The organism is Streptomyces sp. NPDC047081 (assembly GCF_040643775.1).
Lineage (GTDB): Bacteria > Actinomycetota > Actinomycetes > Streptomycetales > Streptomycetaceae > Streptomyces.
The window spans coordinates 114767-169707 of the sequence record NZ_JBEYUY010000006.1 but is presented as its reverse complement, the minus strand read 5'-3'; the positions used below and the strand labels follow the sequence as shown (position 1 = coordinate 169707).

Below are 54941 nucleotides of genomic sequence, written 5' to 3'. Positions count from 1 at the left end.
GGAGGACGGCACCCCGGTCGACATCATCCTCAACCCGCTGGGTGTGCCGTCCCGAATGAACCCGGGACAGGTCCTGGAGATCCACCTCGGCTGGCTCGCCAGCCGCGGCTGGGACGTCTCCGGCCTCGGCGAGGAGTGGGCGCAGCGCCTGCAGGTGATCGGCGCCGACTCCGTCGCCCCCGGCACCAACGTCGCGACCCCGGTCTTCGACGGTGCCCGCGAGGACGAGCTGGCGGGTCTGCTCCAGCACACCATCCCGAACCGCGACGGCGAGCGCATGGTGCAGCCGACCGGTAAGGCGAGGCTGTTCGACGGCCGCTCCGGTGAGCCGTTCCCGGACCCGATCTCCATCGGGTACATGTACATCCTCAAGCTGCACCACCTGGTCGACGACAAGCTGCACGCCCGTTCGACCGGTCCGTACTCGATGATCACCCAGCAGCCGCTGGGTGGTAAGGCCCAGTTCGGTGGCCAGCGGTTCGGCGAGATGGAGGTGTGGGCGCTGGAGGCTTACGGCGCCGCCTACGCCCTCCAGGAGCTGCTGACCATCAAGTCCGACGACGTCACCGGCCGCGTGAAGGTCTACGAGGCCATCGTCAAGGGCGAGAACATCCCCGAGCCCGGCATCCCCGAGTCCTTCAAGGTGCTCATCAAGGAGATGCAGTCTCTCTGCCTGAACGTGGAGGTGCTGTCCAGCGACGGTATGTCCATCGAGATGCGTGACACCGACGAGGACGTCTTCCGCGCGGCGGAGGAGCTCGGCATCGACCTGTCCCGGCGCGAGCCGAGCAGCGTCGAAGAGGTCTGACGGGAGTCCGGCCGGAGGACCTGGTGAGGACCCTCCGGCCGGCCCCTGGACCCCCGTATCAGACCAAAGACTTACAACCCTGAGAGGGATTGACGCATAGTGCTCGACGTCAACTTCTTCGACGAGCTCCGGATCGGCCTGGCCACCGCGGACGACATCCGTCAGTGGAGCCACGGCGAGGTCAAGAAGCCCGAGACCATCAACTACCGCACCCTCAAGCCCGAGAAGGACGGACTCTTCTGCGAGAAGATCTTCGGTCCGACCCGGGACTGGGAGTGCTACTGCGGCAAGTACAAGCGCGTCCGCTTCAAGGGCATCATCTGTGAGCGCTGCGGCGTCGAGGTCACTCGCGCCAAGGTGCGCCGTGAGCGGATGGGCCACATCGAGCTGGCCGCCCCCGTCACGCACATCTGGTACTTCAAGGGCGTTCCGTCGCGCCTCGGCTACCTGCTCGACCTCGCTCCGAAGGACCTGGAGAAGGTCATCTACTTCGCGGCGTACATGATCACGTACGTCGACGAGGAGCGCCGCACCCGCGACCTGCCCTCCCTGGAGGCGCACGTCTCCGTGGAGCGTCAGCAGGTCGAGAACCGCCGGGACGCCGACCTGGAGGCCCGCGCCAAGAAGCTGGAAAGCGACCTGGCCGAGCTGGAGGCCGAGGGTGCCAAGGCCGACGTGCGCCGCAAGGTGCGCGAGGGTGCCGAGCGTGAGATGAAGCAGCTGCGCGACCGTGCGCAGCGCGAGATCGACCGTCTCGACGAGGTGTGGACCCGGTTCAAGAACCTCAAGGTCCAGGACCTGGAGGGTGACGAGCTCCTCTACCGCGAGCTCCGTGACCGCTTCGGTACCTACTTCGACGGCTCCATGGGTGCGGCTGCTCTGCAGAAGCGCCTGGAGTCCTTCGACCTGGAGGAGGAGGCCGAGCGCCTCCGCGAGATCATCCGTACCGGCAAGGGCCAGAAGAAGACCCGTGCGCTCAAGCGCCTGAAGGTCGTCTCCGCGTTCCTGCAGACCAGCAACAGCCCCAAGGGCATGGTGCTGGACTGCGTGCCGGTCATCCCGCCGGACCTTCGGCCGATGGTGCAGCTGGACGGTGGCCGCTTCGCGACCTCCGACCTGAACGACCTGTACCGCCGTGTGATCAACCGCAACAACCGACTGAAGCGCCTTCTCGACCTCGGTGCGCCCGAGATCATCGTGAACAACGAGAAGCGCATGCTCCAGGAGGCCGTCGACGCGCTGTTCGACAACGGCCGTCGTGGTCGCCCGGTCACCGGTCCCGGTAACCGCCCGCTGAAGTCCCTCAGCGACATGCTGAAGGGCAAGCAGGGTCGATTCCGTCAGAACCTGCTCGGCAAGCGTGTCGACTACTCGGCGCGTTCCGTGATCGTCGTCGGTCCGCAGCTGAAGCTGCACCAGTGCGGTCTGCCGAAGGCGATGGCGCTGGAGCTCTTCAAGCCGTTCGTGATGAAGCGCCTGGTCGACCTGAACCACGCGCAGAACATCAAGAGCGCCAAGCGCATGGTGGAGCGCGGCCGCACGGTCGTGTACGACGTCCTCGAAGAGGTCATCGCCGAGCACCCGGTTCTCCTGAACCGTGCTCCCACCCTGCACCGACTCGGCATCCAGGCCTTCGAGCCGCAGCTGGTCGAGGGCAAGGCCATCCAGATCCACCCGCTCGTCTGCACCGCGTTCAACGCGGACTTCGACGGCGACCAGATGGCCGTACACCTTCCGCTGTCCGCGGAGGCGCAGGCCGAGGCCCGCATCCTGATGCTGTCCTCGAACAACATCCTCAAGCCCGCCGACGGCCGTCCGGTGACGATGCCGACCCAGGACATGGTCCTCGGTCTGTTCTTCCTCACCACCGACGGTGAACTGCGTGACACCAAGGGCGAGGGCCGGTCCTTCGGCTCCACGGCCGAGGCGATCATGGCGTTCGACGCCGGCGAGCTCGCGCTGCAGTCGGCGATCGACATCCGCTTCCCGGTGGGCACCATCCCGCCGCGCGGCTGGACCCCGCCGGCCGTCGAGGAGGGCGAGCCGGAGTACCAGACCGGTGACACCTTCCGGCTGCGCACCACCCTGGGCCGCGCGCTCTTCAACGAGCTGCTGCCCGAGGACTACCCGTTCGTCGACTACTCGGTGGGCAAGAAGCAGCTCTCCGAGATCGTCAACGACCTGGCCGAGCGCTACCCCAAGGTCATCGTGGCGGCGACGCTCGACAACCTGAAGGCGGCGGGCTTCTACTGGGCGACCCGTTCCGGCGTCACCGTGGCCATCTCCGACGTCGTCGTTCCCGAGGCGAAGAAGGAGATCGTCAAGGGCTACGAGGCGCAGGACGAGAAGGTCCAGAAGCAGTACGAGCGCGGTCTGATCACCAAGGAAGAGCGCACTCAGGAGCTCATCGCGATCTGGACCAAGGCGACCAACGAGGTCGCCGAGGCGATGAACGAGAACTTCCCCAAGACGAACCCCATCTTCATGATGGTTGACTCGGGTGCCCGAGGAAACATGATGCAGATGCGGCAGATCGCCGGTATGCGCGGTCTGGTGTCGAACGCCAAGAACGAGACGATCCCGCGTCCGATCAAGGCGTCCTTCCGTGAGGGCCTGTCCGTGCTGGAGTACTTCATCTCCACGCACGGTGCCCGTAAGGGTCTGGCCGACACCGCCCTGCGTACCGCCGACTCGGGTTACCTGACCCGTCGTCTGGTGGACGTCTCGCAGGACGTCATCATCCGCGAGGAGGACTGCGGCACCGAGCGCGGTCTGAAGCTGCGGATCGCCGACCGCGGTGCCGACGGTGTGCTGCGCAAGGCCGACGACGTCGAGACCAGCGTCTACGCCCGTATGCTCGCCGAGGACGTCGTCATCGACGGCAAGGTGATCGCGCCGGCCAACGTGGACCTGGGCGACGTGCTCATCGACCAGCTCGTGCACCACGGTGTCGAGGAGGTCAAGACCCGCTCGATCCTGACCTGCGAGTCCCAGGTCGGCACGTGTGCCATGTGCTACGGCCGCTCCCTGGCCACCGGCAAGCTGGTCGACATCGGTGAGGCGGTCGGCATCATCGCCGCCCAGTCCATCGGTGAGCCCGGTACCCAGCTGACGATGCGTACCTTCCACACCGGTGGTGTGGCCGGTGACGACATCACCCAGGGTCTGCCGCGTGTCGTCGAGCTCTTCGAGGCCCGTACCCCGAAGGGTGTCGCCCCGATCTCCGAGGCCTCCGGCCGCGTCCGGATCGAGGAGACCGAGAAGACCAAGAAGATCGTCATCACGCCGGACGACGGCAGCGACGAGACGGCGTACCCGATCTCGAAGCGCGCCCGTCTCATGGTCAGCGAGGGCGAGCACGTCGAGGTGGGCCAGAAGCTCACCGTGGGTGCCACCAACCCGCACGACGTGCTGCGCATCCTGGGCCAGCGTGCCGTCCAGGTCCACCTGGTCGGCGAGGTCCAGAAGGTGTACAACTCGCAGGGTGTGTCGATCCACGACAAGCACATCGAGATCATCATCCGGCAGATGCTCCGCCGTGTGACGATCATCGAGTCCGGCGACGCTGAGCTGCTGCCCGGTGAGCTGGTCGAGCGCTCGAAGTTCGAGACCGAGAACCGTCGTGTGGTGCAGGAGGGCGGTCACCCGGCCTCCGGTCGTCCGCAGCTCATGGGTATCACCAAGGCCTCGCTGGCCACGGAGTCCTGGCTGTCGGCGGCGTCCTTCCAGGAGACGACGCGAGTCCTCACGGACGCGGCGATCAACGCCAAGTCCGACTCGCTCATCGGCCTCAAGGAGAACGTCATCATCGGTAAGCTCATCCCGGCCGGTACGGGTCTGTCCCGCTACCGCAACATCCGGGTCGAGCCGACCGAGGAGGCCAAGGCCGCGATGTACTCGGCCGTCGGCTACGACGACATCGACTACTCGCCGTTCGGCACGGGCTCCGGCCAGGCCGTTCCGCTGGAGGACTACGACTACGGTCCGTACAACCAGTAAGCGAGCAGCATGAGTTGAAGGGCGGTCACCCTGTTTCGTACGGGGTGACCGCCCTTCGGCGTGTCAGCGGCTCGACAGTTCCACGACGGCCACGGCCGCGGTGGTGAGGGCGGCGAGGACGCCGACGCTGGCGAGCGGCCAGCGGGAGCGCTCCAGGGAGTCCAGGCGCTTCTCGTGGTCGGCGAGCTGCTTGTCGGTCTGGTCGCTGCGCTGTACGAGCAGGGCGAGGGAGCCGTCGACGCGGGCGAAGCCGGCCTCAAGGGTGCCGCGTAGGCGTTCCAGTTCCAGGGCGACGGCGATCGGGTCGTTCGGGTCCGGGTCACCCATCGGTGTCTCCTCCGGTGCGCAGCCACTCCGGCAGCAGGGCCTGGACACCGGGCAGCGCCATGACCCGGGTCAGCCCGCCCGCGACGGCGAGCGAACCGGCCACCCACGGCAGGGCCGCCGGTATGCCGGAGGCCTGCACGATCTGCGGCAGCATCACCGCCACGCCGACGGTGGTCTGGAGGGAGGTGCGCAGAGTGCGCTTGCTCGAGTCCTTCACTCGTCAGACCTCCTTCACGTACGGCACCTTGAGCGCGGCCCAGGAAGCGGCGCCGGGCCAGCCGTCGGCGGCGCTGCCGGTGTAGCCGAGCTTGCGCTGCCACTTGGCGTAGGACCTGCGGTCGGATTCGGTCCACTGGGGGCCGGGGCCGTCGGCGTACGCGGAGCAGCCGACGGAGACCAGGCGCTTGCCCATCGCGGTGACGACCGGAGACTCGGGGTTCTTCTTGAACCAGGCCGTACCGGGAAAGGGTTGGTAGGTGGGCTTGGCGGGCGTGGTGGGCTTGGTGGGCTTCGCGGAGAGCCGGTCGGCGACCCGGGCCCGGAAGGCGGCCATCGTGAAGCCGCGCGGGTCGATCTTGGCGCTGGTCCACTCCTTGTGGCCGATGACGGAGGCGGCCGTCCAGCCGTGCGCCCGGCACAGCGCGGCCGACGCCCGGGCCATGGCGTCCAGTTGGGCCTCGGGCCAGGGGTCCTTGCCGTCGCCGAGGTTGACGCACTCGAAGCCGTAGAAGTGGGTGTTGCCGTCGGTGTCGTTCTGGTCGGGGGCGGGCAGGGTGGAGCGCTCGGCGACGACCGCCCGCAGGACGTCTCCGTCGCCGCTGCCGGCGTGGTTGGCGCGGCCGTTGCCGACGAGGTGGACCGTGCCGTCCTTGGCGATGACGCCGTGGCAGAGCGGGCCGGGCAGGTCGGCGCGGCCGTTGAAGCACAGGTTGACGGTGGCGGTGGTGCCGGAGGTGACGGTGTGGTGGATGACGACGCCGTTGACCGGGCCCCAACTGCCCTTGCTGTTGCGGTTGTTGGTACGCCAGCCGGCGTGTTCGACGAGGGTGACGCCCTCGGCCCGCAGGGCGGAGACGAGGGCGTCGGCGGACAGGGGTTCGGCCATGGGTGTGCCTTTCGGTGTGGTGCTTGCATTGGTCCGGACCTGCGGTGATGTCAGGACGGGGACCAGTCGTCCGGCGAGGGGCGCGACGGGGAGGTCGTGGGGCTGCCGCAGGCCCAGTTGCTGAGGCAGCCCGTCGAGGTGACACGAGTACAGGAACGGGCCGAACGGGCGACTACACCTCGACCGGTGCCGTCGGGTCGGTGCCGGTGTCGCTGGACGGGGGACCGCCCGAACCGACGGGCGCGGTGGCCTCTGTCGGGTCCTCCGGTTCGCCGGGCTCCTCCGGTCCCCCGGTCGCCGGATCGGGGACGGTGACAGTGACCTCGACCGGAACGGCGACGAACGGCGTCGAGGTGAGGTAGCCGGCGATCTCGGTGGTGACCGCCTCGGTGAGCTGGGCCAACTGCTCGTCGTCCAGGGTCACCGAGGACGTGTCGTCGGTGGAGGTGTCGGAGGCCGTCGTGTCGGACGCCGTGGTGTCAGGCATACGCGGACTCCTTGATCTCGCCCCAGGAGTATCCGGAGGCGGTCAGCGTGGCCAGGGTCGCGAAGGCGGCGGTCACCGAGGCGTACGTGGCCAGGGTCACGGTCGGCGGGTCGGCGGCCGCGTCGGGGGTGAGGTTCTTGTCGGCCGGCGTTCCGTTGGGTTCGGTGCCGCGCAGGGTGAGGGTCTGGCGTATCCCGGCGTCGGCGGTCGCCGCGGTGCTGATGCCGACCACCCAGGCCAGGGTGGACAGGCGGGTGCCGCTGGTGTCGGTCAGCCGGACGATGTCGCCGAGCTGTACGCGCGGGTCGTACAGCACCTCCACGTCGCCGATGACCGGCACCGGGTAGGCACCGGCGTCGTAGAGCGAGTCCGCGATGGACTGGGCCGCGGACAGGTCCTGGACCCAGTCGGTGGACTCGCCGGTGTGCTCCTGGCGGCCGTAGTACTTCTCGCTGGCTGTGCCCGCCGCATAGGTGGTCGCCTTGCGGTCCACCGGGTCGGCCTGTGGCTTCAGCGTCATCAGGTAGACGGACGGGGTGCCGTCCTTCTTCGCCGTGTACAGCGTCTGGGAGCTGCGGTTGCTGAAGCGGACGACCAGGTAGCCGTCCTCGCGGCGGGTCAGTACGTCGACCGCGCCCTTCACCGCCGTCGTGCCGGCGGCGGTGGTGGCGAAGCGGACCTGGGAGCCCGAGGTCGTCACCGAGTCGTCGTCCGTGCTGGGCGGGCCGATGTCGAACTCCTCCTCGGCCATCACGTACTGCACGGTCAGGGTGCCGCCCGCCGGGATCGTCCGTACGACGGTGTCGGTGTACGTCGTGCCGGCGTCGACGCCGAAGTCCTCCCAGACCTTGGCGGGTTGGACGACGTAGTTGCGGCAGGCGTCGATCTCCTCGGTGAGGGTCAGTGAGGCGATGTCCCGCACCGAGGTGAGCGCGAGGTCGGCGGTGGTGGGGATGTCGTTGAAGCGAGTGTGGTTGCGCCAGCGGAAGATGCCCCGTTCGTCGAACTCGGCCGTCGCCATGGTGGCCTTGGCGATCTGGCCGAGGACCTCCCACTGCGAGCCGGACACCCGCGGCACCGCGTACAGCGGCAGGATCGCGTCGTCCAGCTCGGCGCCCTTGGTCCAGGTGCCGGCCTGGGTGAACACCGAGGCGGTGGGCATGGCGGACAGCCCGCTGGTGAGCTGCACGCCCTCCACGGCCATGCCGGTGGTCAGCTTCAGCTCGCGCAGTTCGGCCGCGTTCTGGAGGCCCGCGCTCTCCACGTAGGTGGCGGCGGAGCCCAGGTACTGGCTGCCGTCGGGGCCGGTCAGCCGGGGCTGCACGGTGGGGTGGACCGAGGCGCCGCTGCCGGTGGTGTCGAACAGGGCGCCGATGTGCCAGGGGCCTTTGAGGGTGGCCAGGCCGTCCCAGTACCACTCGAAGTACCAGTACGAGCCGTCGACGGTGGCGGAGTAGATGCGGACGGTGCCCGCGGCGAAGTTCACCTCCATGCGCAGGGAGCCGCGCGCGGTGCCGGTGCGGTCCAGGACGAGTTCGAGGGTGACCGTGTCCCCGGGGCCGATCGCCGGGTTGACCCAGGCCTCCGCGAACAGCCGGGTGCCGGGCACTGTCACCCGGGAGCGCGGGAACCAGCTCGCGGTCACGGTGCCCGCCTCGTTCGTCGGCAGCAGGGCCATCGCGTGCGGGGCGCCGTCCCGGGTCCAGGTGTAGTCGGATGCCGCGGGCAGGACCTCAGGCTGGCCGTACGGGGTGGCGAAGCCGCCATGCAGGGACGCGTGGACAAGCGTGAGCGGCTGGCCCTCGGCGAACGCGGGACAGCGGGCCGGGGGCGCGGTCAACACGCCGGCCTGCCGCAGCAGTTCGTCCACGCACCAGGTGGCGGTGGCGACCGGCCGGCCCCAGTAGAAGCCGGCGTACGGCTTCGGCAGCAGCGCCGGTCCGCGCAGCCGCTCGGCGCCGTCCAACGCGGTGAGCTGCACCGAGTCGGTGCCGGCCTGCGCCGAGCGGGACCTCAGCGTGCCGCGGAAGGCCGGCAGGGTCGTCGTACCGACACCGCCCCGGTGCACCACGGACTGGCCCGGCCGGGCCAGGTCGCCGGTGGAACGGTCCGCCCAGGGCGCGTACAGCTCGGGCGCGGTCGTGCCGCCGGTGCCGGACAGCTGGAGCTGGAGCTGCGCCGAGGACGAACCCGAGAACGCCCGCATCGCGGCGGGCAGATCGGTGGCGTACGACCGCTCCAGCTGCCAGGACTGGACCTGTGCGGAGAGATCCTTACCGCCGAGCCGGGTGCTGTGCGTGGTGGTCCGTTCCCCGGCGGCGAGAGCGGCGGTCGTGGCGTCGTCAGCCTGCTGCACTGGAGACCTCCACCAGGTCGATGCTGAAATTCCGGTACGGCAGCGGGTGGCCCGGGGTGTCGCTGTACCCGGTGACGGACATCGGGGGCAGCCCCTCGCCGGCCAGTCCGTCCTCCGGGGTGCCGCCGTAGGTGAGGCACGCGCCGGCGACGGAGTAGGCGCCGGCCGTGCCGGGGCGGGCGACGGGGGTGACGTAGGCGGCGCCGGTCGGGGCGGTGCCGGTGACGACGGGGCCGTCTGCCCCGGCCGAGCTGAGGTAACTGCCGTCCGCCTTCTTGTAGTCGAGGCCGACGTGGCAGGTGCCGAGCGCGGCGATCGCGGTCGGGGCGCGGAAGGAGACCGACATGCCGGGCGCGACGGGGAAGTTGCCGAGGGTGTTGACGCAGCGCCAGGCCAGCGTGCTGGTCGCGTCGGCGGCGGTGAAGGTGAACGTACCGGCTGCGGTGGTGCTCTCGGCGAGGGTGCCCGTGGTCGACGTACGGAACCACTGGGCGAGCCCCGTGATGTCGGTGGCACCGGCGACACCGACGCCGGCGGCCTGGTCGAGCCCCAGGAAGTTCCCGGCGGCCGGGTCCACGACGAACACCGGGCCGGAGCCGTCGATCCCACGGGCGATGCGGTCCAGGGCGCGGGCGTGCGCGGGGGCGAGCAGGTCCCACGCGAGTTTGAGGCGGCGGACGGGGGACTGGTTGCGGGTGACGGTGACCCGGCCGCCGAGCGACTTGAACTCGCTGACGCCCAGGTCGGAACTGCGGTCGAAGGACTTGGCGGCCTGGTCGATCTCGGTCATGGAGCCGGGGCGGCCGATCCAGAGGTTTCCCATGGGGACTCCTGGAGGTTCTGGAGGCGGGCATGAAAAAGCCGACGGGGTGACCGTCGGCGTACTGGAGGTGCTGTCCGGGGTCTAGCGGCGGGCGAGCTGGCGTTGCCCCAGGAACACCGCGCGGGCGATCTCCTGCGAGTCGACCTGGACGACGACCGGGCGGTCGGCGAGCTTTTCCACGGCCGCGGTGAGGGTGCGCAGCCCGCCGCCGTGGCCGAGCGTGCGCTCCAGCTTGGACAGCGGGATGACGGCCTCGCTCTCACCGGCCTCGCCGAGCAGGGCGAGGGTGCCGCCGGAACGAGCCTGGACGACACCGCCGGTGGCGAGGTGGGGGACCGGCACGCTCAGGTGGGGGAAACCGAAGGAACGGCCGCCGAACTTCGGGACCCAGTCCGGGATGCTGATGTGGATGCCGGCGAGTGCGCCGAGCAGGCCGTTGAGGGCGACGGCGAGGCCGGTCAGCGGGGCGAGCATGGCGTTGCCGAGGCCCCTGAGCAGCGGTCCCGCGTTCTTCACCAGTCCGCCGACCGCCGTACCGATGTGCTTCATGGCGTACGAGACGCCCTTCTGCAGCAGGGCGGTGATCTTGTCCATGTTGATGAACTGGGCGATGAGCGGCGTGAGCAGCGTCATCACGAGCCCGAACGGGCTCGCCGACATCGCGAGGTTGAGCCCCTTCTGCGCGAGCGAGGCGCCCTTGAGGCCCTTGCCGAGGCTGCCCATGGACTTGCCGCCGGTGTCGGCGTTCTTGGCGGCCTTACCGACGGACTTCTCGACGGCGTCGGCCTGCTTCTTGACGGTCTGAAGCTCTCCGTGGGCGCCCTTGGCGGCCGACTTCAGCTTGTCGAAGGAGGACTTGAGCTTGTCGGTACCGGTACGGGCCCTGCCGATACCGCCATCGGCGCCGCCGGCTCCCGACTTGATCCTGTCCATGCCGGTGCTGGTTTGGGTGGCGGAGGTCTTGAGTCTGGTGAGGGAGGTGCTGAGTTGGTCGGAGCCGGTCTTGAACTTGGTGAGTGCTGTGCTGTTGTTCGCGGTCGAGGTCAGGCCGCTCACGGAGGAACCGGCCCGCTGCGCTGCCTGCTGCATACCGGGCAGGGCGGAGGACGTTCTGCTGACCGCTTCACGGAACCGGGTGATGCTTTGCGTCGCTTTATTGAACGATGACTGAATGCTCATGGAAACTCCTGAGTACTGTTCTTCTGAAATGAATCAGCTGCCGGCCGCCACGGACTCCAGCTCGCGCATTTTTGTGCTCAGGGTGGAAAGTCTTGACTCCATGGACTTGAGCGACGCTTCCGCATCCTCTTTCTGTCGGGCAATGATCTTTTTCTTGTCTTCCGCCTCCTGTGCCATCCGCGCGATGGCCAGATTGGTCTCCTTCATCTCACTGAAGGCCTTGTCGGCTTCCTTTTTGGCGTTCACCGCGTTCTTGGTCTCGGTTGTGGCTCCCCAGCTCGATGCGCCCAGACGATCCTGTAGCCGTTTCGCCATGCCGGTCGCCCGCGCGGCCTCGGCGTAGGCCTTTTCTGCCTGCTGGCTGGTCTTGACGAGCTTTCTTTCTGCGGAATCCAGTTTTGCTTTCTCGTCTCGCGCGTGAGGCCAGGTGAATCTCTGCACCCCACCGACCACGATCCCCTTCTCGTCCATCTTGAAGAAGGCCGCATCGATCTTGATCGGCGTGATGCCGAAGGCGGCCACTCCAGCAGCCACCTTCAATATGTCCACGGAGGTGCTCAGGCCATTGAGCTTATGCTTTATTTTGTCGGCTTCATCCTTCGTCCAGAAGTACCCGACACTGTCATCGCCGTTCTTCGAAGGCGTGACTGCCATGGCTTTCTCCGATCTATGGGCTGATCTTGTCACTCCGTGGCGCTATGTGACATGCTTACCGGGTGGATGTGCTCGGGTGGTTTTTGGTTGGCTTGGCCGTCTTTCCGGTTCCCTTTGTTTTCTGGTTCGGCCTGATTCCATTGTGGGTTGAACGGCGACTAAGGGATGCAGGTGTAGAGGCCATGGGTCTCTGTCGAAACGTCTCGATCTCGGAAGGGAGTTACTCGACGAGTTTTGAATTCGTGACGAATTCGGGCGAGAAGGTCATCTATATTTCGCCGCTCCGTCGCAGAATCCTGGGTGAACCTGGTGAAGAAACCCTGCTCGTCTACGACCCCGCTTCACCCTGGCGGCGGGTGCGCACTCGGGAGGAACTGGATTCGCGTTCCGAGGCCTGGCATCCACTTGGGTGGCTGCTCGCCACCGAAGCCATATGCGTAGCCGTGCTCATCGCCTACCTGACTTACTGAGTCCATGGTGTCCGTGCCATGTCGCCCCGTCGCCGGTCACGGACCTTCGTCGTCCGGGTGCGGTCGGGCCGACGCGGGGCCGGACGGGTACGGAAAGGGGAGGACCGTGGCGTCGGTGGGGGTGAGGTGGCCGGTTCTCGACCATGCCGTTTCCGCTGCCGCCTCCGTGCGACGGCGTTCGTCGTGTTCGCCCCGGTCGCGCCAGCCCTGGCCGTACGCGCGGAACTCTCGGCGTTCGATGTCGGCGCGGGTGGTGATCACGAGGTCGGGCGGCAGGGGATGGCCCTTGAGGTGGGCGGCCAGGGCGTGCCGCAGCTCCGTGGCCGCCTCCTCGGCCTCGGTCTCGCCCTGTGCCGTGCCGTCGTCCCTCGTCATGAGCCCCCATCCCTCCGCATCGCCCGGACCCTCGACAACCGTAAATCGAACGTGTGAGCGATAACTGTTGCAGGGTACTCCACGTGGCTGTGAGGGGGAGCGGTAAACGGAGGCTGTTCAAGCCACTTCGTAGGTGCCCACCACCCGGATCACCCCGCCGCTGCCCCACGCGGTGCCGAGGATGCCGGTCTCCTTGATCTGGGAGAGCGCGGGGGACGAGCTCGACAACGGGCCCCACAGGGTGTAGGTCGTCGCACCCGAACTCGCCGCGGGCTGGCAGGTGAGCATGGCCCGACCGCCCGACGTGACGTTCACCGCGACCCCCTGGAACTGCGGCAGTCCGCCCAGCGCGCCGGCCGTGACCGGCAGGCTGAAGTAGTAGTTGCCGCTGCCGTAGGTCGTCGTGGACTGGAACGCCACCAGCGTCGTGAAGTGGCAGACCTTGCCGACGATCGCGTACTTGCCGGTCAGCGTCCCGTTCCCGATCGCGGGCGCCGTGGTCTCGGCCGTCCAGGCGGGGGTGTACGTGTTCCAGGCGCCCATCGCGACCCACGCCGAGCCGGTGTAGTAGCTGAGGGTCCCGGGGGTGGTCAGCCAGGTGACCATTCCGGCCACCGGGGTCGTGACCGCCGTATCCCGGTCGGCTGCCGTCGCGTAGCGCAGGATCGTGCGGTCGTCGATGCCCTCCGCGAGGGACTGGAGGTGGAGGGGGAGGTCCGCGGTGTCGGTGGACTGGGGGTAGGGGAGCTTGCTGAGCGCGGTGTAGAGGGTCACGAGATGTCATCACTCCTGCGTGAAGGACCGGGCTACGTGAAGGACCGGGCTACGTGAAGAACTGGGCCAGTTCGGCGGGGCTGGGGTTGCGGACGCCGGGCACTTCGGAATCCGGTTCTGCCTCCCGCGCGCCCGGCCTCGGTATCGGCGTCGGGTACTCCAGCGGTTCCGCGTCCTCGTCCCGGTTGACGGTGGCGAACATCCAGTTCGCCTCGGCGAGTTGGTCGACGGCGGCGGCGAGGAGGTGGTCGGTGACCGTCCAGTCGGCCGCCTCGCCGTGCAGGGCGCGCAGGGTCGCGCTGTCGCGTGGCAGGTGCCTGACCAGCACGGCGAGCCGACGGGAGGTCAGCCGGCCGCGGTGGAAGTCCAGCAGGTCCACGCCGTAGTGGCGGAGCAGGTCCGCCTCCAGCGCCTCGGCGTGCTCGTCGACGAACTCGCCGAGGCTCAGCCTTCCCCCAGGCCGAGCCCGGTCTCCTTGCCGTACGCCTCCAGGATCGCGGCGATGTCCTGCATGGTGACCTCGTGCAGGTCGAAGCGTTCGAACTGGGCCTTGCCCAGCAGGACGCCCAGCAGGCCGTCCACGTCGTTGTCGTCGAGCTCGCGCAGCGCGCGGGCCGTCTTGCGGGTGAGCTCGGTGGGGAGCGTGAAGGTGTCCCCGTCGAGGGTGAAGGACCAGGCCTGGCCGAGCGCTTCCTGACGCTGGGCGCGGGCAGCGGTCACATCGAAAGTCATGGATCAACTCCTGTGTCTGGAAAGGGCGTTGGTGCGGGCGGGCCGGGGTGGGGAGCCCCGGCCCGCCCGCCGGGGAGGGGATGGATCAGGAGGCCGTGCTGTACGCCGGGTCCTTCATCAGGAAGGTCGCCAGCGGCTTGGTGTTGTCGACCGCCAGGGCGGTGAACGTGACGCCGAGCTTGATGGAGGAGGTGCGGGTCAGGGACAGCTCCTCGGTCTCCGTGACCTGGCCGCGGGCTACGACGAAGCGGTACGTGATGTCGGTCCCGTCGGTGAACTCGATGCCGAGCGCCTTCTCGTTGAACTTCGGGTCGGCGGCCAGGTCGTACTTGTAGATGCCGGAGCTGGCGGCGGTCTCGGCGACGGCGTCACCGCCCATGAAGAACGGCAGGGTGTCCTCGTTCAGCTGCAGCAGCTGGAACTTCACGGTCAGGTCGCGGTCCGAGTAGATGAACCGGGCCGGGGAGACCGACTGCCAGGTCTCGACCGGGTCGAGCTTGTCCTTCTTGGCCAGCTTGATGCCGTCCTGCGAGGTGTAGCCGAGGTCCTTCCAGCCGGCCGCCCACGCGGTGCTGATGTCGGTCGGCGCGGACGTGCCGACCGGGGCGACCAGGATGCGGCCGGTACCGGCGACGCGGATCTCGTTGGCGTTGCTGCCTGCCATGGGTAACTCCTTTGAACGGGTGGGTTGTTGCCCTGCGCCGTGCCGCGGGCATGGCGAAGGCCCTGCCGTAACGACCTTGTCGGCAGGGCCTGTTCAGGGGAGCGGGCGCCGGACGGCGTGCTCGGGGGCGTCAGGCGGGGCGGATGTGCAGCCGCACCGTGGCGTAGTAGCGGTTGGCCGCCGACCGGTTCCAGTCGGGCAGCCAGCGCGGACCGTCGGCCTCGACCACGTCCGTGACATGGGCGGAGTCGTACGTCGTGCCGCGCAGCGTAAGGACGGCGGAGCGGACCAGCAGGGCCAGTGTGTGCGCGGTGGTCTTGTCAGGGCCGTAAACCTCGAAGTCCACCAGGGGCTGGTCCAGGTGCTGGTCGTCGATCCAGGCCCCGCCGGCGCGGGAGACCAGGACGACCTGTTGGGTGCCGTCGAATCCGCTCGGCGGGACGTTGTCCACCGTGGCGGCGGCGAGTTCGGTGCGGTCGGTCAGGAAGTCGACGACGAGCCGTTCGACGTCGGGGAAGGTGACCGTCGGATCGGCCACGGGGTGACCTCCCTTCGCATAGGTGCCTCTACGGAAGAGCGGCGGACCGTTCCCGTCGTGGGCACAGCTCCGCCGCTGCACCAACTGTGACACGTTGCGAGCGCGAGCGCAACTAGTTGGATCGACGGGCCGCTCGGGCGGCTCGGGAGGTGCGGGGGAGGTTCGGTGGTGGGGGATCAGTCGGTACCCGGGAATGTCCCCGTCGCCGTCTGCGACTCGTCCGGCAGGAACTGCTCCACCACTCGTACGAACATGTCCCGCCGGTCGGCCGGGATGCCCAGCAGGTCGGCCACCTCCTCCGGAGTGGGGCGGCGGCCGGGCTCGGCGCCGGGGGCGGGCGGAGGCAGGTGATCGTGGGCGTCGGCCAGTTCCTCGGCGGTCAGCCGGCCGGAGCGGATGAGCATGTCGCGGACCGGGACCCCGAGCACGCGGGCGAGGCGGCGGGTGGTTTCGAGGTCCGGCATGCTCTGGCGCTGCAGCAGACGGGTCACGGCAGCGCGGTGTACGCCCGCCTCATCCGCGATCCGGGACTTGCCGCCACCGCGCGGACTGTCGATGTCGTAGCCGCGCTCGCGCATCAGGTCCTCGACCCATGCGGCGAACGCCTCCAGATCCTGGGTGTTCATGTCTGCTCGCTTTCTGGGGGTGTGACGAGTTTAGCTTGCTTGCGCGCGCGGAATTACGTGCTCTCGGGCAAGTAACGAGGAAAGTCTGCGCGGGTCGTGAAGGTTCGAGGCGCGAGAGTGACAGGGGAATATGTTGCGGGCGCGCGCGCAATCTGTAAACTTGGGGGCTCGCCCAGACGAACGAACCGACATGAAGCAACGACATGAACCAACGGGGGAGGCCCCATGTCCGCAGCCAGCAGTTCCTGTCCGCCGGACCACCATCCGGACGGCCCGGCCGCCGTGTCCCAGGCCGCCCTGTGGATCGGCATGCTGGCCCAGCAGTTCCCCGAACTGTCCACCGAACTCGCGCCGGGCCGTGCCGGCGCGGCCCCCCGCTCCTCGGCGCACCCCGCGCCGGAGTACGGGGCGGAGCTGCGGCGGGAGCGAGAGGAGGCGCTGCTGTTCCATCAGCGGCACGGCCTCGCCGTGCCCGGCCACAGCGCGGCCCCACTCCGGCTGCACATCTCCGACACCATCCGCGACATCACCGACGGCGTGGTCGAACTGGAGGAGGCCGTGCGTGAACGTCTCGGCCTGCCCCGCGCCCGTCGCGCGACCGTGCCCGAGCGGCTGCGCCGTATGGCGGGACTCCTCGACGACATCGCCGCAGACCCGGTGCTGGCCGCGCATGTCCGGGACGAGTCCCGCCGGATGGCCAGGCGCTGCGCCCGCGCGCTGGGTGACACCGAGACCGTCGTCCGCGTCTCCGGCCGCTGCCCGTGGTGCGACTCGGTCTCGCTGCGCGCCTTCCCGGACCGCGGCGGCGTCCTCTGCATCAACCCGGCCTGCCGATGCACGGTGCCGGACTGCGGCTGCCACGACGATCCGGCCTACCGGCACACCTGGGACGAAGGGGAGTGGAACCACCGTTGAGGACCGACCTGAGGACCGACCTGAGGGCCGACCTGCCGACGCTCCTCCCCGGGCCGCTCGCCGCCCAGGAGGCGGGCGTCGCTCCCGCGACCATCCGCAAGTGGGTCCAGTTGGGCCGTCTCCGGGCGGCGGGCAAGGCGGGTCGGGCCCAGCTCTTCCGGCTCGACGACGTCTTCGCCGCCGAGCGCGCGGCGGCCGGTCGCACGCGGCGGCGGTGAGCGCGGCGCTCATTCGGTGAGGGCGGTCACCCCGTTTCGTACGGGGTGACCGCCCTTCGGCGTGCGCGGGTACTGCCCGTCAGCGCGGCGGCTGCTGGAGGTACGGCTGCAGGTGGTGCAGGCGGGTGTGGTAGTCGGGGTGGGAGGACAGCAGCTTGCTGAGCGCGCTCTCCTCCAGCTTCACGCCCCCGTTCGCCGCGGTGAGCGCGGCTTCGGCCTGCTGCTCCTGCTGATGCAGCTTGTCCAGTACGGCGGCCAGCATCGGGGCGAAGCCCAGCGCGGCCGCGTGCTCGTCGGCCCGCAGCTCGGAGCGGCGGCCGACGGCGGCGAGCGCGTACGGCACGGCCAGGACCAGCAGCGGAAGGCCGTACAGGGAACTGATCGTCGCCAGGGTGATGCTGCCGATGACCACCACGACGACGCCGACACCGATGCAGCCGAAGGCCTTGGACACCTGGAAGACGACGCTGGAGAACGCCTTCAGGACGCGCCAGGCGATACGGCCGGGCAGCGCGTACCAGTAGCCGAGGAGGCCGGCCCAGGCGTGGCCGCCGACGTGGTGGCCCAGCTCGTGCGCCATGACGGCGGCGAGTTCGCCGTTGGGCAGCTCGTTCATGGCGAAGCGGGTGACGCCGACGATGTGGCCGGCCGCGGCGACCGCGTTCAGGCCGTCGCTGTCCTCCACCCACAGTTCGTAGTTACGTCCTTCTATGCCGGCGCGGGCCGTGACCTCGCGCCAGACCGGTTCGAGTTTGGCTCGTTCTTGTGGAGTGGGGTAGCGCAGACGGAGCAAACGGCGCGCGATGGCGCTTTCTGTGGGGCGGTGGAAGACGAGTGCGCCGCTGGCGAGCCAGGCGAGGATCACGAGGATGCCGAAGCCGCCGAAGAGAAGTGAGATCAGGCCGACCACGAACAGGCTGCACAGGAAGTTCGGCAGGTGGAGCAGCAGGCTGCCGACGGCGGTGACGTCGGTACGGCGCTGGTCACTGCGGATGTGGACCCGGCCGGTGTGATCGGTGCTGATGTGGTGCGGGTGGGCGGTGGGCTCCGGAGGCGCGGGCGGTGGTGTCTGCGGGTACTGCGGGGGCTGGGCGGCCTGCTGGAGCGGGGGCGTGTGCGGGTACTGCGGGGTTGCCTGAGCGGGATACTGCGGTGCCTGGGGGTACTGCGGTGGTACGGACTGCTGAGGCGGCTGCGGGTACTGCGGTGGTACCGGCGGCTGGGGCGACTGGGTCGGGTACTGGGGGTACTCCGGTGGTTGCTGGGTCATGGCGTTCCTTGTGGTTGCTCGGGTCGGGGACGCTGGTGCGGCGGCTCAGCCGATCAGCAGGGACGCGGGAAGCAGGACCGTGCCGGCGCAGAACGCGATCAGGCCGGTGCGGATCCACTGGTGCTTGCGGGCGGCGATGCGGCTCGACTCGGTCAGGGCGGTGGTGAGCGCGGCGACGGGGTCGTGCGCCGTCTCGGTGAGCGCGGACTCCAAGTGGCCATCGCGGGCGGCCTGTTGGATGTCGCCGAAGTACGTGAGCGGGCGGCCCGGGACCCACGCTCCGGAGCGGTAGCGGGGGAGTACGGCCAGCAGCAGGGCGAAGAGGGAGGTGGTGAGGGCGAGGGCGCCGGACCACCAGAGCGTGGTGCCGGCCGTGGAGAGGGCCGCCGGGGTCCAGTTCCGTCCGGCGAGTAGCGCGCTGAACACCCCGGCCGTCATCCCGAGCGCCGCGACCAGCACGGACGCCTTGCTGTCGGCCCGCGCGATCTCGCTCCGCTGGTCGGCGAGCAGACGTTCACAGAGGCGCTGGCGCTCAAGAGTGGGTACGGGTGCTGGAGTCGGCGTGGGCGCCGCGTCCGTGGTCGTCATGTGCCGCTCGGCTCCGGGGAGTTGTCCTCGGGGGCCGGGTCGGCCGCCTGGTCCTTCGCGGCGCTGTCCGGGGCTTCCACGGGTGCCGGGGGCTGCGCGGGCAGGGTCGGGGAGCTGCCGTAGCCGGGCGGGGGCTGCCAGGCCGGGGGCTGGGGCGCGGCCGGGGCCGGGGCGGGGACGCCGGGGTACGGGCCGGAGGCCGGGGGCGGTGGGGCGTACGGGTTGGGCGGGGGAGTGTAGGGCGCGGGCGGCTGCCAGGACGGGGTGCCGGCCGGCGGGGTGGGGGCCGGGGGCTGCTGCGGGTACTGCGTGGCCGCGGGGTCGGCGTACGGGCCGGGAGGCTGGGGTGCCGAGTCGGCGGGTGTCCGAGGTCCCGGAGCGGCAGGGTGCGGGGGCTGCGGCTGTGCCGGCGCCGCGAAGATCTGTGGCGGCGTCTGCGGCGCGGGCTGCCACGGCGGGGACTGCGTTCCCGCCGCGGGCTGCCAAGGCGGTGACTGGGTTCCCGGCATGGGCTGAGACGGCGACGGTGTTCCCGGCATGCCGTGAGGCGGCGGCGTCGGTGCCCCGGGCGCCGGCTGGTCGTCCCCCGGGCCCGGGTAGCCGGGGCCGTCTGCCTGAGGTGGGAGCAGGGGTGGGGTCTGGGCCACTCCCGGGAGGCGTTGGTTGAGGATGTCGCTGACCGTGCGCAGGGCGAGCTGCTTGGGGCCCTCCAGCTCGTAGTTCTCCGCCTGGTCGCCGCTGAGGAGCTGGCCCACCAGGTCCATCTGGGCCTGGATCATGCGGAGTTGGTCCTCGCGCATGCTCTGCATGACCAGCCGGGAGTCCTCCGGGTGCTGGGCGAGGTGCAGGGCCCAGGCCTGCACGCCGCCCTGGGACAGGTGCCACTGGTAGAAGTTGATCTTCTCGGCCTCGATGCGCTGCAACTCCAGCATCTGATGGCCCTGTTGCAGCGCGAGCTCGTGCTGCTGCCCGCTCGCGAGCATCGCCTGCTCGTGCTGCCAGCGCTGCTGCTGGAGGATCAGCTCCTGCTGCTGATGCCCGTACGACGCGGCCCGCTCGATCTGCAGCCGGTCCTGCTGCCGGTCCCGGCGGTCCACCTCGACGTCGATCTCCATGCCCCGCTCGGCCGCCCGGATCTGCTCGGCGGCGGAGTGGTCGATGGCCTGGAGCCGGCGCTGGTGGTCGATGTTCTCCTGGTCGCGGCGGAGCCGGAGCGTCCAGCTGACCTGCAGACCCACGGGCGCCCCGAGCGGCCCCAACACCGTGACCGCCTGGAGCAGTTCGCGCTCGGCGTCCGCGCTGTCGGCGATCCCGAAGCGCCGCGACACCGGCCGCGCCGCCTGCTGCAGCTCGCCCAGCACCAGCGCCGGCACGTCCCGGTGCCCGCTCGCCACGAACCGGGCCGGGTCCAGCACCTGCCAGGACAGCTCGACCGCGGCCGTGAACTCGAACGCGTCGTTGTCGCTGGGCAGCGTGAGCTCGGCGGTGAACGGGTGCACGCCCATGTCCACCTCGTACACGGCCGTGTACCGCTTCGCCGCGATCTCGCTGCGCGTCGGCCGCCGGGGCGGCAGATAGGCGTCGTAACCCCCCTTCGGCGTGGCGAAGACCAGGGCGTGGTCGATGCGGACCAGTGACTTCAGGTTGAAGTCGAAGCGGCCCAACTGGCGCACGGTGAGCACCGGGTCGACCAGTTCGGTGTGCCGGTCCGCCTGCTGCTGCCACTCGGGCGGGCGGTTGAAAGCGGGCATGGTGCGTCTCTCCTCGGGGTGTGACAGGTCAGTGGCGGGGGAGGACCGCGTGCAGGCGGGCGGCCACCCGGGGCGGCGGATCGCCGTCCTCGCCGGGCATGGTCCGCAGCAGATGGCTCAGCCGCTCGTACTCGGCGGGCGAGGTGACGAGCCGGGGCAGCAGGGCCGCCAGCGCCCACTCGGTGGCCGTGGACCGGTCGGCGATCAGCACCCACGCGCGCAGTACCTCAAGGGCGTGCCGGGTGGCCCGCGGGTCGGCGAGCGCGGCCCGCCACAGCAGCGGGATACCGTGCGCGGGCTCGCCGTTCTCCTGTGCGGAGCGGGCGTACCAGCCGAGGACCAGCGGGGTGCCGTACCGCTCGTCGTCCTCGGTGCGGCGGCAGGCGTTCACGAAGCCGCCGAGGGCAAGGTCGTGCACCGCGCGGTCGTCGTCGAGGTGCTCGCGCAGCTCGGCCAGGACCCGGTCGCTGGCCGGGGAGAGCAGCAACAGCTCGACGGCCTCGGCGAGTTCGCGGGCCATCTCGCCGTCGAGGTCGTCGGGCTCGTCCTCGTACAGCCTGCGCACGGCGCCGCGCAGCGCGGCCAGCGCCTGCTCCGGGCGCTCCGGTCCGATCAGCCCGTACGCCCGTACGGCCACCCAGCGCAGCCGCGGGTCGTCGCCCTCGCACCAGCCGTCGAGGATGCGCGGGACGTGGGGCGTGTCGATGAGGTGGGCGAGGGTGAGCGCGTTGACGGCGACGAGCCGCTGCCGGAACGGCTTCGCGGTGCCCCACGGCTCGATGACCAGCGCCATCGCGGAGGGCAGGTCGGTGCGGGCGAGGACCGCGACGGTGGACGCGGCGCGGGTGCGCACCAGCGGACGGCCGTCGTCGGCGAGCCGGCGCAGCCAGCCGATCAGCGCGGGCCGGGCCGAGGGATGGCCGGTCCACACCTCGCGCAGCAGGACGTACGAGACCCGCTCGTCGACGAATCTCGCCTTCTGCTGGGGCACCGGACCCCACTCGGTGTTCTCCTCCTCCTCGTACTTCTCCGCGCGGGCGAGCTGCAGGCGCTTGCCGATGTGCGTGCCGAAGACGGGGACCTCGGGTTCCTGGGACCGGTTCCAGGTCTGCTGGAGCAGGCGGTAGAGCAGGTCGCTGACCTCGGCGGTGAGCGCGTACGGGCCGCCGTCGAAGGCGGCGAGGGCGACCAGGAACGCCTTGTCCCGCAGATGGACCGAGGCCTCGTCCTCCTCGAACCACTCCCGCACCTGGCTCTCCACCGAGCCGAGCGAGAACTGCGCGACGGCGTCCGCGCCCAGCTCCCCGGCCGCGTGCCGGGCGAGCACCGAGGCGAACCCGACGACCTCCCGCAACTGGTGACTGCCGGCCAGGAACTCGGCCACGTCCGGGAGTTCCAGCAGCTTGTCGGCGGTCGCGGCGTCGGTGCGGGTGCGCAGCTGCGCCGCCAGCACATCGGCGGCGGCCGGCGGCCGCCAGACCGCGGTGAACGGCACGTCCTCCAGAACGGCGGTGTCGTCGACGGTGACGATCAGGTACCCGTGCTCGCCGAGCCGGTCGCGGGCGGCGAGCAGGTGGGGTTCGCGCAACGGGCGGTCGCGGCGGGTGGACAGGTCGCACAGAACGTATCCGCGCGAGCCGTCCTCCTGCGCGCCGAGCTGGTCGGCGAGGGCGCTCGGGCCGGTGTCGCGGTCCAGGGTGCGGACGGTGGCGAGGCCGAGGCGGTGCAGCAGCATCAGCGCGGCCGTGCGCCGGCCGGTGAAGCGGGCGCCGGACAGGATCAGCACATGGTCGCGGCGCAGCCGGTCCAGCAGCCCCGCGACGAGCGTCTCGTCGGCGACGAAGTGCCCGGCCAGCCGCTCCAGGGTGGCCGCGGGGACCTCGCCGGACGCGGACGCCGAGCCGGAGAACCCGGGTATGGAGAACTGGTACACCGTCTTGGTGCCCATGATCACGTCGCCGTCGACCTGGTTGCCGGTGACGTTGTTCTGGTCGCCGCCGACCGTGCCGCCGCCGAAGCGGGCCCGGGCGCCGACGCGCATGCTGCGCGGGCTGTGGTCGACCAGGTCCCGCCGGGCCGACCAGGCGTTCTGCGGCTGGTCGCGCTCCTCGGGCTCGTCCTCCGGGCCCTCTCTTCGGGCCGCGTCCTTGGCGTTCTCGGGGTCCTTCGGGTCCTTGGCGTCCTTGCCCTTCGGGTCGTCGGCCGGCGGCCCGCCCGGCGTGGGGCCGCCGCCCGCGGGCGGCTGCTGCTCGGGCGTGCTCATGAGCCCTCACCCCGCCTGCCGATGATGAAGTCGCCGCCGATCCGGTTGCCGGTGACGTTGTTCTGGTCGCCGCTCACCGTGCCGCCGCCGATGGTGACCGGGCCGTCGAAGGCCGGGCCCGGCGCCGGGGCTCCCCGGTCCGACGCCGGGCCGCCCTGCTCGGGGACCCGCGGCGTCGGGCGGTCCCCCGAACCGCCCGACGCCTCCCCCGCCCCCGTGTCACCGTGGTCCTCCGCCGAGCCCGCCGAGCCCGTCGCACCGCCCGGCACCGGGCCGTGCAGCCAGGCCTTCAGCGGGCCGTTCTTGCTGTCCACCGTCACCGGGTGGAACTCCGCCTTCGGGATCCCGGTGTGGTCGTGCCGCACGACCCCGGCGTACAGGGCGTCCGAGACGCACAGCGCGAAGTCGTCGCGGCGCTCGCGCAGGGCGTCCCGCAGCACCCCGGCGTCCAGCAGCCGGCAGGCGTGGTTGAGGTCGGAGCCGACCCAGCCGTCCAGCCCGTCCACCGCGACCCAGCCGGTGGCTACGACACCGCGCAGCCGGATCTGCGCGGAGCTGGACGCCATCCGGTTGACCGTCCGCAGCTGCGCCGGCACCTCGTTGAGCAGGCTGCGCAGCAGCGCCGTGACCGGGGCGCCTGCGTCGATGAGCTCCATCACCGAGTCCCCGCGGTCGGCCCGCAGCCGCAGCGTCTCGTCGATGCCGGCGGCCTCCAGGGCGCGGTCGGTGATGTCGTAGAGCATGCGCCGCAGATACGCCTGTTCCACGTCGTCCCGGTCGCTGTACCTCTCGATGTCCAGCAACAGGATCGTGCGGCTCACGGGGTCGGTCATGGTCGCCTCTCCGAGGGGGGTCGCGGTGCAGGGCAGCAGCGTGGCGCGCGGGTGACCCGGGTGGTGAGGGCGGATGACGCACTCCTTCTGTGACCGTGTGCACAGAAGGGCTCATGAGCCGGCCGAGGTCACTCCTCGCGCGGCCCCTGCGGCGAGGGGATCCCGGAGGCCGGCCCGGCCGCCGCGATCCGGCGCAGTACGTCCGGCCGCCGGATCAGCAGCGCACGGCGGCCCGTGACGACCGCCTCCTTGTCCCGCAGCTCCCTGAGCAGCCGCTGCACCATCTCCCGCGACGCGCCCACCGAGCCCGCGAGCTCCTGCTTGCTCAGGGGTACGGCGAGTTCGATGCCCTCCTCGGTACGGCGGCCGTGGGTGCGGGCCAGGTCCAGCAGCAGGACGGCGAAGCGCTCCCGCACGCTCATCGACGCGAACTCCAGGCGGCGCCGGTCGGCCGCCCGGGTCCGGTCCGCGGTCAGCCCGAGCAGGGCCAGGGACACGGCGGGGGAGCGGCTCAGGAAGTCCCGGAAGCGCTCGTGCTCCACGGCCACGGCCCGTACCGGCTCCAGCGCGGTCACCGTCGCCGACCGCGGCCGCCCGGTGAGCGCGGCCGACTCCCCGACGATGTCGCCGGGCCCGCGCAGCGCGAGCAGCGCCTCGTAGCCGTTGGCCGCGGCGGCCGTGACCTTGGTCCAGCCGGTCACCAGGAAGAGCACGTGGGAGGAGGGCTCGTGCTGATGGATGAGGACCATGCGGGCCGTGAAGCCCAGCTGGTGGCCGAGCGCCAGCAGCGCCGAGCGGTCCCCGCTCTCCAGTCGCGCCAGAAAGGGCACCCGGTCGTCCAGGCCCCCGTCGTCCGTCGGTTGCACCGCCGTCCTCGTCACGTTCGTCCCCCGATTCCCCGCGCTGCCCTCGCAGCGGGCGGATCAACGTACTGAAAGCGCGATCCCGCCGGATCCGAAAGAGCGCGAATCGGCCAACGACGCGAAATGATCTACGGCGGGTGGCGGCGGCCTCTCCCGGTGGTGTGTCCCCTACGCCCTCTGTGCCCGAAACACCGGTTCGGCGCATCATGGAGTAACTCGGGGGGTTCGGGGAGGTGCTCCGTGTCGAATCCGACGCCTTGGCAGCCGTGGCAGACGGGACAGGGTGTTCCGCAGCCGTGGCAGGGGCAGAGCGCCCCGTCGATGCTGGCCTCGCACGCCGACCGCGAGCGGGCCGTCGACGTGCTCAGAGCGGGGTACGGGGAGGGACGGCTGGAGCACCCCGAGTTCGAGAAGCGGGTGGCGCGGGCCTACGGCGCCCGTACCGTGGGGGAGCTGGCGCTGCTCGTCGCCGACCTGCCGCAGGGCCCCGTACCGGTCAACCAGCCGCCTCCGCCGGCCGTGCCCGCGACCTTCCTGCCGACGCTGCCGCACACCAACGGCAAGGCCGTCGGAGCCATGATCTGTGGGCTGCTCACCTTCCCGACCGTCGGGCTGACCGGGCTGCCCGCGGTGATCCTCGGCCACTCCGCCCGCAGCGAGATACAGCGGACCGGCGAGCGCGGCGAGGGCCTCGCCATGACCGGCCTGGTGCTGGGCTGGCTGTCGGTCGCGGGCTGGTTGCTGATCATCACCATCCTGATCGCGGCGGGCCTGGCGTCGTCCTAGCGCTGACCTGCGTACACCGCCGTAGAACATGATCGTCCGGCGGTGAATCGAAGATCGGGTCCGGCATGGGGTCTTGACATGGGCCGCATGGTGATGCGGGCGAGGTCCATTTGTTTTGACCGTAGCGTTTGAGGTAGGTACGCTCAGACCTTGTGCCTGGGGTGTGCCCTGGCTCTCGTGCGTGCCTTCAACCGCATCGCGAGCTGTGAGCGGCCACCGTAATCTGTGCTCTTTTCGCCTCGCGGCGGGAGTCCGCCGGATTCGACACACCCGACCGCGTGGGTCGGCGAAGTTCCAGGTTAGCTGTACCCATCGGCACACAGAAACCGGAGAAGTAGTGCCTACGATCCAGCAGCTGGTCCGCAAGGGCCGGCAGGACAAGGTCGAGAAGAACAAGACGCCCGCACTCGAGGGTTCCCCTCAGCGTCGTGGCGTCTGCACGCGTGTGTTCACGACCACCCCGAAGAAGCCGAACTCGGCCCTGCGTAAGGTCGCGCGTGTGCGTCTGACCAGCGGGATCGAGGTCACCGCTTACATTCCGGGTGAGGGACACAACCTGCAGGAGCACTCCATCGTGCTCGTGCGCGGCGGCCGTGTGAAGGACCTGCCGGGTGTTCGCTACAAGATCATCCGTGGCTCCCTCGACACCCAGGGTGTCAAGAACCGCAAGCAGGCCCGTTCCCGCTACGGCGCCAAGAAGGAGAAGTAAGAATGCCTCGTAAGGGCCCCGCCCCGAAGCGCCCGGTCATCATCGACCCGGTCTACGGTTCTCCTCTGGTCACGTCGCTCATCAACAAGGTGCTGCTGAACGGCAAGCGCTCCACCGCCGAGCGCATCGTCTACGGCGCCATGGAGGGCCTGCGCGAGAAGACCGGCAACGACCCGGTCATCACGCTCAAGCGCGCTCTCGAGAACATCAAGCCGACCCTCGAGGTCAAGTCCCGCCGTGTCGGTGGCGCCACCTACCAGGTCCCGGTCGAGGTCAAGCCCGGCCGTGCCAACACCCTGGCGCTGCGCTGGCTGGTCGGTTACTCCCGCGCCCGTCGCGAGAAGACCATGACCGAGCGTCTGCTCAACGAGCTTCTCGACGCTTCGAACGGCCTCGGTGCGGCCGTCAAGAAGCGCGAGGACACGCACAAGATGGCCGAGTCCAACAAGGCCTTCGCGCACTACCGCTGGTAGTCGCAGTCCACATCGAGACCGAGAGAAGACTGAAGCCTTATGGCTACCACTTCGCTTGACCTGGCCAAGGTCCGCAACATCGGGATCATGGCCCACATCGACGCGGGCAAGACGACCACCACCGAGCGGATCCTGTTCTACACCGGTGTGTCGTACAAGATCGGTGAGGTCCACGACGGTGCTGCCACCATGGACTGGATGGAGCAGGAGCAGGAGCGTGGCATCACGATCACCTCTGCTGCCACCACCTGTCACTGGCCGCTCGAGGACGTCGACCACACGATCAACATCATCGACACCCCGGGTCACGTCGACTTCACCGTGGAGGTGGAGCGTTCGCTCCGCGTCCTCGACGGCGCCGTGACGGTGTTCGACGGTGTCGCCGGCGTGGAGCCCCAGTCCGAGACGGTTTGGCGTCAGGCGGACCGCTACGGCGTGCCGCGCATCTGCTTCGTCAACAAGCTCGACCGGACCGGCGCCGAGTTCCACCGCTGCGTGGACATGATCTCGGACCGTCTGGGCGCTCAGCCGATCGTCATGCAGCTCCCGATCGGTGCCGAGGCCGACTTCAAGGGCGTCGTCGACCTCGTGACGATGAAGGCCCTGGTCTGGTCCGCCGAGGCCACCAAGGGCGAGATGTACGACACCGTCGACATCCCGGACACCCACACGGAGGCTGCCGAGGAGTACCGCGGCAAGCTTCTGGAGGCCGTGGCCGAGAACGACGAAGAGATCATGGAGCTGTACCTGGAGGGCGAGGAGCCTTCCGTGGAGCAGCTGTACGCCGCGATCCGTCGCATCACCATCGCGTCCGGCAAGTCCAAGGACACCACGGTCACCCCGGTGTTCTGCGGTACCGCGTTCAAGAACAAGGGCGTCCAGCCCCTGCTCGACGCGGTCGTGCGCTACCTCCCCTCCCCGCTCGACGTCGAGGCCATCGAGGGCCACGCCGTGAACGACCCGGAGGAGGTCGTCAAGCGCAAGCCGTCCGACGACGAGCCGCTGTCCGCGCTGGCGTTCAAGATCATGAGCGACCCGCACCTCGGCAAGCTCACCTTCGTCCGGGTCTACTCGGGCCGCCTGGAGTCCGGCACCGCCGTGCTGAACTCCGTCAAGGGCAAGAAGGAGCGCATCGGCAAGATCTACCGCATGCACGCGAACAAGCGTGAGGAGATCGACGCGGTGGGCGCCGGCGACATCATCGCCGTCATGGGTCTGAAGCAGACCACGACCGGTGAGACGCTGTGCGACGACAAGGCCCCGGTGATCCTGGAGTCCATGGACTTCCCGGCGCCGGTCATCCAGGTCGCCATCGAGCCGAAGTCCAAGGGCGACCAGGAGAAGCTGGGTGTCGCCATCCAGCGTCTCGCGGAGGAGGACCCCTCCTTCCAGGTCCACTCGGACGAGGAGACCGGCCAGACCATCATCGGTGGCATGGGCGAGCTGCACCTCGAGGTGCTGGTCGACCGTATGCGCCGTGAGTTCAAGGTCGAGGCCAACGTCGGCAAGCCGCAGGTCGCGTACCGCGAGACGATCCGCAAGGCCGTCGAGCGCGTGGACTACACCCACAAGAAGCAGACCGGTGGTACCGGTCAGTTCGCCAAGGTGCAGATCGCGATCGAGCCCATCGAGGGCGGCGACGCCTCGTACGAGTTCGTGAACAAGGTGACCGGTGGCCGTATCCCGAAGGAGTACATCCCTTCGGTCGACGCCGGTGCGCAGGAGGCCATGCAGTTCGGCATCCTCGCGGGCTACGAGATGACGGGCGTCCGCGTCACGCTCATCGACGGTGGCTACCACGAGGTCGACTCCTCCGAGCTCGCCTTCAAGATCGCCGGTTCGCAGGCCTTCAAGGAGGCCGCGCGCAAGGCCAGCCCCGTGCTGCTCGAGCCCATGATGGCCGTCGAGGTCACCACGCCCGAGGACTACATGGGCGAGGTCATCGGCGACATCAACTCCCGCCGTGGCCAGATCCAGGCCATGGAGGAGCGGGCCGGTGCCCGCGTCGTGAAGGGCCTCGTGCCCCTCTCGGAGATGTTCGGTTACGTCGGCGACCTGCGCAGCAAGACGTCCGGCCGGGCCAGCTACTCCATGCAGTTCGACTCCTACGCCGAGGTTCCGCGGAACGTCGCCGAGGAGATCATCGCGAAGGCCAAGGGCGAGTAACGCACCTGCGTTCAACGCACCGCGTTCACACGCTTTAGGCTTGACCCCGGAGCCTCACGGGTCGTTCCTCCGTATACATGGCGGAATGACCCGGGGCCCGGGATTTGACAGCAAAGATCACCTGGCGCCGATGAAGTAAGGCGTACAGAACCACTCCACAGGAGGACCCCAGTGGCGAAGGCGAAGTTCGAGCGGACTAAGCCGCACGTCAACATCGGCACCATCGGTCACATCGACCACGGTAAGACGACCCTCACGGCCGCCATTACCAAGGTGCTGCACGACGCGTTCCCGGACCTGAACGAGGCCTCGGCGTTCGACCAGATCGACAAGGCTCCCGAAGAGCGCCAGCGCGGTATCACCATCTCCATCGCGCACGTCGAGTACCAGACGGAGACCCGTCACTACGCCCACGTCGACTGCCCCGGTCACGCGGACTACATCAAGAACATGATCACGGGTGCGGCGCAGATGGACGGCGCCATCCTCGTTGTCGCCGCCACCGACGGCCCGATGCCGCAGACCAAGGAGCACGTGCTCCTGGCCCGCCAGGTCGGCGTTCCGTACATCGTCGTCGCCCTGAACAAGGCCGACATGGTGGACGACGAGGAGATCCTGGAGCTCGTCGAGCTCGAGGTCCGTGAGCTGCTCTCCGAGTACGAGTTCCCGGGCGACGACGTTCCGGTCGTCAAGGTCTCCGCGCTCAAGGCGCTCGAGGGCGACAAGGAGTGGGGCCAGTCGGTCCTGGACCTGATGGCCGCCGTCGACTCCGCCATCCCGGAGCCGGAGCGCGACGTCGACAAGCCGTTCCTGATGCCGATCGAGGACGTCTTCACGATCACCGGTCGCGGTACGGTCGTCACCGGCCGTATCGAGCGTGGTGTCCTGAAGGTCAACGAGACCGTCGACATCATCGGCATCAAGACCGAGAAGACCACCACCACGGTCACCGGCATCGAGATGTTCCGCAAGCTGCTCGACGAGGGCCAGGCCGGTGAGAACGTCGGTCTGCTGCTCCGCGGCATCAAGCGCGAGGACGTCGAGCGCGGCCAGGTCATCATCAAGCCGGGCTCGGTCACCCCGCACACCGAGTTCGAGGCGCAGGCCTACATCCTGTCCAAGGACGAGGGTGGCCGCCACACGCCGTTCTTCAACAACTACCGTCCGCAGTTCTACTTCCGTACCACGGACGTGACCGGCGTCGTGACCCTCCCCGAGGGCACCGAGATGGTCATGCCGGGCGACAACACTGAGATGAAGGTCGAGCTCATCCAGCCCATCGCCATGGAAGAGGGCCTGAAGTTCGCCATCCGTGAGGGTGGCCGGACGGTCGGCGCCGGCCAGGTCACCAAGATCAACAAGTGACTCTGAGCCGCTAGGCCTCTGGAAGGGCCCGTACGACTTCGGTCGTACGGGCCCTTTCGCTTGTGCTGCCCGTCGGCGGGACGACGGCCGTTCGGTGAAGTCTCGGCAAACCCTGCGGGTCGTGTCGTGGAGAGTTGTACCAACTCCGGGAGGCCCGCGCCCCGTATGTTCCTGTCTGGCCTCTGTGGGGCGGTTGTGACGGCCTAGCTTGGGTGGGTCGGAGCAGGCGGCAGACAGGGGATGGTCAGCGATGTCCGTGATGGTGGACCAGCCGACGCAGCAACTGCGGAGGGTGCAGTTACACCGTCCCGCGGCCCCGCTCCGCCGCGAGCGCCCGCGCCTGTACGCCATCGACGGCATCCGGCTCCTCGCCGCGCTGATGGTCGCCGTGCACCACTACGCCGGCACCTGGCGGGTGAACCAGCCGGGCAACGCGGTCTGGGACAGACCCGCGTCCGACATCATGCCGACGGTGTTCCGCTTCGCCTCGTACGGCTGGATCGGCGTCGAGATCTTCTTCGTGATCAGCGGCTTCGTGATCTGCATGTCCTGCTGGGGCCGCAGCCCACGCCAGTTCTTCGTCTCCCGGGTGATCCGCCTCTATCCCGCGTACTGGTTCGGCATAGTCTTCACCACGGCCGTGATCGTCGCCCTGCCCGGCGTCTGGCACCGCCTGAAGCTGCGGGACATCCTGCTCAACCTCACGATGCTGCAGTCCGGTTCGCACGTGGACAGCGTCGACGGCGTGTACTGGACGCTGTGGTCGGAACTCCGCTTCTACCTGCTGTTCCTGGTCGTCGTCGCCACCGGCCTGACGTACCGCAAGGTCGTGGTCTTCTGCTGCGTGTGGGGCGCGGCGGCGATGCTGGCGCCGGTGGCGAAGTTCCACCTGCTCACGCTGGCCGCGAACCCGGACGGCGCGTGGTTCTTCATCGCGGGTCTTGCGTTGTACTTGATGCACCGGTTCGGCCAGGACCTGCTGCTGTGGGGGATCCTCGCGCTGTGCTGGCTGATGGGTCAGCGGGAACTGGGCATCAGGATCGACGAGGTGGAGCACGTCTCCGGCTGGCGGGGAAGCTTCGCCATCTTCACCGTCTTCCTCCTGGCCATGGTGGCGATCGCACTCGGCGCGACGGACCGCGTCCGCTGGAAGTGGCTGGTGACAGCGGGCGCGCTGACGTATCCGCTCTATCTGACGCACTACGTCGCCGGTACGACGGTCATCAACCGTCTGAAGGACACGATGGACGCCCGCCTGCTGGTCGTCTCGGTGATCGCCGGCTTCATGCTGCTGAGCTGGCTGGTGCACCGGTTCGTGGAGCGGCCGGTGGCGGGGATGCTGAAGCGGGGGCTGGACACGTCGTTCGCGCGGCTGCGGAATGCGCCCATGGGGTAGCCGCGGCGTGTGATGCTGCCGTCGGCGAAGTCCTGGCGATCGGCACCCTTGAGGTCGCGCACCAGGATGAAGGGGACCTGTGTTTGACCTGCGTCACGCCCGGGGTATTCTCTCCGGCTCGATTGGCCAGGCCCCTGCCCCATATGGCAGACTGTCGGAGTTGCTCGGTCGAGTGTTGATGCTGCGCGCCTCCCGCCGGGAGGACCGGAAGCGAGTCCCACAGTACTCGTCGTCCTAACTGCCCTCGGGCAGCACTGGGACGGACGTACGGGAATCTTCCGGGAAGTGCGGTGCGGCACTGGCCAGGCACCCGGTGAATCTCTTTCTCAGACAAGGGATGTTCGAACAAGGGACATCTGTGTCAGTGAAAGCGCGACACGCCCGACCGCGTGGGTCGGAGGTGGAGCGCACGGAGGACCGGGTTCCAGAGCGTGAACAGACAAAGGACTACTGAGTAGCCATGGCGGGACAGAAGATCCGCATCCGGCTCAAGGCCTACGACCACGAGGTCATCGACTCCTCGGCGAAGAAGATCGTCGAGACGGTGACCCGTACTGGTGCGTCGGTCGCGGGCCCGGTGCCGCTGCCCACTGAGAAGAACGTGTACTGCGTCATCAAGTCGCCGCACAAGTACAAGGACTCGCGCGAGCACTTCGAGATGCGCACCCACAAGCGCCTGATCGACATCCTCGACCCGACGCCCAAGACCGTTGACTCTCTGATGCGACTCGACCTCCCGGCCGGTGTCGACATCGAGATCAAGCTCTGAGGGCCGGTGATCTGAGAATGGCTAAGCAGATCAAGGGCATCCTGGGCGAGAAGCTCGGCATGACGCAGGTGTGGGACGAGAACAACCGTGTTGTTCCGGTCACCGTCGTCAAGGCCGGCCCGAACGTCGTCACCCAGGTGCGTACGAACGACAGCGACGGCTACGAGTCGGTCCAGATCGCCTTCGGCGAGATCGACCCGCGCAAGGTGAACAAGCCCCTCAAGGGCCACTTCGCCAAGGCCGACGTCACCCCCCGTCGACACCTCGTCGAGATCCGGACGGCCGATGCCGCCGAGTACACGCTCGGTCAGGAAATCACCGCCGAGGTCTTCGAGGCCGGCGTGAAGGTCGACGTCACCGGCAAGAGCAAGGGCAAGGGCTTCGCCGGTGTCATGAAGCGCCACAACTTCGGTGGCCTCGGCGCCGGTCACGGCACCCAGCGCAAGCACCGCTCTCCCGGTTCCATCGGTGGCTGCGCCACCCCGGGCCGTGTGTTCAAGGGCCTCCGCATGGCGGGTCGCATGGGCAACGAGCGTGTCACCACCCAGAACCTGACCGTCCACGCCGTTGACGCGGAGAAGGGTCTGCTGCTCATCAAGGGCGCGGTTCCCGGTCCGAACGGCGGCCTCGTCCTGGTCCGCACCGCGGCCAAGGGGGCCTGAGGTACCGATGAGCACTGTTGACATCCTTTCGCCTGCCGGCGAGAAGACCGGTAGCGTCGAGCTCCCCGCGGAGATCTTCGGCGTGGAGAAGATCAGCATCCCGCTGATCCACCAGGTCGTCGTCGCGCAGAACGCCGCTGCCCGCCAGGGCACGCACAAGACGAAGACCCGTGGCGAGGTCCGTGGTGGCGGCAAGAAGCCGTACCGCCAGAAGGGCACCGGCCGCGCCCGTCAGGGCTCGACCCGCGCGCCGCAGTTCGCCGGTGGTGGCGTCGTGCACGGTCCCGTGCCGCGCGACTACTCGCAGCGGACCCCGAAGAAGATGAAGGCCGCGGCCCTGCGCCACGCCCTCACCGACCGGGCCCGCCACAACCGCATCCACGTCGTCACCGGCGTGGTCGAGGGCGAGACCCCCAGCACCAAGGCCGCTCGCACGCTGTTCGGCAAGATCTCGGAGCGCAAGAACCTGCTCCTGGTCGTCGACCGCGCCGACGAGGCCGCGTGGCTGTCCGCCCGCAACCTGCCCCAGGTCCACATCCTGGAGCCGGGCCAGCTGAACACGTACGACGTGATCGTCTCGGACGACGTGGTCTTCACCCAGGCCGCTCTCGAGTCCTTCGTCGCCGGCCCGAAGGCCAACGACACCGAAGGGACTGAGGTCTGATGGCCATCCGTCACCCCGCCATTGCCTCGAAGGCGGCCAAGGCCGCCAAGGCCGCGCGTGTCGCCAAGGCGCGCCGCCACGCCGCCGAGGGCAAGAACACCGTCGAGACGCCGCTCAGCAAGTCGTACACGGACCCCCGTGACGTGCTGCTGAAGCCGGTCGTGTCGGAGAAGAGCTACGCGCTCCTGGACGAGAACAAGTACACGTTCATCGTCGACCCGAACGCCAACAAGACCCAGATCAAGCAGGCCGTCCAGGCGGTCTTCTCGGTCAAGGTCACCGGGGTCAACACGATCAACCGCATCGGCAAGCGCAAGCGGACCCGCACCGGCTTCGGCCAGCGTGCGGCCACCAAGCGCGCGATCGTGACCCTCGCCGAGGGCGACCGTATCGACATCTTCGGCGGTCCGACCGCGTAAGCGGGTCGGATCGTCCGATATCGGACGAGGACTGAGAAATGGGAATCCGCAAGTACAAGCCGACTACGCCGGGCCGTCGTGGTTCCAGCGTCGCCGACTTCGTCGAGGTCACGCGGTCCACGCCGGAGAAGTCGCTGGTCCGCCCCCTGCACAGCAAGGGCGGCCGTAACAACGCCGGTCGTGTGACCGTTCGCCACCAGGGTGGCGGACACAAGCGCGCCTACCGAGTGATCGACTTCCGTCGTCACGACAAGGACGGCGTGCCGGCGAAGGTCGCGCACATCGAGTACGACCCCAACCGCACCGCGCGCATCGCGCTGCTCCACTACGCGGACGGCGAGAAGCGCTACATCCTGGCGCCGAAGGGCCTGACCCAGGGCGACCGGATCGAGAACGGCCCCGCGGCCGACATCAAGCCCGGCAACAACCTGGCGCTGCGCAACATCCCGGTCGGTACGACGATCCACTCCGTGGAGCTTCGTCCGGGCGGCGGCGCCAAGTTCGCCCGCTCCGCCGGTGCCTCCGTGCAGCTGCTCGCGAAGGAGGGCACGATGGCCCACCTTCGTATGCCGTCCGGTGAGATCCGTCTGGTCGACCAGCGCTGCCGCGCCACGGTCGGCGAGGTCGGCAACGCCGAGCAGAGCAACATCAACTGGGGCAAGGCCGGCCGCAAGCGCTGGCTGGGCGTCCGCCCGACCGTTCGCGGTGTGGCGATGAACCCGGTTGACCACCCGCACGGTGGTGGTGAGGGCAAGACCTCCGGTGGTCGCCACCCGGTCAGCCCCTGGGGTCAGAAGGAGGGTCGTACTCGTTCGCCCAAGAAGGCGTCGAACAAGTACATCGTCCGCCGCCGCAAGACGAACAAGAAGCGCTAGGAGCGGGTTTAGATGCCGCGCAGTCTCAAGAAGGGGCCCTTCGTCGACGAGCACCTCGCCAAGAAGGTGGATGCTCAGAACGAAGCCGGTTCCAAGAACGTCATCAAGACCTGGTCCCGTCGCTCCATGATCGTCCCGGCCATGCTCGGCCACACGATCGCGGTGCACAACGGCAAGACCCACATCCCGGTGTTCGTCACCGAGTCGATGGTCGGCCACAAGCTCGGCGAGTTCTCGCCGACGCGCACCTTCCGGGGTCACGTCAAGGACGACCGGAAGTCGAAGCGCCGCTAACAGCGGATCGCATTCAGACACGTAAGTAACTGAGAGGGACAACCATGGAAGCCAGGGCCCAGGCGCGGTACATCCGCGTTACGCCCATGAAGGCCCGCCGCGTGGTGGACCTTATCCGTGGCATGGACGCCACGGAGGCTCAGGCTGTTCTGCGATTCGCTCCGCAGGCAGCCTCCGTGCCCGTCGGCAAGGTGCTCGACAGCGCCATCGCCAACGCCGCGCACAACTACGACCACACCGACGCCGACAGCCTCTTCATCTCCGAGGCGTACGTCGACGAGGGCCCGACCCTGAAGCGGTTCCGTCCGCGTGCCCAGGGCCGTGCCTACCGGATCCGCAAGCGGACCAGCCACATCACCGTGGTCGTCAGCAGCAAGGAAGGAACCCGGTAATGGGCCAGAAGGTTAACCCGCATGGGTTCCGGCTCGGTGTCACCACGGACTTCAAGTCCCGGTGGTACGCCGACAAGCTGTACAAGGACTACGTCAAGGAAGACGTCGCCATCCGTCGGATGATGACGTCCGGCATGGAGCGCGCCGGCATCTCGAAGGTGGAGATCGAGCGCACCCGTGACCGCGTGCGTGTGGACATCCACACCGCTCGTCCGGGCATCGTCATCGGCCGCCGTGGCGCCGAGGCCGACCGCATCCGCGGTGACCTCGAGAAGCTCACGGGCAAGCAGGTCCAGCTGAACATCCTCGAGGTCAAGAACCCCGAGACCGACGCTCAGCTGGTTGCCCAGGCCGTCGCCGAGCAGCTCTCCTCCCGCGTCTCCTTCCGTCGGGCCATGCGCAAGAGCATGCAGTCCGCCATGAAGGCCGGCGCCAAGGGCATCAAGATCCAGTGCGGTGGCCGCCTCGGCGGCGCCGAGATGTCCCGCTCGGAGTTCTACCGCGAGGGCCGTGTGCCCCTGCACACGCTCCGCGCGAACGTGGACTACGGCTTCTTCGAGGCCAAGACGACCTTCGGCCGCATCGGTGTGAAGGTCTGGATCTACAAGGGCGATGTCAAGAACATCGCCGAGGTCCGCGCCGAGAACGCTGCGGCCCGTGCGGGTAACCGCCCGGCCCGTGGTGGTGCCGACCGCCCGGCCCGTGGTGGCCGCGGTGGCGAGCGGCGCGGTCGCAAGCCGCAGCAGGCTGCCGGTTCCGAGGCCCCCAAGGCCGAGGCTCCCGCGTCCGCTCCGGCTGAGAGCACCGGAACGGAGGCCTGACCGACATGCTGATCCCCCGTAGGGTCAAGCACCGCAAGCAGCACCACCCGAAGCGTCGTGGTGAGGCCAAGGGCGGTACGACCGTGGCGTTCGGCGAGTACGGCATCCAGGCCCTCACGCCGGCGTACGTGACCAACCGTCAGATCGAGGCCGCTCGTATCGCGATGACCCGCCACATCAAGCGTGGTGGCAAGGTCTGGATCAACATCTACCCGGACCGCCCGCTCACGAAGAAGCCCGCCGAGACCCGCATGGGTTCCGGTAAGGGTTCGCCGGAGTGGTGGATCGCGAACGTGCACCCGGGCCGGGTCATGTTCGAGCTGTCCTACCCGAACGAGAAGATCGCCCGTGAGGCCCTGACTCGCGCAGCCCACAAGCTGCCGATGAAGTGCCGGATCGTCAAGCGCGAGGCAGGTGAAGCGTGATGTCGGCCGGTACCAAGGCGTCCGAGCTGCGCGAGCTGGGCAACGAGGAGCTTCTGGCGAAGCTCCGCGAGGCCAAGGAAGAGCTGTTCAACCTCCGCTTCCAGGCGGCGACCGGTCAGCTCGAGAACCACGGTCGGCTGAAGGCCGTCCGTAAGGACATCGCGCGGATCTACACCCTGATGCGTGAGCGCGAGCTGGGCATCGAGACGGTGGAGAGCGCCTGATGAGTGAGAGCAACGTGACTGAGCAGACTGCAGAGGCCCGCGGCTTCCGCAAGACCCGCGAGGGTCTCGTCGTCAGCGACAAGATGGACAAGACCGTCGTCGTCGCCGTCGAGGACCGCGTCAAGCACGCGCTGTACGGCAAGGTCATCCGCCGTACGAACAAGCTCAAGGCTCACGACGAGCAGAACGCTGCCGGCGTCGGCGACCGGGTCCTCCTCGCGGAGACCCGCCCGCTGTCCGCCACGAAGCGCTGGCGCGTCGTCGAGATCCTCGAGAAGGCCAAGTAATTTCCTGCGGGGATCATCCCGCAGGACAGTTCCGCCAGGCTCCGGGGGCCGTTCCTGAACGGCCCCCGGGGAACCGGCAGACAAACAGGAGATAGACGTGATCCAGCAGGAGTCGCGACTGCGTGTCGCCGACAACACTGGTGCGAAGGAGATCCTTTGCATCCGTGTGCTCGGTGGCTCCGGTCGCCGCTACGCGGGCATCGGTGACGTCATCGTCGCCACCGTCAAGGACGCGATCCCCGGTGGCAACGTGAAGAAGGGTGACGTCGTCAAGGCGGTCATCGTTCGCACCGTCAAGGAGCGCCGCCGTCCGGACGGCTCGTACATCCGCTTCGACGAGAACGCCGCCGTCATTCTGAAGAACGACGGCGACCCTCGCGGCACCCGCATCTTCGGCCCGGTCGGGCGTGAGCTGCGCGAGAAGAAGTTCATGAAGATCATCTCGCTGGCTCCGGAGGTGCTGTAAGCATGAAGATCAAGAAGGGCGACCTGGTCCAGGTCATCACCGGTAAGGACAAGGGCAAGCAGGGCAAGGTCATCGCGGCCTTCCCCCGCGAGGACCGCGTCCTGGTCGAGGGTGTCAACCGGGTCAAGAAGCACACCAAGGCCGGTCCGACCGCTCGCGGTTCGCAGGCCGGCGGCATCGTCACGACCGAGGCGCCGATCCACGTCTCCAACGTCCAGCTGGTCGTTGAGAAGGACGGCAACAAGGTCGTCACGCGTGTCGGTTACCGCTTCGACGACGAGGGCAACAAGATCCGCGTTGCCAAGCGGACGGGTGAGGACATCTGATGGCTACCACCACGACTCCGCGTCTCAAGACGAAGTACCGCGAGGAGATCGCGGGCAAGCTGCGTGAGGAGTTCTCCTACGAGAACGTCATGCAGATCCCCGGCCTCGTCAAGATCGTGGTCAACATGGGTGTGGGCGACGCCGCCCGCGACTCCAAGCTGATCGAGGGCGCCATCCGCGACCTCACCACGATCACCGGTCAGAAGCCGGCCGTCACCAAGGCCCGCAAGTCCATCGCGCAGTTCAAGCTGCGTGAGGGCCAGCCGATCGGTGCCCACGTCACGCTCCGTGGCGACCGCATGTGGGAGTTCCTGGACCGCACCCTGTCGCTCGCGCTCCCGCGCATCCGCGACTTCCGTGGTCTGTCCCCCAAGCAGTTCGACGGCCGTGGCAACTACACCTTCGGTCTCACCGAGCAGGTCATGTTCCACGAGATCGACCAGGACAAGATCGACCGTACCCGGGGCATGGACATCACCGTGGTGACCACGGCGACCAACGACGCTGAGGGCCGCGCGCTCCTTCGTCACCTCGGCTTCCCCTTCAAGGAGGCGTGAGCGAGATGGCGAAGAAGGCTCTGATTGCCAAGGCTGCTCGCAAGCCCAAGTTCGGTGTGCGTGCGTACACCCGCTGCCAGCGCTGCGGCCGTCCGCACTCCGTGTACCGCAAGTTCGGCCTGTGCCGCGTGTGCCTTCGTGAGATGGCTCACCGTGGCGAGCTGCCGGGCGTGACCAAGAGCTCCTGGTAATCCCCCTATTTAGGGATTCCAAGGGCTCTCGGTAAGCAATGGGCGTGTCAGGCGCCCACCCTTCCATGGCTTAGGCTTGGAGGGTTGGGCGTCTGACGATTGCCCGTACGACTTACTACGCCGTAGGTCCACCGCGCCGCACCCGTCCCGTCTCGGATCGGGGAGAGGGATGGCGCACCAGGAAACCCCGGCGAGAGAGGCCGAAGGCCAATTCATGACCATGACTGATCCGATCGCAGACATGCTTACGCGTCTGCGGAACGCGAACTCGGCATACCACGACTCCGTGACGATGCCCGCTTCCAAGATCAAGTCTCACATCGCGGAGATCCTCCAGCAGGAGGGTTTCATCACGGGCTGGAAGGTCGAGGACGCCGAGGTCGGCAAGAACCTCGTCCTGGAGCTGAAGTTCGGCCCCAACCGTGAGCGCTCCATCGCGGGCATCAAGCGGATCTCCAAGCCCGGTCTCCGGGTGTACGCGAAGTCCACCAACCTGCCCAAGGTCCTCGGTGGCCTCGGCGTGGCGATCATCTCCACGTCGCACGGTCTCCTGACCGACAAGCAGGCCGGCAAGAAGGGCGTGGGTGGGGAAGTCCTCGCCTACGTCTGGTAGCGGAAGGGAACGGAGGAAACAGCTATGTCGCGTATTGGCAAGCTCCCCATCACGGTTCCCGCCGGCGTGGACGTCACCATCGACGGCCAGACGGTCTCGGTCAAGGGCCCCAAGGGCACGCTGACCCACACCGTCGCGGCGCCGATCGAGATCGCCAAGGGTGAGGACGGCGTCCTGAACGTCACCCGCCCCAACGACGAGCGTCAGAGCAAGGCCCTGCACGGCCTGTCCCGCACGCTGGTGGCGAACATGATCACCGGCGTGACCCAGGGTTACGTGAAGAAGCTCGAGATCAGCGGTGTCGGTTACCGCGTGACGGCCAAGGGTTCGAACCTCGAGTTCGCGCTCGGCTACAGCCACCCGATCACCGTCGAGGCGCCCGAGGGAATCTCCTTCAAGGTCGAGAACCCGACGCGGTTCTCGGTCGAGGGCATCGACAAGCAGAAGGTCGGCGAGGTCGCGGCCAACATCCGCAAGCTGCGCAAGCCCGACCCGTACAAGGCCAAGGGCGTCAAGTACGAGGGCGAAGTCATCCGCCGCAAGGTCGGAAAGGCGGGTAAGTAAGCCATGGCATACGGACAGAAGATCCTGAAGGGCGACGCCTACAAGCGCGCCGCGATCAAGCGCCGTCACATCCGGATCCGCAAGCGGATCAACGGTACGGCGGAGCGTCCGCGTCTGGTCGTTACCCGCTCGAACCGCCACATCGTGGCCCAGGTGATCGACGACCTCAAGGGTCACACCCTTGCGTCGGCGTCCACCCTGGACACCTCGATCCGCGGTGGCGAGGGCGACAAGTCGGCCCAGGCCAAGCAGGTCGGTGCCCTGGTCGCCGAGCGCGCCAAGGCCGCCGGTGTCGAGGCCGTCGTGTTCGACCGTGGTGGCAACCAGTACGCCGGGCGCATCGCCGCCCTGGCGGACGCCGCCCGCGAAGCCGGGCTCAAGTTCTGAGCCGCTCGTAGCTAGCGGAAAGAGAGAGGTAATCCAATGGCTGGACCCCAGCGCCGCGGTGGCGGTGCCGGTGGCGGCGAGCGGCGGGACCGTAAGGGTCGTGACGGTGGCGCAGCCGCCGCCGAGAAGACCGCTTACGTTGAGCGTGTCGTCGCGATCAACCGTGTCGCCAAGGTTGTGAAGGGTGGTCGTCGCTTCAGCTTCACCGCGCTGGTCGTGGTGGGCGACGGTGACGGCACCGTGGGTGTCGGTTACGGCAAGGCCAAGGAGGTGCCGGCCGCCATCGCCAAGGGTGTTGAGGAGGCCAAGAAGCACTTCTTCAAGGTCCCCCGTATCCAGGGCACCATCCCGCACCCCATCCAGGGTGAGAAGGCTGCCGGCGTCGTTCTGCTCAAGCCCGCGTCCCCCGGTACCGGCGTTATCGCCGGTGGCCCGGTGCGTGCCGTGCTCGAGTGCGCCGGTATCCACGACGTGCTGTCGAAGTCGCTCGGCTCCGACAACGCCATCAACATCGTGCACGCGACCGTGGAGGCCCTGAAGGGTCTGCAGCGTCCCGAGGAGATCGCGGCCCGCCGTGGTCTGCCCCTCGAGGACGTCGCCCCCGCGGCTCTTCTCCGTGCGCGTGCCGGGGCGGGTGCGTAATCATGGCGCAGCTCAAGATTACGCAGGTCAAGTCCTACATCGGCAGCAAGCAGAACCACCGTGACACCCTGCGCTCCCTTGGTCTCAAGGGCATCAACACGCAGGTCGTCAAGGAGGACCGCCCCGAGTTCCGCGGCATGGTGCACACCGTCCGCCACCTCGTGACGGTCGAGGAGGTCGACTGATCATGGCGGAGAACAACCCGCTCAAGATCCACAACCTCCGTCCCGCCCCGGGCGCCAAGACCGCCAAGACCCGTGTCGGTCGTGGTGAGGCGTCGAAGGGTAAGACGGCCGGTCGTGGTACCAAGGGCACGAAGGCCCGCTACCAGGTTCCGGAGCGCTTCGAGGGTGGGCAGATGCCCCTCCACATGCGCCTCCCGAAGCTGAAGGGCTTCAAGAACCCGTTCAAGACCGAGTACCAGGTCGTGAACCTCGACAAGCTGGCCGCGCTGTACCCCGAGGGTGGCGAGGTCACCGTCGAGGGTCTGGTGGCCAAGGGCGCCGTTCGCAAGAACAGCCTGGTCAAGGTGCTCGGCCAGGGCGAGATCTCCGTGGCGCTGCAGGTGACGGTCGACGCCGTCTCCGGCTCCGCCAAGGAGAAGATCGCCGCTGCCGGCGGCACCGTCACCGAGCTCGTCTGAACCACTCAGGCGTCTCGATGACTTGAGCGATCCCGACCGGGGATATCCCACAAAGGGGTATCCCCGGTTGGTCGTTCCACGGGGAGCTGTGCCGCCGGTAAGGTAGCCTGCACCGTTCGTTATTCGTATCCGTCGTATCCGTCGAACCTCAAGACCGTCACCCTTGACGCAGTTGCGCGGGGGTCGCAGGAGGCACCGTGCTCACCGCGTTCGCCCGGGCGTTCAGGACGCCCGACCTGCGCAAGAAGCTGCTCTTCACGCTCGGCATCATCGTGGTCTACCGGGTCGGTACCCACATCCCGATCCCCGGCGTCAACTACACCGCCGTCCAGCAGTGCGTGGACGAGGCTTCCGGCAACCAGGGCCTGTTCGGCCTGGTGAACATGTTCAGTGGCGGTGCGCTGCTGCAGATCACGGTCTTCGCGCTGGGCATCATGCCGTACATCACGGCGAGCATCATTCTGCAGCTGCTGACCGTGGTGATCCCGCGCCTGGAAGCCCTCAAGAAGGAGGGCTCGGCCGGTACGGCGAAGATCACGCAGTACACCCGCTACCTGACCGTGGCGCTGGCCATCCTGCAGGGCACCGGCCTGGTGGCCACCGCCCGCAGCGGTGCGCTCTTCTCCGGCTGCACCGTCGCGTCCAGCATCGTCCCGGACCAGGCGATCTTCACCACCATCACCATGGTGGTCTGCATGACCGCCGGTACGGCCGTCGTGATGTGGCTCGGCGAGCTCATCACCGACCGCGGCATCGGCAACGGCATGTCGATCCTCATGTTCATCTCGATCGCCGCGACCTTCCCGTCCGCGCTGTGGGCCATCAAGAAGCAGGGCACCCTGGCCGGCGGCTGGATCGAGTTCGGCACCGTGATCCTGGTCGGCCTGGTCATGGTCGGCCTGGTGGTCTTCGTCGAGCAGGCCCAGCGCCGGATCCCGGTCCAGTACGCGAAGCGCATGATCGGCCGCCGTTCCTACGGCGGGACCTCGACCTACATCCCGCTGAAGGTCAACCAGGCGGGTGTGATTCCCGTCATCTTCGCCTCGTCGCTGCTCTACATCCCGGCGCTGGTCGCTCAGTTCTCCGGCGGCACCTCGGGCTGGAAGACCTGGATCGAGACGAACCTGACCAAGGGCGACCACCCGATCTACCTGGTCAGCTACTTCTTGCTGATCGTTTTCTTCGCGTTCTTCTACGTTGCGATCTCCTTCAACCCCGAAGAAGTCGCCGACAACATGAAGAAGTATGGTGGCTTCATCCCGGGCATCCGGGCTGGCCGACCGACCGCTGAGTACCTCTCGTACGTGCTCAACCGGATCACCTGGCCGGGTTCGCTGTATCTGGGTCTGATCGCTCTCGTACCAACGATGGCGTTGGTCGGGTTCGGGGCAACCGGTAACTTCCCCTTCGGCGGGACGAGCATCCTGATCATCGTGGGTGTGGGTCTTGAGACGGTGAAGCAGATCGAGAGCCAGCTCCAGCAGCGCAATTACGAAGGGTTCCTCCGCTGATGCGAATCGTCCTCGTCGGGCCGCCGGGTGCTGGGAAGGGTACTCAGGCCACCCGCCTTGCCGGGAAGCTGTCGATCCCGCACATCTCCACGGGCGACCTGTTCCGCGCCAACATCAGCCAGCAGACGGAGCTCGGGAAACTCGCGAAGTCCTACATGGACGCCGGCAACCTCGTGCCCGACGAGGTCACCATCGCGATGGCGAAGGACCGCATGGAGCAGAAGGACGCCGAGAACGGCTTCCTGCTCGACGGTTTCCCGCGCAATGTGTCGCAGGCCGAGGCGCTCGACGAGCTGCTCAAGACCGAGGGCATCAAGCTGGACGCCGTACTCGACCTCGAAGTCCCCGAGGAGGAGGTCGTCAAGCGGATCGCCGGCCGGCGCATCTGCCGCAACGACTCGGCGCACGTGTTCCACGTGACGTACAGCCCCGCGAAGAAGGAAGGCGTCTGCGACGTCTGCGGCGGTGAGCTGTACCAGCGCGACGACGACTCCGAGGAGACCGTCCGCACCCGGCTGGAGGTCTACCACACGCAGACCGAGCCGATCATCGACTACTACAAGGCGCAGGGCCTGGTCGTCACGATCTCCTCCCTGGGCCCGGTGGACGAGGTCACGCAGCGCGCCCTGGAGGCGCTCAAGCGCGAGGACGACGGCAAGTAGCCGTCGGCGAGTACGGCCGTGACACCCACAGGGGGTCACGGCCGTACTGTTGTGTAGGTAACCGGTTGACGCGAGTGACGGAGAGCGCAGGACCCCATGGTGCAGATCAAGAGCCCCGAGCAGATCGCCAAGATGCGTGAGGCGGGGCTGGTCGTCGCCGCGATCCACGCGGCCACCCGCGAGGCGGCGGTGCCGGGTGCCAGCACCAAGGACCTGGACGAGGTCGCCCGCAAGGTGCTCGCCGAGCACAACGCCAAGCCCAACTTCCTGGGTTACGGCGGCTTCCCGGCCACGATCTGCACCTCCGTCAACGAGGTGGTCGTCCACGGCATCCCCTCGGACGAGGTCGTCCTCAAGGACGGCGACATCATCTCCATCGACTGCGGCGCGATCATCGACGGCTGGCACGGCGACGCGGCGTACACCGCCTTCGTGGGCTCCGGTCACGCCCCGGAACTGATCGAGCTCTCCCGGGTGACGGAAGAGTCCATGTGGGCCGGCATCGCGGCGATGAAGCAGGGCAACCGCCTGGTCGACGTCTCCCGCGCCATCGAGACGTACATCCGCCGCCAGCCGAAACCGGGCGGCGGCAAGTACGGGATCATCGAGGACTACGGCGGCCACGGCATCGGCACCGAGATGCACATGGACCCGCACCTGCTGAACTACGTCGACCGCCGCCGCGGCAAGGGCCCCAAGCTGGTCCCCGGCTTCTGCCTCGCGATCGAGCCGATGGTCTCCCTGGGCACCCCCAAGACGGAGGTCCTCTCGGACGACTGGACGGTCATCACGACGGACGGCACCTGGTCCTCCCACTGGGAGCACTCGGTCGCGCTGACCGAGCAGGGCCCCCTGGTCCTGACGGCCCCGGACGGCGGCAAGGCCAAGCTGGCGGAGCACGGGATCACTGCTGCTCCGGATCCCCTTGCTTAAAGATCTCCGCGCCGGGGCATCCTTCCTCGATTCGTCTTTCTGAGTGCCCTGACGTAGACTGACTCGTCGGCTCTCGTGCACCCGCATGTCCGCATGCACCCTTAAGGGAAAGTGCGGGAGTCGATCAAGGTAGTCGATTCGAAGGGCGAAGCGTGGCCAAGAAGCAAGGTGCCATCGAGATCGAGGGCACTGTCGTCGAGTCTCTTCCGAACGCCATGTTCAAGGTCGAGCTCCAGAACGGCCACCAGGTCCTGGCACACATCAGCGGCAAGATGCGCATGCACTACATCCGCATCCTCCCTGACGACCGGGTCGTGGTGGAGCTGTCTCCGTACGACCTGACCCGTGGCCGGATCGTCTACCGCTACAAGTAGATCCCTCTGACTCGGAGAACCTCAATCCCATGAAGGTCAAGCCGAGCGTCAAGAAGATCTGCGACAAGTGCAGGGTGATCCGCCGTCACGGTCGGGTCATGGTCATCTGCGAGAACCCGCGCCACAAGCAGCGCCAGGGCTGACGCACGATCGACCGATCCCTCTGCATCGATATCGCAGAGATTCGCGCGACGCGAGCTGAATATGTTCATACGCAGGACCCGAGCCGGAGACGGCTCGACACCCCCGGTTCGGAGGCCGGGGACCCAGTTCGTACCTGGTACGGCGGCTGGGAACCGGTTCTGCGGAAGACCTCCGAAGATCACCAGGAGCCATTGAATGGCACGCGTTTCCGGTGTTGACATCCCGCGCGAAAAGCGTGTGGAGGTCGCCCTCACCTACGTGTTCGGCATCGGCCGGACCCTCTCGAAGGAGACGCTGGCAGCGACCGGCGTCGACCCGAACACCCGCGTCCGCGACCTCTCCGAGGAGCAGCTCGTCGCGATCCGCGAGTACGTGGACAACAACATCAAGACCGAGGGTGACCTCCGTCGTGAGATCCAGGCCGACATCCGCCGCAAGGTGGAGATCGGCTGCTACCAGGGTCTCCGTCACCGTCGCGGTCTGCCCGTCCGCGGTCAGCGCACCAGCACGAACGCCCGTACCCGCAAGGGCCCGCGTCGCGCCATCGCCGGCAAGAAGAAGCCGGGCAAGAAGTAGTCCTCAGCGGACAACGCTTCATCAGCGGTCTTCGCTGTAGGACCGACCACCTCCCCGTAGGAGTTTGTAGATGCCCCCCAAGGGTCGTCAGGGCGCTGCCAAGAAGGTGCGCCGCAAGGAAAAGAAGAACGTCGCTCACGGCCACGCGCACATCAAGAGCACGTTCAACAACACGATCGTCTCGATCACGGACCCCTCGGGCAACGTGATCTCCTGGGCCTCCGCCGGCCACGTCGGCTTCAAGGGCTCGCGCAAGTCGACCCCCTTCGCCGCGCAGATGGCCGCCGAGTCGGCCGCCCGCCGCGCGCAGGAGCACGGCATGCGCAAGGTGGACGTGTTCGTCAAGGGTCCCGGCTCCGGCCGTGAGACCGCGATCCGCTCCCTCCAGGCCACCGGCCTCGAGGTCGGCTCGATCCAGGACGTCACCCCCACCCCGCACAACGGCTGCCGTCCGCCGAAGCGTCGCCGCGTCTGACACGCAGGCTCACGGCGGCTCGGCTTTCGGCTGGGGGTGTGGGGGTTATCCCCCACATGTCGCAGTACGGCTGCCGTCCGCCGAAGCGTCGCCGCGTCTGACGCACGGTCGCTTTCAGGATTCGGGCGGTACGGCTCCGTAAAAGGGCCGTATCGCCCGTACCCTTGCAGTACCCGTCCCTCTTGCCGGGGGCGGTTCCGTCGGGCGTCAAATAGCGGGCGTCCACGAAAGAAGGATCTGATCCACACATGCTGATCGCTCAGCGTCCCTCGTTGACCGAAGAGGTCGTCGACGAGTTCCGCTCCCGGTTCGTGATCGAGCCGCTGGAGCCGGGCTTCGGCTACACCCTCGGCAACTCCCTCCGTCGTACCCTCCTCTCCTCGATCCCCGGCGCGGCCGTCACGTCGATCCGGATCGACGGCGTGCTGCACGAGTTCACCACCGTGCCGGGCGTCAAGGAGGACGTCACCGACCTGATCCTCAACATCAAGCAGCTGGTCGTGTCGTCCGAGCACGACGAGCCCGTTGTGATGTACCTGCGCAAGCAGGGTCCGGGTCTGGTCACCGCCGCCGACATCGCGCCCCCGGCCGGTGTCGAGGTGCACAACCCCGACCTCGTCCTCGCCACGCTCAACGGCAAGGGCAAGCTGGAGATGGAGCTCACGGTCGAGCGTGGCCGCGGTTACGTCTCCGCCGTGCAGAACAAGCAGGTGGGTCAGGAGATCGGCCGTATCCCGGTCGACTCGATCTACTCGCCGGTTCTGAAGGTCACGTACAAGGTCGAGGCCACCCGTGTCGAGCAGCGCACCGACTTCGACAAGCTGATCGTCGACGTCGAGACCAAGCAGGCCATGCGGCCGCGTGACGCCATGGCGTCGGCCGGTAAGACCCTGGTCGAGCTGTTCGGTCTCGCCCGCGAGCTGAACATCGACGCCGAGGGCATCGACATGGGCCCGTCCCCCACGGACGCCGCCCTTGCCGCCGACCTGGCGCTGCCGATCGAGGAGCTGGAGCTCACGGTCCGCTCCTACAACTGCCTCAAGCGTGAGGGCATCCACTCCGTGGGTGAGCTCGTTGCGCGCTCCGAGGCCGACCTCCTGGACATCCGCAACTTCGGTGCGAAGTCCATCGACGAGGTCAAGGCGAAGCTGGCCGGCATGGGCCTGGCCCTGAAGGACAGCCCGCCCGGATTCGACCCCACGGCCGCCGCCGACGCCTTCGGCGCCGACGACGACGCGGACGCGGGTTTCGTGGAGACCGAGCAGTACTGAGCAGTACGCCTCAGTACGCAGCAGTACTGACCGGTCGTTGCCGGTGAGCATCCGCTCATCGGGTTCCTGACCCCGGTACCTGACACGGCCGGGGCAGACCAAGGAGAAAGAAATGCCGAAGCCCACCAAGGGTGCCCGTCTGGGCGGCAGCGCCGCGCACGAGAAGCTGCTCCTCGCGAACCTCGCGAAGGCGCTGTTCGAGCACGGCCGTATCACCACCACCGAGGCGAAGGCCCGCCGTCTTCGTCCGTACGCCGAGCGTCTGGTCACCAAGGCGAAGAAGGGCGACCTTCACAACCGCCGTCAGGTGCTCCAGGTGATCACGGACAAGAGCGTCGTCCACACGCTCTTCACCGAGATCGGCCCGCGCTACGAGAACCGTCCGGGTGGCTACACCCGCATCACCAAGATCGGTAACCGCCGTGGCGACAACGCGCCCATGGCTGTCATCGAGCTGGTCGAGGCGCTGACGGTCGCGCAGCAGGCTACGGGTGAGGCCGAGGCCGCGACGAAGCGTGCCGCCAAGGACGCCGAGGCTGCGGCGCCGGCCGAGGAGACCAAGGTCGATGTGACCAAGGCCGACGAGGTCGAGGACGCTGCCGAGGAGTCCAAGGACGCGTAAGCGTTCTGCCGGGGGCTGTGCGGCCGGCGGCTGCGGGTTCGTTGTGGCTTGTCGCGCAGTTCCCCGCGCCCCTAAAAGCAGGGCGTTGGCGGGTCCGTTCCTTTCCAGGAGCGGGCCCGCTTTTGTGTTCCTGAGAGGATCTCTGTGTGAGTGACGAAGTGCAGTCCGGGTATGTCCGTGTCCGTCTTGACCTCTCCTACGACGGTTCCGAGTTCTCCGGGTGGGCCAAGCAGGCCGGGGGGCGGCGGACCGTGCAGGGGGAGATTGAGGATGCTCTGCGTACCGTCACCCGGTCCGGGGATGTCTCGTACGAGCTGACCGTGGCCGGGCGGACGGATGCCGGGGTGCATGCTCGGGGGCAGGTGGCGCATGTCGATCTGCCGCGTGAGGTGTGGGGGGCGCATCACGACAAGTTGCTCAAGCGGCTTGCCGGGCGGTTGCCCAGGGATGTGCGGGTGTGGGCGCTGAGGGAGGCGCCCGCCGGGTTCAACGCGCGGTTCTCGGCGGTCTGGCGGCGGTATGCGTACCGGGTGACGGACAACCCCGGGGGAGTGGATCCGCTGCTGCGCAATCACGTCCTGTGGCACGACTGGCCGCTCGACGTGGACGCCATGAACGCGGCCGCCGAACGGCTGCTGGGGGAGCACGACTTCGCCGCGTACTGCAAGAAGCGGGAGGGCGCGACGACCATCCGTACGCTGCAGCAGCTGAGCCTGGTGCGCGGGGACGACGGGATCATCACGGCGACCGTGCGGGCCGACGCCTTCTGCCACAACATGGTGCGGTCGCTGATCGGGGCGCTGCTGTTCGTGGGGGACGGGCATCGCGGGCCGGAGTGGCCGGGGAAGGTACTGGCCGCGGGTGTCAGGGACTCGGCCGTGCATGTCGTACGACCGCATGGGCTGACGTTGGAGGAAGTGGGCTATCCGGCCGACGAGTTGCTGGCCGCGCGGAACAAGGAGGCGCGGAACAAGCGGTCGTTGCCGCTACAGGGTGGGTGCTGCGGCTAGGCAGCCCGGTATTGGGAGGGGATCGGGTTTCCATGGAAACCTCGCGAAGACATGTGCTTCTTGCCGCGGCGACCGTAGGGACCGCGGCAATGACCGTCACCGGTACGGCCTCGGTGGCGACGGCGGCCACCACGGCGCCGACGGACTGGCTCGACGTGACAGACCCGTCCTACGGGGCGGTCGGCGACGGCGCGGCCGATGACGCGCCCGCCATCAACAAGGCACTGGCCGCCTGCCCGAGCGGGGGTGTGGTCTACCTGCCCGCCGGCACGTACGCCGTCGCACGGCCGCTGGAGATACCGTCCGGCGTGACACTCCGGGGCACGCACGGGAACCACCTCCAGCCGACCCTGTCCTCTGTCCAGCCGCGTGTGGACTTCTCGGGGCAGGGTCTCCACGCGACGCCCGACGACGTCACCCTGAACCCCGCTGTCATCCGCTTCCTGGACAAGGAGACCTGGGACTACAACGTCCTTCCGGACGGCCACAGTTCCGAGCAGCGGGTCGTCGACATCAGCATCGACGGGTCCCGGCTTCCGGGTGGCCGTACATTCAACGGCGGCACCGGCCCCAACAGCGGAAGCAACACGGTGGACGGGATCCAGGCGTACGGGCTCGTGCACAGCGTTGTGCTTCAGGACGTCTCGATCACGGGTGTCGGAGGGCGCGGTATCGCCACCCCTCACCACACCATGGCGACCAGCGGAGCCAATGGTGCCTACAGCTGGAGAGGGACCCGGATCGTCGCCAGTCACTGCGGCGGTCATGGGTTCAGTCTGTCCATGACGGACTGCACGTGGATCGATCTGGAGGCGATCGGCTGCAAGGGGAGCGGCTTCTACGTCGTCAACGCGAGCAACTCACAGTTCATCGGCTGCCGTGCCGAGTTCAACGAGGTCCACGGGCTCCAGGTGACCGGCACCTGGAGCAGCGGCCAGGGCGCGGGCGGCTGCAGTTTCGCCAACTTCAGCACCGACCGGAACAACAACAACGGTGTGTACGTGGACGCGCAGGGCACCAGCCCCGTGCTCTTCAATGGGCTCATGCTCCGTCGGGACGGCAGTTACAAGGGCGCGGGCGGCGGGGGATTCGCGGGGTTGAAGATCCAGGGGGCGACCACGCCGGTCGTCGTCAGCGGCGTCACCGTTTTCCCGGGTGTCGAGGATGACGGGAGCGGCGTCAACTCGCCGCAGTACGGGGTGGCCGCCACCGGCGCCGCGTTCGTCTCGGTCACCGGCGGCTACCTCCAGGCCGCGCAGGCTCCGGTCCGGGACGGGGGATCCAACACGGTGTTCCACGTCGACCCGGCGGTGGGCCGGATGTTCGGGGCCACGTCCGCGCCTCAGATGGCACCCAGTAGCCCGTGAGAAGAGGGCCCTACGCTCCCGGCACCCTCCGACTTGCCCCGCCCTGGGCCGCTGGCCGAGGGCGGGGCTGTTCAGCGGGTCGCAACCGTGCTCACTGCTTGACGGTGAAGTACTGCCAGGTGCCCCAGGTGTTGAGGTTGGTGGTGTCCTTGCTGCTGCGGACGTATTCCGCGGCTATGCGGAACTTGCTGTTGGTCCACTTGGTCAGGGACATCTTGTAGCGGCCGGTGCTGGTGGAGGTGAGGGCGGCGCAGGGCGTGGTGGTTTGGGTGTGCCAGGCGCCGCTGTAGTAGCGCTGTACGCGGAAGAGCAGGCACTGGCCGGCCTTGTTGGGGGTGATCGTGGCGTCGAGTTGTGCCTTGACGGTGTGGTGGTACACGCGGTACAGCGTGCTGCCGTAGTGCGTGCTCGTGTAGTAGCCGGACAGTTTCTCCGAGACCCGTACCTGGGTGTGGACGGTTCGGGCGGCGGTCTTCGGCGCGTACCTGTAGTCACCGGCGAACACCGCGCTGAATGTGGTGTTGCGGGTGAGCTTGTAGGTCGCTGCCAGGTTGCCGTTCGAGTCCACCGTGCCCGACTTGACCAGGACCGAATCGCGGCCGTACGGCTTGGCGTAGATCGACACCTTGCGGCTGTTGTACGTCGTGCCGAGGTGAGCGGTGATCTTCGCCGTCTTGGCGTAGGCGTACGTCGAGTGGTCCGTGGCGATGGTCAGGGACGTGGCGGTCCGGGACACCTGGACGGTGGCGGTGCTGCCGGCCGACTTGTGTGAGACGTCGCCGGCGTAGGCCACCTTGTAGGTGTTGGCGCCGCCGATCTGCGGGGTGTCCGTGAATGTGAACGTGCCGTCCGCGGCTACCTTCGCGTCGGCGAGGGCGACGCCGGACGAGTGTCCGAGGTCGGTCTTCGTCACCTTGACGACCCCGCCGGTGGTGAAGGGCGAGCCGGAGAGCGTGCCGGAGACGGTCAGTTTCTTCGTGCGGGTGGCCGTGGCGGGGGCTGTGAGCGTGACCTTGGTGGCCAGCTTCGCCACCTGGACCTGGCTTGTCGTGCTCGCCGCCTCGTGTGTCGTGTCCCCTTCGTAGCTCGCGGCGTAGGTGTAGGTGCCCTCCGCCGACGGGGTGTCGCTGAAGGTGAAGGAGCCATCAGCCACCGCCGTCGCGTCGGACAGCGCTGTTCCGTTCCGTGTGATGTGCACGGCCTGACCTGCGGCGAGCGCCGTGGACGAGGTGAGCGTGCCGGCGACGGTCAGCTTTCGGCCCGGGACACCTGTGCTGGGGGCGGTGAGGTGGAGGGAGGTCGCCGCCTTCGGGTCCACCGGGGCCGCCGCCTCGCTGACGACCGGGCCGCTCACCGTCTGCACGTCGGAGCTGTCGCCGGTGGCGCCGGAGAAGGCCAGGAGCGCGGTGGACGTCAGCGTCGGTGTCGCGTCCACCACCTGCGTCCCGTCGATCCAGACGTACAGATGGCCGGTCACCACCTGGATGTCGACCTGGTGGGTGCCCTGGCGCAGAGAGGTGCTGAGCGGGACCACCGACTGGTAGTCGATCGCCGACGAGCCGGCCGAACTGGTGCCGACGCCCACGAAGTTCTGCGCCTTGAGCGTGTCGTTCCAGCCGGTGCCGAACGCGACCACCGTGCCCGGCCGTCCCGCGATGCCGAGGCTGTCACCGGTGCCGCCCAGTGCCGAGGCGGAGTTCTGGTCCGGGTCGAGCAGGGCGAGCGTCATGCCCTTTCCGCCGGTGCCCGGGCCGAACTTGGTGGTGAAGGTGGCCCGCAGCCCCTCGGTGCGCAAGGGCTCGGTGTACACCGCCGTGCCCGCCTGGTTGCTGGTGGCCGTGGTCAGCTGGACCCCGCCGCCGTCGGCCGACACCGCCGAGCCGTTGGTCTGCCACTTCCCGTCGGCGGCCGATGTGGTCGTGGCGGTGCCCGTGCCGGTGCCCTTGACCTGCACGTACATGGCGCCCTGGCCGTTGCCGTTCTCGTCGGTTCCGGTGCCGGTGACCTCGTAGGAGGCGCTCAGGTCCGCCGCCGAGCGCGGAGTGAACGTCACGCTTTGTACGGCGGTCTGCTCAGGGCCGATGATCAGGCCCTCCGACAGCTGCACGGGGCTGTTGAAGTCACCCGTCGGCGCCTTGGCCTTGGTCACCGTCACCGGGATGTTGCCGGTGTTGGTGATCGTGAACGACAGCGACTTGGAGCTGCCGATCGGGACCTCGCCGAAGTCGAGTGAGCTCGTGGAGAACTCCAGGTGCCCCTGTCCCGTGATGGCCGTCGCCCCAACCGGCACGCTCAGCGTGTGCGTGGCGCCCCCGCCGCTGCTGCTGACCACGAGCGCATCACTGTCGGTCCCGTCGGCGGTCGGCGTGTAGGTGACCGAGAGCACGAACGAGCCACCGGCCGGTACGACGGTCCCCGCGCTCGGCAGCCCCGAGGCGGAGAAGGCGCCGCTGGGCGAGTCGACCGAGTCGATGGTCTCCGGTTCCGTACCGGTGTTGGTGATCTGGAGGTTCAGCGTCGAGCTGCTGCCGGTGGGCACTTCCCCGAAGTCCAGGGCGGCCGGTGCCGCCCCGAAGCCGGGCTTGGTGCCGACGCCGTGGAGGGCGAAGACCAGCTTCTGGCCGTCCGAGAGGTTCGCGGTCAGGGTGCCGTTGATGCCGCCGGTGGTGGTGGGGGCGAAGCTGATCGGTACGTCCAGGGTGGCGTCCGCCGCCAGCGCCGTGGGCTGCTCGGCGGTGGGTACCGCGGACGGGTCGACCGTGAACGCGCCGGAGGCCTTGAGCCCGGTGATGCTGACGTCCTGCGTGGCCGTCAGTTTCATCTTGGCGGAGCTGCTGTCACCCACGCCGACCTGGCCGAAGTCCAGCGAGGCCGCGGTCAGAGCGGTCCTGGCGGGACTGCCGAAGCCGTAGAGCACACCGTCGCGGGTGCCGACGTATACCTTGCCGCCCTCGGCGGTCGGGGTGCTGAACTTCGTCGCGGTGCCGATCGGGGCGGACCACAGGAGCTGGAGCAGGCCGTTGCCGTCGGGGGTGGGGCTGTAGGCGCGCAGGGTACCGTCGGCTCCGGAGGCGTTGCTCGCGGAGGTCATCCACACCAAGGCGCTGGACTCGTCCGTGCCGTTCGACGTGACCAGGGGAGAGCCGCTGGTGTAGCCGAAGGTGTCCTGGCTCTGGCCGGTGAGGGTGAGCGTGGGTGTACCGCCGTTGCGCACGCCGTACTTGAGGGCGCGCAGCGGGCCCTGGTTGCCGACCACGTAGACATAACCGCCGTCGCCGCCCCAGAACGCGGGGTGCCCCCACATGCCCTGGTAGGGCCCGGACACGCTCACCGCCGCGTCACCGCCCTGGGCGCCCTGGCCCATGCCGCCGAGGTTGTCGCGGTCGAGGAGGAACACCCGCCCGTCCTTGCCCTGCTGGACCAGCAGGTGCGGGTGCTCGCTGGTACCGAAGCCGTCCGGTAGCGCCATCGGGGCACCCGAGGAGATGTCCTGGTCGTTGAGGTCCAGGGTCGCTGCGTCGCTCGGGCTGAAGAAGTCGGCCGTACTGAGGCTGTCGTCCGCGCCGACCTGGAGGCGTACGACGGACTCGGCCAGGGTGCCCTGCACGGTCGTGCCCGGCCCGGGCGCCGGGCTGATGCCGTTGCCGGTGCTGAAGAAGATCCGGCCGGAGCCGTCGGACACCAGTCCGCCGCCCGCCTGCCAGATACCGGCGCCGCCGGTGCCGGCACCGGTCGCGGTCGCCCACATCGAGGTGATGCTGTGCGCGGTGGTCCTGACTCCCACCACATAGCCGCGGTACGGCCATGCGTCGCAGTGGGCGCCGAAGCCCGCGTAGACGACGCCGTCCATCAGCAGCAGGCCGGGGCGCTGCTGCTCGTAGTAGGCGTCGAAGCTGACGCTCGGGTCGTTGACGGGGCTTCCGGCGATGGTGACCGGCCACCCGGAGCGCTCGGCTCCGGAGGTCGGGTCCACGGCGTGCATCAGCCACGTCGGGTGACGGTGGGTGGAGGTGCCGTCGTCGACCTTGGTGGTGAAGTAGACCGAGTCGGTGGCGGAGTCGTAGACCGGGGTCGCGGTCGTGCCGATGTTGGGCACCAGGTCACCGCAGCCGATCGCCGAGGCCGGCCACGCCGCTCCGTAGTTCTTGCTCCACTCGATCTCACCGGTGGCTCGGTCGAGGCCGTACATGGTGTTGCTCTCGGTGACCGCGATCACCTGGTCGCCCAGCACCAGCGGCTGGGCATATATCTGGCCATCCAAC

General features: G+C 68.4%; 65 protein-coding genes (2 of these 65 running past the window's edge). 43 read left to right on the top strand and 22 right to left on the bottom strand.

The genetic code is table 11. The features are described from left to right. Positions 1-808: the final stretch of a DNA-directed RNA polymerase subunit beta gene (rpoB, locus tag ABZ848_RS13700; protein ID WP_360830241.1), read on the top strand. Its footprint begins 2678 nt before the window's first position; the window shows 808 of its 3486 coding nt (coding positions 2679-3486); its start codon lies off the left edge, out of view; the stop codon is at positions 806-808. A gap of 99 nt (positions 809-907) precedes the next feature. Then, positions 908-4807 (top strand): DNA-directed RNA polymerase subunit beta', encoded by a 3900-nt coding sequence (locus ABZ848_RS13695; protein WP_360830238.1) that lies wholly within the window; start codon positions 908-910, stop codon positions 4805-4807. A gap of 63 nt (positions 4808-4870) precedes the next feature. On the opposite strand, the gene ABZ848_RS13690 is transcribed toward ABZ848_RS13695, so the two are convergent. The 8 genes from ABZ848_RS13690 to ABZ848_RS13655 all read right to left on the bottom strand — a co-directional run bounded on the left by ABZ848_RS13690 (position 4871) and on the right by ABZ848_RS13655 (position 11738). Next, a complete protein-coding gene (locus ABZ848_RS13690; protein ID WP_360830235.1) occupies positions 4871-5134 on the bottom strand; it encodes a hypothetical protein in 264 nt (87 codons plus the stop codon). Next, the gene (locus tag ABZ848_RS13685; RefSeq protein WP_360830232.1) at positions 5127-5351 is read right to left on the bottom strand and encodes a hypothetical protein; all 225 of its coding nucleotides are present in this window, start codon (positions 5349-5351) and stop codon (positions 5127-5129) included. The genes ABZ848_RS13690 and ABZ848_RS13685 overlap by 8 nt, the downstream gene beginning before the upstream one ends. A gap of 3 nt (positions 5352-5354) precedes the next feature. Next, positions 5355-6239, bottom strand: a complete 885-nt coding sequence (locus tag ABZ848_RS13680) for a peptidoglycan-binding protein (RefSeq protein ID WP_360830229.1) — start codon at positions 6237-6239, stop codon at positions 5355-5357. A 172-nt stretch (positions 6240-6411) separates the two neighbouring features. Continuing rightward, complete coding sequence (locus ABZ848_RS13675; protein ID WP_360830226.1) at positions 6412-6726, bottom strand: hypothetical protein; 315 nt, start codon at positions 6724-6726, stop codon at positions 6412-6414. Next, positions 6719-9082, bottom strand: coding sequence for a hypothetical protein (locus tag ABZ848_RS13670; protein WP_360830223.1), 2364 nt, complete (start codon positions 9080-9082; stop codon positions 6719-6721). The genes ABZ848_RS13675 and ABZ848_RS13670 overlap by 8 nt, the downstream gene beginning before the upstream one ends. After that, entirely contained in the window at positions 9069-9905 is an 837-nt protein-coding gene (locus tag ABZ848_RS13665) for a hypothetical protein (protein WP_360830220.1), read from the bottom strand. The genes ABZ848_RS13670 and ABZ848_RS13665 overlap by 14 nt, the downstream gene beginning before the upstream one ends. 81 nt (positions 9906-9986) lie before the next feature. Continuing rightward, positions 9987-11084, bottom strand: a complete 1098-nt coding sequence (locus ABZ848_RS13660; RefSeq protein ID WP_360830218.1) for a hypothetical protein — start codon at positions 11082-11084, stop codon at positions 9987-9989. Positions 11085-11117: 33 nt separating this feature from the next. Beyond that, positions 11118-11738, bottom strand: coding sequence for a hypothetical protein (locus ABZ848_RS13655; protein ID WP_360830216.1), 621 nt, complete (start codon positions 11736-11738; stop codon positions 11118-11120). A gap of 62 nt (positions 11739-11800) precedes the next feature. Here ABZ848_RS13655 and ABZ848_RS13650 point away from each other — a divergent pair, with 62 nt between their 5' ends. After that, the gene (locus ABZ848_RS13650) at positions 11801-12208 is read left to right on the top strand and encodes a hypothetical protein (RefSeq protein WP_360830213.1); all 408 of its coding nucleotides are present in this window, start codon (positions 11801-11803) and stop codon (positions 12206-12208) included. 36 nt (positions 12209-12244) lie between these two features. Here the strand turns inward: ABZ848_RS13650 and ABZ848_RS13645 are convergent, their stop codons facing one another. The 7 genes from ABZ848_RS13645 to ABZ848_RS13615 all read right to left on the bottom strand — a co-directional run bounded on the left by ABZ848_RS13645 (position 12245) and on the right by ABZ848_RS13615 (position 15917). Further along, positions 12245-12583: a hypothetical protein gene (locus ABZ848_RS13645; protein WP_360830210.1), complete on the bottom strand. Its 339-nt coding sequence runs from the start codon at positions 12581-12583 to the stop codon at positions 12245-12247. A gap of 117 nt (positions 12584-12700) precedes the next feature. Further along, a complete protein-coding gene (locus tag ABZ848_RS13640; RefSeq protein ID WP_360830207.1) occupies positions 12701-13357 on the bottom strand; it encodes a hypothetical protein in 657 nt (218 codons plus the stop codon). A gap of 49 nt (positions 13358-13406) precedes the next feature. After that, the gene (locus ABZ848_RS13635; protein WP_360830204.1) at positions 13407-13736 is read right to left on the bottom strand and encodes a hypothetical protein; all 330 of its coding nucleotides are present in this window, start codon (positions 13734-13736) and stop codon (positions 13407-13409) included. A gap of 65 nt (positions 13737-13801) precedes the next feature. Then, positions 13802-14089, bottom strand: a complete 288-nt coding sequence (locus ABZ848_RS13630; protein ID WP_360830202.1) for a hypothetical protein — start codon at positions 14087-14089, stop codon at positions 13802-13804. 85 nt (positions 14090-14174) lie between these two features. Then, positions 14175-14753 carry a phage tail protein gene (locus ABZ848_RS13625; protein ID WP_360830199.1) on the bottom strand — a complete coding sequence of 193 codons (579 nt, stop codon included), beginning with the start codon at positions 14751-14753 and terminating at the stop codon, positions 14175-14177. Positions 14754-14883: 130 nt separating this feature from the next. Next, complete coding sequence (locus ABZ848_RS13620) at positions 14884-15291, bottom strand: hypothetical protein (protein ID WP_360830196.1); 408 nt, start codon at positions 15289-15291, stop codon at positions 14884-14886. Between the two features lie 176 nt (positions 15292-15467). Beyond that, a complete protein-coding gene (locus tag ABZ848_RS13615; RefSeq protein ID WP_360830193.1) occupies positions 15468-15917 on the bottom strand; it encodes a helix-turn-helix transcriptional regulator in 450 nt (149 codons plus the stop codon). A gap of 309 nt (positions 15918-16226) precedes the next feature. Here ABZ848_RS13615 and ABZ848_RS13610 point away from each other — a divergent pair, with 309 nt between their 5' ends. Both ABZ848_RS13610 and ABZ848_RS13605 read left to right on the top strand, forming a co-directional pair. Then, the gene (locus tag ABZ848_RS13610; protein WP_360830939.1) at positions 16227-16832 is read left to right on the top strand and encodes a hypothetical protein; all 606 of its coding nucleotides are present in this window, start codon (positions 16227-16229) and stop codon (positions 16830-16832) included. Beyond that, positions 16829-17050 (top strand): hypothetical protein, encoded by a 222-nt coding sequence (locus ABZ848_RS13605; protein ID WP_360830190.1) that lies wholly within the window; start codon positions 16829-16831, stop codon positions 17048-17050. Before ABZ848_RS13610 ends, ABZ848_RS13605 begins: the two co-directional genes overlap by 4 nt. A 79-nt stretch (positions 17051-17129) precedes the next feature. Here the strand turns inward: ABZ848_RS13605 and ABZ848_RS13600 are convergent, their stop codons facing one another. The 6 genes from ABZ848_RS13600 to ABZ848_RS13575 all read right to left on the bottom strand — a co-directional run bounded on the left by ABZ848_RS13600 (position 17130) and on the right by ABZ848_RS13575 (position 24621). Beyond that, entirely contained in the window at positions 17130-18320 is a 1191-nt protein-coding gene (locus ABZ848_RS13600) for a M48 family metalloprotease (RefSeq protein ID WP_360830187.1), read from the bottom strand. A gap of 45 nt (positions 18321-18365) precedes the next feature. After that, positions 18366-18908, bottom strand: a complete 543-nt coding sequence (locus ABZ848_RS13595; RefSeq protein ID WP_360830184.1) for a Pycsar system effector family protein — start codon at positions 18906-18908, stop codon at positions 18366-18368. Then, complete coding sequence (locus ABZ848_RS13590) at positions 18905-20659, bottom strand: hypothetical protein (RefSeq protein WP_360830181.1); 1755 nt, start codon at positions 20657-20659, stop codon at positions 18905-18907. The genes ABZ848_RS13595 and ABZ848_RS13590 overlap by 4 nt, the downstream gene beginning before the upstream one ends. A 28-nt stretch (positions 20660-20687) precedes the next feature. After that, complete coding sequence (locus ABZ848_RS13585) at positions 20688-22922, bottom strand: hypothetical protein (protein ID WP_360830178.1); 2235 nt, start codon at positions 22920-22922, stop codon at positions 20688-20690. Beyond that, positions 22919-23755, bottom strand: coding sequence for a hypothetical protein (locus ABZ848_RS13580; protein ID WP_360830175.1), 837 nt, complete (start codon positions 23753-23755; stop codon positions 22919-22921). The genes ABZ848_RS13585 and ABZ848_RS13580 overlap by 4 nt, the downstream gene beginning before the upstream one ends. A gap of 128 nt (positions 23756-23883) precedes the next feature. Beyond that, positions 23884-24621: a Crp/Fnr family transcriptional regulator gene (locus tag ABZ848_RS13575; protein WP_360830172.1), complete on the bottom strand. Its 738-nt coding sequence runs from the start codon at positions 24619-24621 to the stop codon at positions 23884-23886. A gap of 237 nt (positions 24622-24858) precedes the next feature. On the opposite strand from ABZ848_RS13575, the gene ABZ848_RS13570 reads away from it, so the two are divergent. From ABZ848_RS13570 to ABZ848_RS13385, 38 genes are all read left to right on the top strand, one after another. Continuing rightward, positions 24859-25404 (top strand): DUF1707 and DUF4190 domain-containing protein, encoded by a 546-nt coding sequence (locus ABZ848_RS13570; RefSeq protein ID WP_360830169.1) that lies wholly within the window; start codon positions 24859-24861, stop codon positions 25402-25404. Between the two features lie 337 nt (positions 25405-25741). Further along, positions 25742-26113 carry a 30S ribosomal protein S12 gene (gene rpsL / locus ABZ848_RS13565; protein WP_003948652.1) on the top strand — a complete coding sequence of 124 codons (372 nt, stop codon included), beginning with the start codon at positions 25742-25744 and terminating at the stop codon, positions 26111-26113. Positions 26114-26115: 2 nt separating this feature from the next. Further along, a complete protein-coding gene (rpsG, locus tag ABZ848_RS13560; protein WP_003998848.1) occupies positions 26116-26586 on the top strand; it encodes a 30S ribosomal protein S7 in 471 nt (156 codons plus the stop codon). Between the two features lie 39 nt (positions 26587-26625). Continuing rightward, a complete protein-coding gene (gene fusA, locus ABZ848_RS13555; RefSeq protein WP_360830166.1) occupies positions 26626-28752 on the top strand; it encodes an elongation factor G in 2127 nt (708 codons plus the stop codon). 171 nt (positions 28753-28923) lie between these two features. Beyond that, positions 28924-30117: an elongation factor Tu gene (tuf, locus tag ABZ848_RS13550; RefSeq protein ID WP_360830163.1), complete on the top strand. Its 1194-nt coding sequence runs from the start codon at positions 28924-28926 to the stop codon at positions 30115-30117. Positions 30118-30367: 250 nt separating this feature from the next. After that, positions 30368-31513, top strand: a complete 1146-nt coding sequence (locus ABZ848_RS13545; protein ID WP_360830160.1) for an acyltransferase — start codon at positions 30368-30370, stop codon at positions 31511-31513. 460 nt (positions 31514-31973) lie between these two features. Beyond that, positions 31974-32282 carry a 30S ribosomal protein S10 gene (gene rpsJ, locus ABZ848_RS13540; protein WP_003948644.1) on the top strand — a complete coding sequence of 103 codons (309 nt, stop codon included), beginning with the start codon at positions 31974-31976 and terminating at the stop codon, positions 32280-32282. A gap of 17 nt (positions 32283-32299) precedes the next feature. Beyond that, complete coding sequence (gene rplC, locus ABZ848_RS13535; RefSeq protein ID WP_242772518.1) at positions 32300-32944, top strand: 50S ribosomal protein L3; 645 nt, start codon at positions 32300-32302, stop codon at positions 32942-32944. 7 nt (positions 32945-32951) lie between these two features. After that, positions 32952-33608 (top strand): 50S ribosomal protein L4, encoded by a 657-nt coding sequence (gene rplD, locus ABZ848_RS13530; protein ID WP_242772515.1) that lies wholly within the window; start codon positions 32952-32954, stop codon positions 33606-33608. Then, on the top strand, positions 33608-34027 hold the full coding sequence (gene rplW, locus ABZ848_RS13525) for a 50S ribosomal protein L23 (protein WP_242772513.1): 420 nt from the start codon (positions 33608-33610) through the stop codon (positions 34025-34027). The genes rplD and rplW overlap by 1 nt, the downstream gene beginning before the upstream one ends. 38 nt (positions 34028-34065) lie before the next feature. After that, entirely contained in the window at positions 34066-34902 is an 837-nt protein-coding gene (rplB, locus tag ABZ848_RS13520; RefSeq protein ID WP_360830156.1) for a 50S ribosomal protein L2, read from the top strand. A gap of 12 nt (positions 34903-34914) precedes the next feature. Next, entirely contained in the window at positions 34915-35196 is a 282-nt protein-coding gene (rpsS, locus tag ABZ848_RS13515; protein WP_030930516.1) for a 30S ribosomal protein S19, read from the top strand. Between the two features lie 44 nt (positions 35197-35240). Then, on the top strand, positions 35241-35588 hold the full coding sequence (rplV, locus tag ABZ848_RS13510) for a 50S ribosomal protein L22 (protein WP_003974262.1): 348 nt from the start codon (positions 35241-35243) through the stop codon (positions 35586-35588). Further along, complete coding sequence (gene rpsC / locus ABZ848_RS13505; RefSeq protein WP_031477835.1) at positions 35588-36409, top strand: 30S ribosomal protein S3; 822 nt, start codon at positions 35588-35590, stop codon at positions 36407-36409. Before rplV ends, rpsC begins: the two co-directional genes overlap by 1 nt. 5 nt (positions 36410-36414) lie before the next feature. Continuing rightward, complete coding sequence (gene rplP, locus ABZ848_RS13500; RefSeq protein WP_030788270.1) at positions 36415-36834, top strand: 50S ribosomal protein L16; 420 nt, start codon at positions 36415-36417, stop codon at positions 36832-36834. Continuing rightward, a complete protein-coding gene (gene rpmC, locus ABZ848_RS13495) occupies positions 36834-37058 on the top strand; it encodes a 50S ribosomal protein L29 (protein ID WP_003974259.1) in 225 nt (74 codons plus the stop codon). The genes rplP and rpmC overlap by 1 nt, the downstream gene beginning before the upstream one ends. Next, positions 37058-37345, top strand: a complete 288-nt coding sequence (rpsQ, locus tag ABZ848_RS13490) for a 30S ribosomal protein S17 (protein WP_007384073.1) — start codon at positions 37058-37060, stop codon at positions 37343-37345. Before rpmC ends, rpsQ begins: the two co-directional genes overlap by 1 nt. 97 nt (positions 37346-37442) lie before the next feature. After that, on the top strand, positions 37443-37811 hold the full coding sequence (gene rplN / locus ABZ848_RS13485; protein ID WP_003998823.1) for a 50S ribosomal protein L14: 369 nt from the start codon (positions 37443-37445) through the stop codon (positions 37809-37811). Between the two features lie 2 nt (positions 37812-37813). After that, complete coding sequence (gene rplX, locus ABZ848_RS13480; protein WP_003992365.1) at positions 37814-38137, top strand: 50S ribosomal protein L24; 324 nt, start codon at positions 37814-37816, stop codon at positions 38135-38137. Then, the gene (rplE, locus tag ABZ848_RS13475) at positions 38137-38694 is read left to right on the top strand and encodes a 50S ribosomal protein L5 (protein WP_003974255.1); all 558 of its coding nucleotides are present in this window, start codon (positions 38137-38139) and stop codon (positions 38692-38694) included. Before rplX ends, rplE begins: the two co-directional genes overlap by 1 nt. 5 nt (positions 38695-38699) lie before the next feature. After that, complete coding sequence (locus tag ABZ848_RS13470; RefSeq protein WP_003956452.1) at positions 38700-38885, top strand: type Z 30S ribosomal protein S14; 186 nt, start codon at positions 38700-38702, stop codon at positions 38883-38885. 214 nt (positions 38886-39099) lie between these two features. Then, positions 39100-39498, top strand: a complete 399-nt coding sequence (rpsH, locus tag ABZ848_RS13465) for a 30S ribosomal protein S8 (protein WP_007384075.1) — start codon at positions 39100-39102, stop codon at positions 39496-39498. A gap of 24 nt (positions 39499-39522) precedes the next feature. Next, the gene (gene rplF / locus ABZ848_RS13460; RefSeq protein ID WP_360830146.1) at positions 39523-40062 is read left to right on the top strand and encodes a 50S ribosomal protein L6; all 540 of its coding nucleotides are present in this window, start codon (positions 39523-39525) and stop codon (positions 40060-40062) included. A 3-nt stretch (positions 40063-40065) separates the two neighbouring features. Next, a complete protein-coding gene (rplR, locus tag ABZ848_RS13455) occupies positions 40066-40449 on the top strand; it encodes a 50S ribosomal protein L18 (protein WP_071364959.1) in 384 nt (127 codons plus the stop codon). 36 nt (positions 40450-40485) lie between these two features. Further along, positions 40486-41091, top strand: a complete 606-nt coding sequence (gene rpsE / locus ABZ848_RS13450) for a 30S ribosomal protein S5 (RefSeq protein WP_009190144.1) — start codon at positions 40486-40488, stop codon at positions 41089-41091. A 2-nt stretch (positions 41092-41093) separates the two neighbouring features. Then, entirely contained in the window at positions 41094-41276 is a 183-nt protein-coding gene (gene rpmD, locus ABZ848_RS13445) for a 50S ribosomal protein L30 (RefSeq protein ID WP_003974250.1), read from the top strand. A gap of 2 nt (positions 41277-41278) precedes the next feature. Then, on the top strand, positions 41279-41734 hold the full coding sequence (gene rplO / locus ABZ848_RS13440) for a 50S ribosomal protein L15 (protein ID WP_242772507.1): 456 nt from the start codon (positions 41279-41281) through the stop codon (positions 41732-41734). Between the two features lie 197 nt (positions 41735-41931). Continuing rightward, entirely contained in the window at positions 41932-43245 is a 1314-nt protein-coding gene (gene secY, locus ABZ848_RS13435; protein ID WP_242772505.1) for a preprotein translocase subunit SecY, read from the top strand. Then, positions 43245-43907 (top strand): adenylate kinase, encoded by a 663-nt coding sequence (locus tag ABZ848_RS13430; RefSeq protein ID WP_360830139.1) that lies wholly within the window; start codon positions 43245-43247, stop codon positions 43905-43907. The genes secY and ABZ848_RS13430 overlap by 1 nt, the downstream gene beginning before the upstream one ends. Positions 43908-44003: 96 nt before the next feature. Beyond that, positions 44004-44840, top strand: a complete 837-nt coding sequence (map, locus tag ABZ848_RS13425) for a type I methionyl aminopeptidase (RefSeq protein ID WP_360830136.1) — start codon at positions 44004-44006, stop codon at positions 44838-44840. Positions 44841-44992: 152 nt separating this feature from the next. Continuing rightward, the gene (gene infA / locus ABZ848_RS13420) at positions 44993-45214 is read left to right on the top strand and encodes a translation initiation factor IF-1 (RefSeq protein WP_003948620.1); all 222 of its coding nucleotides are present in this window, start codon (positions 44993-44995) and stop codon (positions 45212-45214) included. A gap of 29 nt (positions 45215-45243) precedes the next feature. Beyond that, positions 45244-45357: a 50S ribosomal protein L36 gene (gene rpmJ / locus ABZ848_RS13415; protein WP_003998809.1), complete on the top strand. Its 114-nt coding sequence runs from the start codon at positions 45244-45246 to the stop codon at positions 45355-45357. Positions 45358-45553: 196 nt separating this feature from the next. Then, positions 45554-45934, top strand: coding sequence for a 30S ribosomal protein S13 (rpsM, locus tag ABZ848_RS13410; protein ID WP_009300593.1), 381 nt, complete (start codon positions 45554-45556; stop codon positions 45932-45934). Positions 45935-46004: 70 nt separating this feature from the next. After that, entirely contained in the window at positions 46005-46409 is a 405-nt protein-coding gene (gene rpsK / locus ABZ848_RS13405; protein ID WP_003956432.1) for a 30S ribosomal protein S11, read from the top strand. A gap of 248 nt (positions 46410-46657) precedes the next feature. Beyond that, complete coding sequence (locus ABZ848_RS13400) at positions 46658-47680, top strand: DNA-directed RNA polymerase subunit alpha (protein ID WP_003966937.1); 1023 nt, start codon at positions 46658-46660, stop codon at positions 47678-47680. Between the two features lie 112 nt (positions 47681-47792). Beyond that, a complete protein-coding gene (gene rplQ, locus ABZ848_RS13395; protein WP_360830132.1) occupies positions 47793-48302 on the top strand; it encodes a 50S ribosomal protein L17 in 510 nt (169 codons plus the stop codon). A 146-nt stretch (positions 48303-48448) separates the two neighbouring features. Continuing rightward, entirely contained in the window at positions 48449-49312 is an 864-nt protein-coding gene (gene truA, locus ABZ848_RS13390; protein ID WP_360830129.1) for a tRNA pseudouridine(38-40) synthase TruA, read from the top strand. An 89-nt stretch (positions 49313-49401) separates the two neighbouring features. Beyond that, positions 49402-50679 carry a glycosyl hydrolase family 28-related protein gene (locus ABZ848_RS13385; RefSeq protein ID WP_360830126.1) on the top strand — a complete coding sequence of 426 codons (1278 nt, stop codon included), beginning with the start codon at positions 49402-49404 and terminating at the stop codon, positions 50677-50679. 91 nt (positions 50680-50770) lie between these two features. On the opposite strand, the gene ABZ848_RS13380 is transcribed toward ABZ848_RS13385, so the two are convergent. After that, a protein-coding gene (locus tag ABZ848_RS13380) for a choice-of-anchor D domain-containing protein (protein ID WP_360830123.1) crosses the window boundary here: on the bottom strand, positions 50771-54941 show its 3' portion. 251 nt of this gene lie beyond the right edge of the window; 4171 of the gene's 4422 nt are visible here — the last part of the coding sequence; its start codon lies beyond the right edge, outside the window; its stop codon occupies positions 50771-50773.

Bases quoted from the DNA above. Each gene is read 5' to 3' on its own strand.
- ABZ848_RS13690 (WP_360830235.1), bottom strand. From the start codon at position 5,134: ATGGGTGACCCGGACCCGAACGACCCGATCGCCGTCGCCCTGGAACTG.
- ABZ848_RS13680 (WP_360830229.1), bottom strand. From the start codon at position 6,239: ATGGCCGAACCCCTGTCCGCCGACGCCCTCGTCTCCGCCCTGCGGGCC.
- ABZ848_RS13675 (WP_360830226.1), bottom strand. From the start codon at position 6,726: ATGCCTGACACCACGGCGTCCGACACGACGGCCTCCGACACCTCCACC.
- ABZ848_RS13665 (WP_360830220.1), bottom strand. From the start codon at position 9,905: ATGGGAAACCTCTGGATCGGCCGCCCCGGCTCCATGACCGAGATCGAC.
- ABZ848_RS13660 (WP_360830218.1), bottom strand. From the start codon at position 11,084: ATGAGCATTCAGTCATCGTTCAATAAAGCGACGCAAAGCATCACCCGG.
- ABZ848_RS13655 (WP_360830216.1), bottom strand. From the start codon at position 11,738: ATGGCAGTCACGCCTTCGAAGAACGGCGATGACAGTGTCGGGTACTTC.
- ABZ848_RS13645 (WP_360830210.1), bottom strand. From the start codon at position 12,583: ATGACGAGGGACGACGGCACGGCACAGGGCGAGACCGAGGCCGAGGAG.
- ABZ848_RS13630 (WP_360830202.1), bottom strand. From the start codon at position 14,089: ATGACTTTCGATGTGACCGCTGCCCGCGCCCAGCGTCAGGAAGCGCTC.
- ABZ848_RS13625 (WP_360830199.1), bottom strand. From the start codon at position 14,753: ATGGCAGGCAGCAACGCCAACGAGATCCGCGTCGCCGGTACCGGCCGC.
- ABZ848_RS13615 (WP_360830193.1), bottom strand. From the start codon at position 15,917: ATGAACACCCAGGATCTGGAGGCGTTCGCCGCATGGGTCGAGGACCTG.
- ABZ848_RS13610 (WP_360830939.1), top strand. From the start codon at position 16,227: ATGCTGGCCCAGCAGTTCCCCGAACTGTCCACCGAACTCGCGCCGGGC.
- ABZ848_RS13600 (WP_360830187.1), bottom strand. From the start codon at position 18,320: ATGACCCAGCAACCACCGGAGTACCCCCAGTACCCGACCCAGTCGCCC.
- ABZ848_RS13595 (WP_360830184.1), bottom strand. From the start codon at position 18,908: ATGACGACCACGGACGCGGCGCCCACGCCGACTCCAGCACCCGTACCC.
- ABZ848_RS13590 (WP_360830181.1), bottom strand. From the start codon at position 20,659: ATGCCCGCTTTCAACCGCCCGCCCGAGTGGCAGCAGCAGGCGGACCGG.
- ABZ848_RS13585 (WP_360830178.1), bottom strand. From the start codon at position 22,922: ATGAGCACGCCCGAGCAGCAGCCGCCCGCGGGCGGCGGCCCCACGCCG.
- ABZ848_RS13580 (WP_360830175.1), bottom strand. From the start codon at position 23,755: ATGACCGACCCCGTGAGCCGCACGATCCTGTTGCTGGACATCGAGAGG.
- rpsG (WP_003998848.1), top strand. From the start codon at position 26,116: ATGCCTCGTAAGGGCCCCGCCCCGAAGCGCCCGGTCATCATCGACCCG.
- fusA (WP_360830166.1), top strand. From the start codon at position 26,626: ATGGCTACCACTTCGCTTGACCTGGCCAAGGTCCGCAACATCGGGATC.
- ABZ848_RS13545 (WP_360830160.1), top strand. From the start codon at position 30,368: ATGTCCGTGATGGTGGACCAGCCGACGCAGCAACTGCGGAGGGTGCAG.
- rpsJ (WP_003948644.1), top strand. From the start codon at position 31,974: ATGGCGGGACAGAAGATCCGCATCCGGCTCAAGGCCTACGACCACGAG.
- rplC (WP_242772518.1), top strand. From the start codon at position 32,300: ATGGCTAAGCAGATCAAGGGCATCCTGGGCGAGAAGCTCGGCATGACG.
- rplD (WP_242772515.1), top strand. From the start codon at position 32,952: ATGAGCACTGTTGACATCCTTTCGCCTGCCGGCGAGAAGACCGGTAGC.
- rplW (WP_242772513.1), top strand. From the start codon at position 33,608: ATGGCCATCCGTCACCCCGCCATTGCCTCGAAGGCGGCCAAGGCCGCC.
- rplB (WP_360830156.1), top strand. From the start codon at position 34,066: ATGGGAATCCGCAAGTACAAGCCGACTACGCCGGGCCGTCGTGGTTCC.
- rpsS (WP_030930516.1), top strand. From the start codon at position 34,915: ATGCCGCGCAGTCTCAAGAAGGGGCCCTTCGTCGACGAGCACCTCGCC.
- rplV (WP_003974262.1), top strand. From the start codon at position 35,241: ATGGAAGCCAGGGCCCAGGCGCGGTACATCCGCGTTACGCCCATGAAG.
- rpsC (WP_031477835.1), top strand. From the start codon at position 35,588: ATGGGCCAGAAGGTTAACCCGCATGGGTTCCGGCTCGGTGTCACCACG.
- rplP (WP_030788270.1), top strand. From the start codon at position 36,415: ATGCTGATCCCCCGTAGGGTCAAGCACCGCAAGCAGCACCACCCGAAG.
- rpmC (WP_003974259.1), top strand. From the start codon at position 36,834: ATGTCGGCCGGTACCAAGGCGTCCGAGCTGCGCGAGCTGGGCAACGAG.
- rpsQ (WP_007384073.1), top strand. From the start codon at position 37,058: ATGAGTGAGAGCAACGTGACTGAGCAGACTGCAGAGGCCCGCGGCTTC.
- rplX (WP_003992365.1), top strand. From the start codon at position 37,814: ATGAAGATCAAGAAGGGCGACCTGGTCCAGGTCATCACCGGTAAGGAC.
- rplE (WP_003974255.1), top strand. From the start codon at position 38,137: ATGGCTACCACCACGACTCCGCGTCTCAAGACGAAGTACCGCGAGGAG.
- ABZ848_RS13470 (WP_003956452.1), top strand. From the start codon at position 38,700: ATGGCGAAGAAGGCTCTGATTGCCAAGGCTGCTCGCAAGCCCAAGTTC.
- rpsH (WP_007384075.1), top strand. From the start codon at position 39,100: ATGACCATGACTGATCCGATCGCAGACATGCTTACGCGTCTGCGGAAC.
- rplF (WP_360830146.1), top strand. From the start codon at position 39,523: ATGTCGCGTATTGGCAAGCTCCCCATCACGGTTCCCGCCGGCGTGGAC.
- rplR (WP_071364959.1), top strand. From the start codon at position 40,066: ATGGCATACGGACAGAAGATCCTGAAGGGCGACGCCTACAAGCGCGCC.
- rpsE (WP_009190144.1), top strand. From the start codon at position 40,486: ATGGCTGGACCCCAGCGCCGCGGTGGCGGTGCCGGTGGCGGCGAGCGG.
- rpmD (WP_003974250.1), top strand. From the start codon at position 41,094: ATGGCGCAGCTCAAGATTACGCAGGTCAAGTCCTACATCGGCAGCAAG.
- rplO (WP_242772507.1), top strand. From the start codon at position 41,279: ATGGCGGAGAACAACCCGCTCAAGATCCACAACCTCCGTCCCGCCCCG.
- ABZ848_RS13430 (WP_360830139.1), top strand. From the start codon at position 43,245: ATGCGAATCGTCCTCGTCGGGCCGCCGGGTGCTGGGAAGGGTACTCAG.
- map (WP_360830136.1), top strand. From the start codon at position 44,004: ATGGTGCAGATCAAGAGCCCCGAGCAGATCGCCAAGATGCGTGAGGCG.
- rpmJ (WP_003998809.1), top strand. From the start codon at position 45,244: ATGAAGGTCAAGCCGAGCGTCAAGAAGATCTGCGACAAGTGCAGGGTG.
- rpsM (WP_009300593.1), top strand. From the start codon at position 45,554: ATGGCACGCGTTTCCGGTGTTGACATCCCGCGCGAAAAGCGTGTGGAG.
- rpsK (WP_003956432.1), top strand. From the start codon at position 46,005: ATGCCCCCCAAGGGTCGTCAGGGCGCTGCCAAGAAGGTGCGCCGCAAG.
- ABZ848_RS13400 (WP_003966937.1), top strand. From the start codon at position 46,658: ATGCTGATCGCTCAGCGTCCCTCGTTGACCGAAGAGGTCGTCGACGAG.
- rplQ (WP_360830132.1), top strand. From the start codon at position 47,793: ATGCCGAAGCCCACCAAGGGTGCCCGTCTGGGCGGCAGCGCCGCGCAC.
- ABZ848_RS13385 (WP_360830126.1), top strand. From the start codon at position 49,402: ATGACCGTCACCGGTACGGCCTCGGTGGCGACGGCGGCCACCACGGCG.